This window comes from Porphyrobacter sp. SLTP (genome assembly GCF_009905735.1).
Classification (GTDB): domain Bacteria; phylum Pseudomonadota; class Alphaproteobacteria; order Sphingomonadales; family Sphingomonadaceae; genus Erythrobacter.
The window spans coordinates 1-44,936 of record NZ_JAAALE010000023.1 but is presented as its reverse complement, the minus strand read 5'-3'; the positions used below and the strand labels follow the sequence as shown (position 1 = coordinate 44,936).

Annotated in this window: 38 protein-coding genes and 1 tRNA gene; 22 read left to right on the top strand and 17 right to left on the bottom strand. The window is 65.3% G+C overall.

Going from position 1 to position 44,936, the window contains the following annotated elements; genetic code table 11:
• Positions 1-67 precede the first annotated feature (67 nt).
• Complete coding sequence (locus GVM20_RS15010) at positions 68-697, top strand: hypothetical protein (protein WP_234032043.1); 630 nt, start codon at positions 68-70, stop codon at positions 695-697.
• On the opposite strand, the gene GVM20_RS15005 is transcribed toward GVM20_RS15010, so the two are convergent.
• The 4 genes from GVM20_RS15005 to GVM20_RS14990 all read right to left on the bottom strand — a co-directional run bounded on the left by GVM20_RS15005 (position 698) and on the right by GVM20_RS14990 (position 5,161).
• Positions 698-1,081, bottom strand: a complete 384-nt coding sequence (locus tag GVM20_RS15005; protein WP_166548000.1) for a DUF6632 domain-containing protein — start codon at positions 1,079-1,081, stop codon at positions 698-700.
• 95 nt (positions 1,082-1,176) lie between these two features.
• Positions 1,177-3,081, bottom strand: a complete 1,905-nt coding sequence (gene thiC, locus GVM20_RS15000) for a phosphomethylpyrimidine synthase ThiC (protein ID WP_166547999.1) — start codon at positions 3,079-3,081, stop codon at positions 1,177-1,179.
• A gap of 185 nt (positions 3,082-3,266) precedes the next feature.
• A complete protein-coding gene (locus GVM20_RS14995; RefSeq protein ID WP_166547998.1) occupies positions 3,267-3,863 on the bottom strand; it encodes a DUF2585 family protein in 597 nt (198 codons plus the stop codon).
• Between the two features lie 17 nt (positions 3,864-3,880).
• Positions 3,881-5,161 carry a metal-dependent hydrolase family protein gene (locus GVM20_RS14990; RefSeq protein WP_166547997.1) on the bottom strand — a complete coding sequence of 427 codons (1,281 nt, stop codon included), beginning with the start codon at positions 5,159-5,161 and terminating at the stop codon, positions 3,881-3,883.
• Between the two features lie 168 nt (positions 5,162-5,329).
• On the opposite strand from GVM20_RS14990, the gene GVM20_RS14985 reads away from it, so the two are divergent.
• Positions 5,330-6,088, top strand: a complete 759-nt coding sequence (locus GVM20_RS14985) for a DUF2059 domain-containing protein (protein ID WP_166547996.1) — start codon at positions 5,330-5,332, stop codon at positions 6,086-6,088.
• A gap of 27 nt (positions 6,089-6,115) precedes the next feature.
• Here the strand turns inward: GVM20_RS14985 and GVM20_RS14980 are convergent, their stop codons facing one another.
• Positions 6,116-7,111 (bottom strand): MipA/OmpV family protein, encoded by a 996-nt coding sequence (locus GVM20_RS14980; protein WP_166547995.1) that lies wholly within the window; start codon positions 7,109-7,111, stop codon positions 6,116-6,118.
• A 133-nt stretch (positions 7,112-7,244) separates the two neighbouring features.
• Here GVM20_RS14980 and crtY point away from each other — a divergent pair, with 133 nt between their 5' ends.
• The 7 genes from crtY (at position 7,245) to GVM20_RS14945 (ending at position 15,795) form a co-directional block, all read left to right on the top strand.
• Complete coding sequence (gene crtY / locus GVM20_RS14975; RefSeq protein WP_166547994.1) at positions 7,245-8,492, top strand: lycopene beta-cyclase CrtY; 1,248 nt, start codon at positions 7,245-7,247, stop codon at positions 8,490-8,492.
• A gap of 50 nt (positions 8,493-8,542) precedes the next feature.
• Positions 8,543-10,051, top strand: a complete 1,509-nt coding sequence (locus tag GVM20_RS14970) for a phytoene desaturase (RefSeq protein ID WP_166548002.1) — start codon at positions 8,543-8,545, stop codon at positions 10,049-10,051.
• Complete coding sequence (locus GVM20_RS14965) at positions 10,048-10,629, top strand: LOG family protein (protein WP_166547993.1); 582 nt, start codon at positions 10,048-10,050, stop codon at positions 10,627-10,629. Before GVM20_RS14970 ends, GVM20_RS14965 begins: the two co-directional genes overlap by 4 nt.
• Positions 10,630-10,637: 8 nt before the next feature.
• Positions 10,638-11,603, top strand: coding sequence for a phytoene/squalene synthase family protein (locus GVM20_RS14960; RefSeq protein WP_166547992.1), 966 nt, complete (start codon positions 10,638-10,640; stop codon positions 11,601-11,603).
• Between the two features lie 133 nt (positions 11,604-11,736).
• Positions 11,737-12,249 carry a nuclear transport factor 2 family protein gene (locus tag GVM20_RS14955; RefSeq protein ID WP_166547991.1) on the top strand — a complete coding sequence of 171 codons (513 nt, stop codon included), beginning with the start codon at positions 11,737-11,739 and terminating at the stop codon, positions 12,247-12,249.
• Entirely contained in the window at positions 12,246-14,120 is a 1,875-nt protein-coding gene (locus GVM20_RS14950) for an acetyl/propionyl/methylcrotonyl-CoA carboxylase subunit alpha (RefSeq protein ID WP_166547990.1), read from the top strand. Before GVM20_RS14955 ends, GVM20_RS14950 begins: the two co-directional genes overlap by 4 nt.
• A gap of 121 nt (positions 14,121-14,241) precedes the next feature.
• Complete coding sequence (locus GVM20_RS14945; protein ID WP_166547989.1) at positions 14,242-15,795, top strand: acyl-CoA carboxylase subunit beta; 1,554 nt, start codon at positions 14,242-14,244, stop codon at positions 15,793-15,795.
• Between the two features lie 119 nt (positions 15,796-15,914).
• Here the strand turns inward: GVM20_RS14945 and GVM20_RS14940 are convergent, their stop codons facing one another.
• Positions 15,915-17,168, bottom strand: coding sequence for a multidrug effflux MFS transporter (locus GVM20_RS14940; RefSeq protein ID WP_166547988.1), 1,254 nt, complete (start codon positions 17,166-17,168; stop codon positions 15,915-15,917).
• A gap of 128 nt (positions 17,169-17,296) precedes the next feature.
• On the opposite strand from GVM20_RS14940, the gene dinB reads away from it, so the two are divergent.
• Entirely contained in the window at positions 17,297-18,418 is a 1,122-nt protein-coding gene (gene dinB / locus GVM20_RS14935; RefSeq protein WP_166547987.1) for a DNA polymerase IV, read from the top strand.
• 156 nt (positions 18,419-18,574) lie between these two features.
• On the opposite strand, the gene GVM20_RS14930 is transcribed toward dinB, so the two are convergent.
• The 7 genes from GVM20_RS14930 to GVM20_RS14900 form a co-directional block, all read right to left on the bottom strand.
• Positions 18,575-19,048: an NUDIX hydrolase gene (locus GVM20_RS14930; RefSeq protein ID WP_166547986.1), complete on the bottom strand. Its 474-nt coding sequence runs from the start codon at positions 19,046-19,048 to the stop codon at positions 18,575-18,577.
• Entirely contained in the window at positions 19,048-19,662 is a 615-nt protein-coding gene (locus GVM20_RS14925) for a 6-phosphogluconolactonase (protein ID WP_166547985.1), read from the bottom strand. Before GVM20_RS14925 ends, GVM20_RS14930 begins: the two co-directional genes overlap by 1 nt.
• 74 nt (positions 19,663-19,736) lie before the next feature.
• Complete coding sequence (locus GVM20_RS14920) at positions 19,737-20,198, bottom strand: Dps family protein (protein WP_166547984.1); 462 nt, start codon at positions 20,196-20,198, stop codon at positions 19,737-19,739.
• A 121-nt stretch (positions 20,199-20,319) separates the two neighbouring features.
• Positions 20,320-20,883, bottom strand: coding sequence for a hypothetical protein (locus GVM20_RS14915; RefSeq protein WP_166547983.1), 564 nt, complete (start codon positions 20,881-20,883; stop codon positions 20,320-20,322).
• A gap of 18 nt (positions 20,884-20,901) precedes the next feature.
• A complete protein-coding gene (locus GVM20_RS14910) occupies positions 20,902-22,278 on the bottom strand; it encodes an alkaline phosphatase PhoX (protein ID WP_166547982.1) in 1,377 nt (458 codons plus the stop codon).
• 10 nt (positions 22,279-22,288) lie between these two features.
• Complete coding sequence (locus GVM20_RS14905; RefSeq protein WP_166547981.1) at positions 22,289-23,326, bottom strand: phytase; 1,038 nt, start codon at positions 23,324-23,326, stop codon at positions 22,289-22,291.
• Positions 23,326-25,719 carry a TonB-dependent receptor plug domain-containing protein gene (locus GVM20_RS14900; protein WP_166547980.1) on the bottom strand — a complete coding sequence of 798 codons (2,394 nt, stop codon included), beginning with the start codon at positions 25,717-25,719 and terminating at the stop codon, positions 23,326-23,328. The genes GVM20_RS14905 and GVM20_RS14900 overlap by 1 nt, the downstream gene beginning before the upstream one ends.
• A gap of 220 nt (positions 25,720-25,939) precedes the next feature.
• On the opposite strand from GVM20_RS14900, the gene GVM20_RS14895 reads away from it, so the two are divergent.
• The 8 genes from GVM20_RS14895 to arsH all read left to right on the top strand — a co-directional run bounded on the left by GVM20_RS14895 (position 25,940) and on the right by arsH (position 34,505).
• Positions 25,940-26,734, top strand: a complete 795-nt coding sequence (locus GVM20_RS14895) for an SDR family oxidoreductase (RefSeq protein WP_166547979.1) — start codon at positions 25,940-25,942, stop codon at positions 26,732-26,734.
• 130 nt (positions 26,735-26,864) lie between these two features.
• On the top strand, positions 26,865-27,950 hold the full coding sequence (locus GVM20_RS14890) for an NAD(P)-dependent alcohol dehydrogenase (RefSeq protein ID WP_286166021.1): 1,086 nt from the start codon (positions 26,865-26,867) through the stop codon (positions 27,948-27,950).
• Between the two features lie 222 nt (positions 27,951-28,172).
• Positions 28,173-29,120 (top strand): TorF family putative porin, encoded by a 948-nt coding sequence (locus GVM20_RS14885; RefSeq protein ID WP_166547978.1) that lies wholly within the window; start codon positions 28,173-28,175, stop codon positions 29,118-29,120.
• A gap of 122 nt (positions 29,121-29,242) precedes the next feature.
• Complete coding sequence (locus tag GVM20_RS14880) at positions 29,243-31,522, top strand: penicillin acylase family protein (RefSeq protein WP_166547977.1); 2,280 nt, start codon at positions 29,243-29,245, stop codon at positions 31,520-31,522.
• An 11-nt stretch (positions 31,523-31,533) separates the two neighbouring features.
• On the top strand, positions 31,534-32,259 hold the full coding sequence (locus tag GVM20_RS14875; protein ID WP_166547976.1) for a haloacid dehalogenase type II: 726 nt from the start codon (positions 31,534-31,536) through the stop codon (positions 32,257-32,259).
• A 92-nt stretch (positions 32,260-32,351) separates the two neighbouring features.
• On the top strand, positions 32,352-32,702 hold the full coding sequence (locus tag GVM20_RS14870) for an ArsR/SmtB family transcription factor (RefSeq protein WP_166547975.1): 351 nt from the start codon (positions 32,352-32,354) through the stop codon (positions 32,700-32,702).
• Positions 32,695-33,759: an ACR3 family arsenite efflux transporter gene (gene arsB, locus GVM20_RS14865; RefSeq protein WP_166547974.1), complete on the top strand. Its 1,065-nt coding sequence runs from the start codon at positions 32,695-32,697 to the stop codon at positions 33,757-33,759. Before GVM20_RS14870 ends, arsB begins: the two co-directional genes overlap by 8 nt.
• Entirely contained in the window at positions 33,756-34,505 is a 750-nt protein-coding gene (gene arsH, locus GVM20_RS14860) for an arsenical resistance protein ArsH (protein WP_166547973.1), read from the top strand. The genes arsB and arsH overlap by 4 nt, the downstream gene beginning before the upstream one ends.
• A gap of 3 nt (positions 34,506-34,508) precedes the next feature.
• Here the strand turns inward: arsH and GVM20_RS14855 are convergent, their stop codons facing one another.
• Positions 34,509-35,954, bottom strand: a complete 1,446-nt coding sequence (locus GVM20_RS14855) for a carotenoid oxygenase family protein (RefSeq protein ID WP_166547972.1) — start codon at positions 35,952-35,954, stop codon at positions 34,509-34,511.
• A gap of 72 nt (positions 35,955-36,026) precedes the next feature.
• Complete coding sequence (locus GVM20_RS14850; RefSeq protein ID WP_166547971.1) at positions 36,027-37,520, bottom strand: carotenoid oxygenase family protein; 1,494 nt, start codon at positions 37,518-37,520, stop codon at positions 36,027-36,029.
• A 281-nt stretch (positions 37,521-37,801) separates the two neighbouring features.
• On the opposite strand from GVM20_RS14850, the gene GVM20_RS14845 reads away from it, so the two are divergent.
• Together GVM20_RS14845 and GVM20_RS14840 are read left to right on the top strand one after the other, a co-directional pair.
• On the top strand, positions 37,802-40,168 hold the full coding sequence (locus tag GVM20_RS14845; RefSeq protein ID WP_166547970.1) for a TonB-dependent receptor: 2,367 nt from the start codon (positions 37,802-37,804) through the stop codon (positions 40,166-40,168).
• A gap of 56 nt (positions 40,169-40,224) precedes the next feature.
• A complete protein-coding gene (locus GVM20_RS14840; RefSeq protein WP_166547969.1) occupies positions 40,225-40,752 on the top strand; it encodes a nuclear transport factor 2 family protein in 528 nt (175 codons plus the stop codon).
• A gap of 22 nt (positions 40,753-40,774) precedes the next feature.
• Here GVM20_RS14840 and GVM20_RS14835 read toward each other — a convergent pair whose 3' ends face one another.
• Positions 40,775-42,208 (bottom strand): NAD-dependent succinate-semialdehyde dehydrogenase, encoded by a 1,434-nt coding sequence (locus tag GVM20_RS14835; RefSeq protein ID WP_166547968.1) that lies wholly within the window; start codon positions 42,206-42,208, stop codon positions 40,775-40,777.
• Between the two features lie 155 nt (positions 42,209-42,363).
• Here GVM20_RS14835 and GVM20_RS14830 point away from each other — a divergent pair, with 155 nt between their 5' ends.
• Positions 42,364-43,338 carry an alpha/beta hydrolase gene (locus tag GVM20_RS14830; protein ID WP_353653172.1) on the top strand — a complete coding sequence of 325 codons (975 nt, stop codon included), beginning with the start codon at positions 42,364-42,366 and terminating at the stop codon, positions 43,336-43,338.
• 43 nt (positions 43,339-43,381) lie between these two features.
• Here the strand turns inward: GVM20_RS14830 and GVM20_RS14825 are convergent.
• Positions 43,382-43,455 (bottom strand) — tRNA-Gly (locus GVM20_RS14825).
• Positions 43,456-43,656: 201 nt separating this feature from the next.
• Here GVM20_RS14825 and GVM20_RS14820 point away from each other — a divergent pair.
• Positions 43,657-44,916, top strand: a complete 1,260-nt coding sequence (locus GVM20_RS14820; protein ID WP_199799642.1) for a hydroxymethylglutaryl-CoA reductase — start codon at positions 43,657-43,659, stop codon at positions 44,914-44,916.
• Positions 44,917-44,936: the final 20 nt, after the last annotated feature.

Genomic DNA, 44,936 nt, shown 5'->3' with positions numbered 1-44,936 from the left:
CCCGTGGGGAGGGGGGTAATCTTGCGCGGATTTGCCATTTGCGTCGCCAGCCTTCAGGACGGGCGGCATGATGCATGTCACCCCCGCCTTTTGGGCCACCGCGCTTCGCCCTGCCGCCCTGCTCGCTCCGCTGCTGGCGCTGGCGGCCTGCGTTTCCCCCGCGACAGGCCGGAGCGATCCCCAAGGCGACTTCATGGCCGCGCTGGCCAGCCATTGCGGCAAGGCCTATGCGGGTCGCCTCGTCTCCACCGACGCGGCCGATGCCGACATGGCGAGCGCGGCGATGGTGGTGCATTTTCGCGAATGCTCCGCCGACCGCATGGCGATCCCGTTTCATGTGCAGGGGGCCGATGGCACGTGGGACCGCTCGCGCACCTGGCTGATCACCCGCACCGCGGCAGGGCTCCGTCTCAAGCACGATCACCGCCACGCCGACGGCTCGCATGATGCGGTGACGCTGTATGGCGGGGACACGGCGGATGGCGGCACGGCGGCCGCGCAGGACTTCCCGGTCGATCAGGAAAGCATCGCGATGTTCCGCGCGGGCGGGCTGACGGCGTCGGTCACCAATGTGTGGCGGGTCGAGATCACCCCGGCGACCTACACCTATCAGCTGAGCCGCGCCGGCCGCCTGTTCCGGGTCGAGTTCGATCTCACCCGGCCCGTCACCCCGCCGCCTGCGCCCTGGGGCTGGTGATCACGCGCCGCTGCGCTGGGCCTTGGGCAGCAGCACGGCAAAGGCGATGGTGACCAGCAGCAGCGCGGGGACATCGCCCAGCAGGTGCCCCTGGTGCATCGGCGCGCTCAGCGATTGCACCGCCATGATCGCGGCGTGCACCGCGCTCGACACCGCGACGAACCAGATCAGCGAGACATTGCCGAGCGGATTGCGCGCGGCGAGGATCATGAACACGCCCAATGTCGCATAGACCCCGACGATCATCATGAAATATTGCGAGGCCATCGGCGGCCCTTCGTGCCAGGCCCAGCCGCTCGGCCAGACCATCGCCAGCGGCCCGACAAGGCAGAACACCGCCCCGAAGGCGACGAGCAGGATTTGCAGCAAGCGGTAGGCATTCATACGTCGATCCCCCCAACGGAACACGGCCCGGCGCAGGGTGTCTGCCCTTTCACCGGGCCGGTCAATCCAGCGCCGCCCTTGGTGGGGGATTGCCGTTAGTCGTGCTCGCGCCCGCCCGCGCCGACATAGAGCTCGCGCCCGCCTTCGTTGTAGCGGCGGCTCATTTCCTCCATGCCCTTGAGCGCAGCCTGACGGCTGGCCTCAGCGGTGTCCGCGCCCAGCTTTTCCGAGGCGAGGAAGCTTTCGGGGCTGGAGTTCTGCTTGGCGGCGAAGTCGCGGACGTCCTGGCTGATCTGCATCGAGCAGAACTTCGGCCCGCACATCGAGCAGAAATGCGCCGACTTCGCGCCTTCGGCCGGGAGCGTCTGGTCGTGATATTGCTCGGCGGTTTCGGGGTCGAGGCTGAGGTTGAACTGGTCGCGCCAGCGGAATTCGAAGCGGGCCTTCGACAGCGCATTGTCGCGCACCTGCGAGGCCGGGTGGCCCTTGGCCAAGTCCGCCGCGTGGGCTGCCAGCTTGTAGGTGATCACGCCGACCTTCACGTCGTCGCGGTCAGGCAGGCCCAGATGCTCCTTGGGCGTGACGTAGCAGAGCATGGCGGTGCCATACCACCCGATCTGCGCCGCGCCGATGCCGCTGGTGATGTGGTCGTACCCCGGCGCAATGTCGGTGATGAGCGGGCCCAAGGTGTAGAACGGCGCTTCGCCGCACACCTGGAGCTGCTTTTCCATGTTCTCCTTGATCTTGTGCATGGGCACGTGGCCCGGCCCTTCGATCATCACCTGCACATCCTGCGCCCAGGCGCGGTGGGTGAGTTCACCGAGCGTGTAGAGTTCGGAGAATTGCGCCTCGTCATTGGCGTCGGCGATGGAGCCGGGGCGCAGGCCATCGCCAAGGCTGTAGGCGATGTCATAGGCCTTCATGATCTCGGTGATCTCGTCGAAGTGCTCGTAGAGGAAGCTCTCCTTGTGGTGGGCAAGGCACCACTTGGCCATGATCGAGCCGCCGCGGCTGACGATCCCGGTGACGCGCTTGGCCGCCATAGGGACATAGGCGAGGCGCACGCCCGCGTGGATGGTGAAGTAGTCGACGCCCTGTTCGGCCTGCTCGATCAGCGTGTCGCGGAAGATCTCCCACGTCAGCTCCTCGGCCACACCGCCGACCTTTTCGAGCGCCTGATAGATCGGCACGGTGCCGACCGGTACGGCGGAATTGCGGATGATCCATTCGCGGGTGTCGTGGATGTTGCGCCCGGTGGAAAGGTCCATGATCGTGTCCGCGCCCCAGCGGGTCGCCCACACCATCTTGTCGACTTCGCTCGCGACGTTGGAGGCTACGGCGGAGTTGCCGATATTGGCGTTGATCTTGACGAGGAAGTTGCGCCCGATCGCCATCGGCTCGGACTCAGGGTGATTGATGTTGTTGGGGATGATCGCCCGGCCACGCGCGATTTCCTGCCGCACGAATTCGGGCGTGATGATGGTCGGAATGTCCGCGCCCCAGCTCTGCCCGTCACGCACCATGTCAGCCGCGATCTCGCGCCCGAGGTTCTCGCGCTCGGCGACATATTCCATTTCGGGGGTGATGATGCCTTTGCGGGCGTAGTGCATCTGGCTGACATTCATGCCCGCCTTGGCCCGCAGCGGGCGCTTCACCGCATTGGGGAACTGCGGGACGCCGCCGGAGCGGTCCGGGCCAAGCTGGCCATTATCCTCAGGCTTGATCTCGCGGCCATCGTAAGCCTCGACATCGCCGCGCGCCATGATCCAGTCACGGCGCAGCTGCGGGAGCCCTGCGTTGATGTCGATATGGGCATCGGGGTCGGTATAGGGGCCGGAGGTGTCGTACACGCGCACGCTCGGCTCACCGCCCTCAAGGTCGATCTCGCGCATGGCAACGCGGATGCCGCTGCCGGTGCGCGCGCCGACATAAATCTTGCGGCTGCCACGGATCGGGCCGGTGGTGACGCCAATTTCGACGGGGCTGTTGATGTCGGCCATATCTGCTCTCTCTCCAGGACGGAGGGCGAGCGGACCTATGGCACAGCGACCAGCCCACTCCCTCCGCCGATGCTAATCGGTTCAGGTTCGACGGGTCGGACGGTGCTAACCGCCCCTCTCAGCCAAGCGGCTCCCCGGGGATGGGCAAGGATTAGGACAAGGCGGAACGTGAGTCCAGTGCGGCGTCAGGCAACCCCGCCCGCTGCCTGCCATTCGGCAATCGCTTCGATCGGATAGACCAGCATGATGACATTGAAGGTCAGATTGTCGCGCACGACATATCCCGCCACCAGCTCGCCAATGATCGCCAGCGCCAGAGTTACCTTGACCGGCAGACGCAGCGCCAGCCAGAAGCCGAACGCCATCCACGCAAGGTCAGCGCCCGAATTGAGCACAGAGTCGCCGGTGTAGCCGAAATTGGCGGTGACCGAGCGGAAGCGGTTGATCACCATCGGGGTGTTTTCCAGCACCTCCCATGCGCCCTCCAGCAGCACGGCGAGCGGCAGGCCCCAGCGGAACGCCTCGGCCCCGCCCCAGCCGCGCTTCACGAACATCCACCAGCCGAAGGCGTAGAAGATCATTCCGTGGATGATGTGGCTGGGCGTGTACCAGTCGGCGATATGCTGGCTGTTGCCGCTATCATTGATCTGCCCGTGCCACAGCTTGACGTAGCCGCACTCGCAGATCGGTGCGCGGCCCATGGCGAGCAGGATGATGATGGTGAACGCCGCAATGGCCAGCGAGACGATGACCGTCCGGCGGTTGGGGATGAGCGCGCCCATAAGACCCTAGCGCCCGCTCATTCGATCACGCGCCCTCGGACCATTACGAAGTCGACTTCCTCCAGCACGGTCACATCTGTGAGCGGGTTACCGTCAACCGCGATGATATCCGCCGAATAGCCGGGTGCGAGCTTGCCGATCTGGTTGTCCATGCCGAGCACCTTGGCCGCGACGGTCGTGGCGCTGGCGAGGACTTCACGGTCGCTCATGCCCTGCTTCTTCATCAGGCCGAGTTCCTCGCCATTGCGGCCGTGTTGGTAAACGCCCGCATCCGTGCCGAAGGCGACGGTGACGCCGTATTGGCGGGCGCGGCTGACCAGTGAGGCCATCAGTGGTTGCACCGCGCGGATCTTGTTTTCGACCACGGGGGTATAGACGCCCTTGCCCAGCCCCTCGCTGACGCCTTCCAGCGCCATCAGGGTCGGCACCAGCACGGTGCCGTTGGCCTTCATCGCCTTGGCCGCCGCTTCATCGAGATAGGTGCCATGCTCGATCGAATCGATCCCGGCCTCGGCGGCCTGCTGAATGCCGCGCGCACCGTGGGCGTGGGCCATGACCTTGAGGCCGAGCGAATGGGCGGTGTCGGCAATCGCCTTCATTTCGGCGGGGGTGAAGTGGGCTTCGAGGCCCCGGCCCTGCTGCGAAAGCACGCCGCCAGTGGCGGTGATCTTGATCACGTCCGCGCCGTTCTGGCTGGCGAGCCGCACTTTTGCGGCGCATTCGACCGCGCCGGTGCAGGTGAAGCCCGAATCGAGCAGCTCGTTGACCTCGGAGCGGAAGCCGTTGACGTCGCCGTGGCCACCGATAATCGCCAGCGCTGGGCCTGCCGCAACGATGCGCGGCCCTGGCACCATGCCCTCGGCCGTCCCGCGGCGAAGGGAGAAGGCGGTGTCACGCCCACTGCCCGCTTCGCGCACAGTGGTGAACCCTGCCAACGCGGTTAGGCGCGCGTTCTTGGCACCGACCACGACGCCCCACTCGTCCGGTTCGGTCGCTTCCTTCCAGAAATCGCCGCCCGGATCGCCGGTCAGGTGGGTGTGCAAGTCGATCAGGCCCGGCAGCACGGTCTTGGTCTTGAGGTCGATCTCACGGTCGGCGGTCACGGCACCGTGGCCTGCAGTGATCGACACGATCTTGCCGTCGGTGACGAGAATGGTCGCAGCCCCGGTCGGCTCGGCAGCGGCATCGGTGATCACCGCGCCCGCGCGGATCGCCACGGTCTCGGCCGCGAGCGGCGCTGCCATCAGCGTCCCGGCCAGCGCCAGCCCCGCCATCAACCCGCCCTTGAATGCCTGCATGATTGTCTCTCCCCTTGCCTCACATGGCCCGCCCGGTTGATGGCCCGCCCGCGCCGCCAAGGCAAGCGCAGCGGTGAAAATCGCTGCCAATCAGACTATTCGCTTGGGCGCGGGGAGGCGGGCCGTTATGCCGACGGGACTATAACTTGCGTTGATGGGGGCTTTTCCATGATCCGACTTTCCGCTCTGCGCTGCGCTGGCCTGATGCTGACTCTGCTGCCGGTTGCACCGGCTGCCATGGCGCAGGACAGCGCGCCGCCCCCGCCGATGGCCGCGCAAATCGCCAATCCCCAGCCCGGCCACCCGGCCTATGCCGATCTGATCGACGCGATCGATAGCACCGTGAACCGCGATGTCCTGCTCAACAACGGGCTGGAGGCGGTCAAGCGCGAGATGCTGGCCAACGCCGATCTGGCCGCAGCTGAGGGGGCCAGTCCGGGCCTGATCGACGAGATCCTGGCCGGGATGCGCCCGGTGCTCAATAGCCAGAACCTGCGGGTGTCGGCGCTCTACCGTCCGAAGATGATCGCGGCGATGGCGAGTTACCTCACCCCGGACGAGGCCCGCAATGTGGCCGGGTTCTACCGCTCCGACATCGGCCGCCGATTGATGGGCAATGTGGTGGCGAATTTCGACATGGAGCAGACGCTGTCGAGCGCCGTGGCGGAAAAGGACATCACCGAAGCGGATGTGCGCGCCGACATCAACAGCGCGGTGTCCCAGGGGATCAGCCAGATGGACGCCAGCGATCTGGCCGAGATGGGCAGACAGGCGCTCGCCAATCCGGCGCTGCTGAAGCTCCAGAACGTCAATCCGCAGATCCAGCGGCTGCGCGCGCAAATGGAGAACGAGCCGCTCACCCCCGAGGAGGATGCCGAGATTGCCCGGGTGGTGGAGGCGACCTTTGTAAAGCGCTTCCCGCAATAGCGACAGGGGCGCCGAGGGGGATTGGCCTCAGAAGGTGTAGGCCATCCCCAGCCCGACGATGAACTGGTTGGCATCGCCGCGCTGCGCCGTGAAGGGCGTGTCGGCGCTGTCGCCCAGCAGCCGCGACATGCCGCCCAGCCCGGTGATCGCCCAGCCGCCGCTCAATGGCTTGCCGTCGAGGTCATAGGTCAGGATCGCGACGGTGCCGATCCGGTTCAGCCCGCCCTCGGCGCGGAACTGCGGCAGGCCGGTGGCCAGCGCCTGCGCGGGGCTGACGGTGAAGTAATAATCGGCAAAGCTGTCATCGACGAACTCGGCGCTCGCCTGCACCTGTAGCGCAAAGCTGCGGCCCACCGGCGCGCGGTAAGTGATCTGCGGTTCGACGATCATGCCGTCATGCGCGCCCAGCACGTCCCAGCGCGCCTGCACGCCGAAGCTCAGCTGATCGAAGTTCTTGAAGACGTTGGGCAGGGCCAGCTCGACATTGCCGCCCACTTCCAGCGCCGCGTCCAGCTTGCCTGCGCGCGCGACCACGTCATCCCTGATGCGGTTGTTGCGATCATTGCGGAAGCTGAACGCCGGCCCAAAGGCGATCCGCGCGCCCTTGCGCGGACCGAAGGCGGGCTTGGGCGAATTGACATCGAGCACGAAGCCCGGGCCATTGGGGCTGATCCCCACTCCGCCGATGCGGCCCACGATCAGCGGCAGCGGGAAGGCGATGTAATCATCGGAACCGGCATAACTCGGCACCATCCCGAGGCCGAGGCCGATGGTCGCCCAGGTCTCGTCAAACACCGGCTTGCTGAACCCGGACGGCGGCGCACCGGCAGGTCCGGTTGGTTGGGCGGTCTGGACAGAGACCGCGACAGGCTCGGCCTCCGCTTCGACTTCGGCGACGATCGCCTCTGCGTCAGCCTCGGCCTCGGCCTCGGCGGCAAGGGCGGGTGCGGTGCCAAAGATTGCGCAGAAGGCGGCCACAGAAACGGCAGGCCCAAAGGGGCCGAAAACGGTGCGAAGCGTCATGAGGGTGCGATCCTTATAAGTGTGATTCGAAAGGAGATTTTTTTGGCATCCTATTATTTTTGTGTGACGTTGCAACATCCTATGTGCGCTGCAAGATTGCCGTTCGCCTCGCCCTCGCCTAGGGCACTGAGGCATGGTCGATTCACCGCAAGCTAAAGGCACACAGGGCGCCGATTCCCATGACGTGATCATCGTCGGGGGCGGGCTCGCGGGCGGGCTGATTGCGCTGGCGCTGCACCGCCATGCGCCCGATTGTCGCTTCCTTGTCATCGAGGCCGGACGCAGCTTCGGCGGGCATCACCGCTGGAGCTGGTTCGAGACCGACATTCGCCCCAAGGCGCGCACGCTGATGGCGGGCTTTGATCTCAATGGTTGGGACGACGGCTATGACATCACCTTCCCCGGCCTTGGCCGCACCCTGCCGACATCCTACCGCTCGCTCGCCAGCGCCGAGTTTCATGCCAAGCTGATCGCCGAACTCCCGGCGGAGCGCGTGATGCTGGAAACCAAGGCGGCATCGCTTGATGCCGGCGGCGTGACGCTGGCTGATGGCACGCGGCTGCCAGCCAAGCGCGTGATCGATTGCCGCCCGTTCAAGCCCTCAAAGGCGCTGTCGGGCGGCTGGCAGGTGTTCCTCGGCCAGCAGTTCCGCTGCGAGACGCCGCACGGCCTCACCCGCCCCGTCATCATGGATGCGAGCGTCGACCAGCTCGCCCCGCACGGCAACGGCGCGGCCTACCGCTTCGTCTATGTCCTCCCGCTCTCGCCCACCGATGTCTTCATCGAGGACACCTACTACGCCGACCAGCCCAAGATGGACGCTGACGTGCTGAAAGGTCGGGTCGCCGAATATGCCCACCGCCACGGGTGGAGGGGCGAAGTTGTCGATCAGGAGGCAGGCATTCTGCCGGTGATCTCGGGCGGCGATATCAATGCCGCGCTGGCCGAAGTCGCCATCCCCGGCGTCGCGCTGGCGGGTGCGCGCGGCGGGTTCTCGCATCCGCTCACCAGCTACACCCTGCCGTTTGCCGTCGATAATGCACTCGCGATCGCGCATCTGATCGCCAGCCGTCCGGCGCTGACGGGCGAGGAGCTCGCCGATTTCTGCAAGCGCCGGTCCAAACGCCACTGGCGCACCACCGCCTATTACCGGATGCTCAGCCGGATGCTGTTCGAAGCTGCCGAGCCGGACAAGCGCGTGGTGGTGTTCGAACATTTCTACGCCCTGCAAGGCAAGCTGGTCGAGCGGTTCTACGCTGGTCGTTCCACTTGGCCTGACAGGCTGCGCATCCTCACGGGCAAGCCGCCCGTAGCTATCCCGCGCGCCATTCGCGCACTGTTTTCCTCAGGCAAGCCTCTCAACATGGAGACCCCGGCATGAACGCCGATGTGAAGATCAACATCCCCGGCGCAAAGGGCATCAACCCCGCCATGGCCGAACGTTATGCGGGCAAGACCGCCTGCGTCATCGGCGCGGGCTTTGGTGGCATGGCGCTCGCCGTGCGGCTGCAATCGGCGGGCATTGCCACCACCGTGATCGAGAGCCGCGACAAGCCCGGCGGGCGCGCCTATTTCTGGGAGCGTGACGGCTTCACCTTCGATGGCGGGCCGACCGTCATCACCGATCCGCCCTGCCTTGAAGAACTCTGGCAGTTGACCGGCCACGACATTTCCGAAGATGTCGAGCTGATGAAGGTCATGCCGTTCTACCGGCTCAACTGGCCCGACGGCACCAACTTCGAATATTCGAACGACGAAGAACAGCTCAACGCGGAGATCGCCAAGCTGAACCCAGCGGATGTCGCCGGTTACGCGCGCTTCCTCGAATATTCGGCACGCGTGTACGAGGAAGGCTATCTCAAGCTCGGCACCAAGCCGTTCCTCGATTTCAAGTCGATGCTGAAGGCCGCACCTGCGCTGATCAAGGAGCAGGCGTGGCGCTCGGTCTATTCGATGGTGTCGAGCTATATCGAACACCCCAAGCTGCGCGAGGCCTTCAGCTTCCACTCGCTGCTGGTCGGCGGCAACCCGATGAACACCTCGTCGATCTACGCCCTGATCCACAAGCTGGAGAAGGATGGCGGCGTCTGGTGGGCGCGCGGCGGCACCAACCGGCTGATCGCCGGGATGGTGCGCCACTTCGAGCGTTTGGGCGGCACAATGATCGTCGGTGATCCGGTGGTGCAGGTCCACACGCTGGGCACCAAGGCGACCGAGGTTGAGACCAAGAGCGGCTTCCGCCAGCGCTTCGACGCGGTCGCATCGAACGCGGACATCATGCACTCCTACAAGGATCTGCTGTCGGGCAGTGAGCGCGGCAAGAAAATGGCCAAGAGCCTCAATCGCAAGAGCTTCAGCCCGTCGCTGTTCGTGGTGCACTTCGGGCTGGAAGGCACCTGGCCCGGCATCCCGCACCACATGATCCTGTTCGCCAAGCGCTACAAAGGCCTCCTCGACGACATCTACAAGAACGGGGTCGTGCCGGAAGATTTCGCAATCTACCTTCATCACCCGACCGTAACCGATCCGAGCATGGCGCCCGCGGGCAAGAGCACCTTCTACGCGCTCGTCCCCGTCAGCCACATGGGCAAGATGCCGCTCGATTGGGACGAAGTCGGCCCGAAGCTGGAAAAGATGATCCTCGACGAGTTGGGCCGCCGGTTGATCCCGGACATCCACGACCGGATCATCACCAAGTTCAGCTACGCGCCCAAGGACTTCAAGCAGGACTTGAACGCCCACATGGGCAGTGCCTTCAGCCTTGAGCCGGTGTTGTGGCAAAGCGCATACCTGCGCGGCCACAACCGCGACGACGTGATCGACAACTACTACCTCGTCGGCGCAGGCACCCACCCGGGCGCCGGCATCCCCGGCGTGGTCGGCAGCGCGAAAGCGACTGCGGGGCTGATGCTGGAGGATCTGGCGAAGGTGGGCGCGTGAAACGTCTCGCCGTCTATTGCGGTTCGGCCTCGCCTGAAGACCCGCGTTATGTCCAGCTGGCCTATGATGTCGGCGCGGAACTGGCCGCGCGCGGGATTGGCCTTGTCTATGGTGGCGGCAAGCTCGGCCTGATGGGCGCGGTTGCGCGCGGGGCCAAGGAAGGCGGGGGCGAAGTCATCGGCATCATCCCTGAAGCGCTGGTCAAGGCCGAAGTTGCCAACCATGATTGCGACGAGCTTGTCACAGTCAGCGGAATGCACGAGCGCAAGCAACGCTTCACTGACCTGTCGGACGGCTTTGTCACCATCCCCGGCGGAGTCGGCACGATGGACGAGCTGTGGGAAGCGATCAGCTGGTCGCAGCTGGGCTATCACACCAAGCCGGTGGGCCTGCTCAATGCTTTCGGCTTCTACGACCACCTGCTCGCCTTCAACGCGAAGATGGCCGAGGTCGGCTTCGTCCGGCCTGCGCACCAGAACATCCTGATCGCGGCGACCTCGATCCCCGAACTGCTCGCCAAGATGGAAGCCTATCAGCCGCACACGCCGATCTTCCGCATGAAGGCCGAGGAGCTCTAGGCATCCCGATGGCGGTCGATGCCACCACTCGCGCGGCGCTGGTCGAACATGCGCGGCTGTCGATCAAGCGCGGCTCACAGAGCTTTTCCGCCGCAGCGCGCCTGTTCGACAAAGAGACTCGCGAGCGCGCGTGGCTGCTCTATGCCTGGTGCCGCCGCGCGGACGACATTGCCGACAATCAGGACATGGGCGGCGAACTGGGCGATCAGACCGACCTCGCCGAACGCCTCGCCCTGATCCGCCGCCTGACTGCGCTGGCTTTCGCAGGCGAGCCGACGGGCGATCCGGCCTTCGACGCGCTCGGCGTAGTCGCCGCCGAGGTGGGCCTCACCCCGCAGATGGCCGAGGACGTGATCGCGGGCTTCCAATTGGACGCCGAAGACTGGCGCCCGCGCACCGAGGCCGACATGCTGCGCTATTGCTACCATGTGGCGGGCGCGGTGGGCGTGATGATGGCGGTGGTGATGGGCGTCTCGCCTGACGATCAGGAGACGCTCGACCGGGCGAATGATCTGGGCCTCGCCTTCCAGCTATCCAACATCGCGCGCGACATTGTCGAGGATGATGCGGTGGGCCGCTGTTACCTGCCCGAAATCTGGCTGGTCGAGCAGGATATCGAGCCCGGTCAGCATACCAAGCCGCATCACCGCAAGGAGCTCGCCGCGATGACCGCGCGGCTGGTCGCGCTGGTGGAAAAGCACGAGGCCGCCGCGCGGGTCGGCGCGGCGAAGCTCCCGTTCCGCAGCCGCTGGGCCGTGCTGTCGGCGGCGCGCATCTATGGGGCAATCGGGCGCAAGGTGAGGAAGCGCGGGCCTGAAGCCTGGGCCAGCCGCACCTATGTCCCCCGCGCGGAAAAGGCGCTGTACGGCGTGCGCGCGTTCCTCTCTGCGGTGATCAACCGCGAGAAGATGCCGGCGGGCGGCATCCACTGGGGGATTGCCGATTATCGGCCATCCGCACCGCCCCGGGCGTGACATTCGTCATTGCGAGCCAAAGGCGAAGCAATCCAGCATCGGACACTCACGCCTGCTGGAACGGTTGAAATTGGATTGCCGCGTCGCCTACGGCTCCTCGCAATGACGAAAAAACTGGGCTAGCAGAGCGATCATGAAAGCCCTTCTCGCTCCCGCCCTGCTTGGCGCCGCCGCTCTCGCCGCCGCGCCGCTCGCTGCCAACACGCCGACCCCCGAGGCCCTTGCGGTGATGGAAGGCGTCAGCGATTTCTTCGATGCGCTCTCCAACGACGACAAGACTGCGCTCGCCCGCCAGATGATCCCTGAGGGCATGATCTTCATTCACGACCGGCGCACCCCCGATGCCCCGCGGCTCGCGATGGTCCCGGTCGCCAAGCACCTCGAGAACTGGCTCACGTCCCCCGATGAGGTGGCCGAGATCATGTATATCGAATCCGTGCGGGTCGATGGCGACATGGCGCAAGTGTGGGGACCATATTACTTCACCATCGCGGGCAGCCTCAGCCATTGCGGGATCAATTCCTTGAGCATGGTGAAGCGCGAGGGCCGGTGGCTGGTCGCCAACACCAGCTTCACCATGGAAGCGCCCGAGGCCTGCGCTGACACGGTCGCTGAAGTAAACAGCCATTTCGAGTTCGCACGATGATTCAGAAGCTCCTGATCGCCAATCGCGGCGAGATCGCCTGCCGCATCATGCGCACCGCCCGGGTCATGGGGGTGGCGACGGTCGCGGTCTATTCGGATGCCGATGCCAAGGCGCTGCATGTGCGGAGCGCCGACGAGAGCGTGCATATCGGCCCCTCGCCCGCGGCGGAGAGCTATCTGGTCGGCGCGAAGATCATCGCCGCCGCGCAGCAGACCGGGGCGGATGCGATTCATCCGGGTTACGGCTTCCTGTCCGAGAACGCCGACTTCGCGCAGGCGGTGCTGGACGCTGGCCTCGTCTGGGTCGGCCCCAAGCCCGCCAGCATCCGCGCGATGGGTCTGAAGGACGCGGCCAAGCAGCTGATGCGCTCGGCGGGCGTGCCGGTCACGCCGGGTTATGACGGCTCCGACCAGTCGGTCGAGCGGCTCACCAAAGAGGCTGACGCGATCGGCTACCCCGTCCTCATCAAGGCGGTCGCGGGCGGCGGCGGCAAGGGGATGCGCAAGGTCGATGCGCCCGCCGATTTCACCGCGAGCCTCGAATCCTGCCGCCGCGAGGCCAAGGCGAGCTTCGGCAACGACGAGGTACTGCTCGAAAAGTGGATCACCTCGCCCCGCCATATCGAGGTGCAGGTGTTCGGGGACAGCCACGGCAACGTCGTCCACCTGTTCGAGCGCGACTGCTCGCTCCAGCGCCGCCACCAGAAAGTGATCGAGGAAGCCCCCGCCCCCGGCATGGATGAAGCCACCCGCGAAGCGATCTGCGCCGCCGCCGTGCGCGCGGCCAAGGCGGTCGATTACGAGGGCGCAGGCACGATCGAATTCATCGCGGATGCCTCGGACGGCCTGCGCGCCGACCGCATCTTCTTCATGGAGATGAACACCCGCCTTCAGGTCGAACATCCCGTGACCGAGGAAATCACCGGGGTCGATCTGGTCGAATGGCAACTGCGCGTGGCGAGCGGCGAGCGGCTGCCCAAGCGGCAGGACGAGCTGTCGATCAATGGCCATGCGATCGAAGCGCGGCTCTATGCGGAAGACCCGGCGAAGGGGTTTCTGCCGAGCACGGGGCGGTTGGAACGCTTCCATATCCCGGATCGCGAGCGGATCGACACCGGTGTCGAAGAAGGCGCGACGGTCTCCCCCTTCTACGACCCGATGATCGCCAAGATCATCGCGTCGGCTCAGGATCGCCAACAAGCCATCCAGAGCTTGAAGCAAGTTCTGGACGGAACTGCCGTTTGGCCAGTCAAATCGAACGCGGGCTTCCTCTATCGGCTGCTTGAGGATGCCGAGTTTCTTGAGGGAGCAATGACCACAGGTCTCATCGCCGCGCGCGGTGATGGCTTGATCCCTGACAGTCATCCCACCAAGGCAATGCTTGAGACAGCCGCGCTGCACCTTCAGCGCGAATATGTCGGTGTCCAGAAAGCGCCCCTTACGGGCTTTCGCTTGAACGCCGATCCCAAAAAGTCGGTGCTTCTGGCAACGGAGTCCGGCCCCGTCGAAACTCGCATTCCTGATGATTGGTACGACGAGATCTGGTCGTCATCTGCCACGCCAACCATGGCCTTGGTGAGCGCAAAGGGCCTCGCCTTCGCGATTGGCCAGCATAATCCGCATGGGGAGGGCCAAGTTTCCGCCGCCGACGGCGCGATCATCGCGCCGATGCCGGGCAAGGTCATCGCGGTCGATGTCGTAGAAGGCCAGACCGTCACTGCCGGGCAGCGGCTCATGGTGCTCGAAGCGATGAAGATGGAACACGCCCTCACCGCGCCCTTCGACGGGGTGGTCGAGGGGCTGGTCGTCAGCGCGGGCGGGCAGGTGCAGGTCGAGGCGGTGTTGTGCCGGGTGGTGCCCGCGGGGGAATAGCCCCGCTTCATCTCCTTTTCGTCATTGCGAGGAGCGAAGCGACGCGGCAATCCAGAACCGCTGCGCGCTGCCGCTCTGGATTGCTTCGCTGCGCTCGCAATGACGAGGTGAGGGAGAGGGAATGACCTGGGCCAAGGAACTCGAAGAACTGCGCCACCGCGAGGCGCTGGCCGAGCAGATGGGCGGCGCGGACAAGGTTGCGCGGCAGCATGGGCGCGGCAAAATGGACGCCCGCGCACGGCTCGCGGCGCTGGTGGACGAGGGGTCCTTCCGCGAGATCGGCAAGATCGCAGGCAGCGCAAAGTATGACGCCAACGGCGACCTCCAAGCCGTCACCCCCGCCCCCTTCCTGTTCGGCAAGGCCCTGATCAACGGTCGCCCCGTGGTCGCCACGGCGGACGATTTCACCATTCGCGGCGGCGCGGCGGATGCGGGGATTGCGCGCAAGATGGTGCAGGCCGAGATGATGGCGCACCAGCTCAAGATGCCGATCATCCGCATGATCGACGGCACGGGCGGCGGCGGCAGCGTAAAGACCCTCGAACAGATCGGCGCGACCTATATTCCCGCCGTGCCCGGCTGGGGCGATGTGGTGACGAACCTCGACACCGTGCCGGTGGTAGCACTGGCGCTTGGCCCCACGGCGGGGCTCGGCGCGGCGCGGACCGTGGCGAGCCACTATTCAATCATGGTCAAGGGCCTCTCGCAGATCTTCGCGGCTGGCCCCGCCGTGGTCGATGGGCTGGGCGAGGCCTACAAGGGCGGCGCGGCCAACCATGAGGAGGCCAAGGAAGCGCTCGGCGGATCGGCGATCCACACTCGCAACGGCGTGGTGGATGACGAGGTGGCCAGCGAAGCCGAGGCCTTCGCCCGCGCGCGGCATTTTCTCAGCTTCATGCCCGAATATGTCGGGCAACCCGCCCGCCGCTCAGGCTGCGATGATCCTGCTGATCGCCGCGAGGAGGCGCTGCTCAGCCTCGTCCCGCGTGACCCGAAACAGGTCTATTCGATGCGCCGCTGCATGGAGATGCTGTTCGACCACGGCACCGTGTTCGAGATCGGCAAGCACTGGGGCCGCGCCGCGATCACCGCCTTTGCGCGATTGGATGGCTGGCCGGTCTGCGTGATCGCCTCTGATCCGAGCTACCTCGGTGGATCGTGGGAGGCCAAGACCTCCGAAAAGGTCGAACGCTTCGTCCGCCTCGCCGACCAGTTCCGGCTCCCCATCGTGCACCTCGTCGACAACCCCGGCTTCATGATCGGGCGCGAGGCGGAGATGGCGGGGACTATCCGCTACGGCGTCAATGCGATGAACGCGATCTACCGCGCCACCGTGCCGCTCGCCAGCATTGTCCTGCGCCGCGCCTATGGCATTGCGGGCAGCGCGATGAGCAATGCGGAACGCTACCAATACCGCTATTGCTGGCCGAGCGGAGACTGGGGCTCGCTTCCCATCGCGGGCGGGCTGGAGGTCGCCTACAAGTCGGAGCTGGAAGCCTCCGACGACGCCGAGGCGCTGCTGGAGGACATCCGCGAACGGCTGGCGAAAGTCACCTCGCCGTTCCGCAGCGCCGAGCGCTTCAATGTCGAGGACATCATCGACCCGCGCGACACGCGCCCGCTGCTGTGCGAGTTTGCGGGCCTCGCGTGGCGGCGGTTGGGGGCTGACACCTAAGCTTCGTCATTGCGAGCGCAGCGAAGCAATCCATGATCTGACATCGCGGCAGATTGCGACGGCGGTCCATGGATTGCCGCGTCGCCTTCGGCTCCTCGCAATGACGAGGAAAAGAGGAGTTAGGGCTCGCGCATCCCCAGCTCCGCATCTGACGGCCCGAACAGTTTGCCCTTCTCGCTCAGCAACACCAGCACCAGACAGGCAAGCCCGCTCGCCAGCAAGGCCAGCGCCAGAGGGCGCGCCGTGCCGTCAAACGCGTAGCCGATCGCGCCGCCCAGCAGCGCCGCCATGGTCATGCGCACAAATCCGTGGGCCGAGCTCGCCGCGCCGGCGATGTTGAAGAACGGGTTCATGGCGATTGCGCCGAAATTGCTGCCGATGAAGCCGAGCAGCGCCATGTTGGTCGCCATGAGCGGGACGAACACCCACAGGTGCTCCTCGGGCTGGAAGGCGAACATCACCTGCACCGCGCTCACCGCGATGAAGAAGAACAGCGCGGTGTGGCTCACCCGGCGGGCGCCGAAACGCTCGACAATGCGCGAGTTCGACCAGCTGGCGAACGCCATCGACCCGGCGCAGATCGCGAAGACCAGCGGGAAGATATCGCCCGCGCCGAAAGTCTCGGTGATCAGCTGCTGCGAGGAATTGATAAAGCCGAACAGCGCGCCGAACACCAGTGCGGAACCGATGACGTAGCCAAAGGTGCTCGGCAGGGCGAGCGCGCGGCCCATGTTCGCGCCGATGGTGCGCAGGTGGATTTGCTGGCGGTTTTCGTCAGTCAGGCTTTCCGGCAGGCGGATATAGACCCACGCGCCCATCACCACGCCCAGCACCGCCATCGCGCCGAAGATCGCGCGCCAGCTGCCGACTTGCAGGATGCCTTCGCCGATGGTCGGCGCGATGGCGGGGACCATCAGGAAGATCACGAAGATCATGCTCATCATGCGGGCCATCTTGTCCCCGCCCACGCGGTCACGAATGATCGCTGGAGGGAGCGCGACGATGCCAGCGGCAAAGAAGCCTTGCGCCGCACGCACCGCGATCAACGCGTCATAGCTCGGTGCCAAGGCCGACAGGATCGAGAGCACGATATAGACCGCGACAGCACCCAGCAGGATCGGCCGCCGCCCGAAGCGGTCAGCCAGCGCGCCCGGCACCAGCGAGCCCAGCCCGCCCGCGAGCAGATACACGCCGATCACGAATTGCCGGTCATTGCCCGAGACCGAAAGATCCGCCGCAAGCGCATCGAGCGCGGGCAGAATCGCGTCGATCCCGAAGGCGTTCAGCGCCATCAGCATCGCCATCATCCACAGCAACTCGGTCTCTCCGAGCGCCTTGCGCAGGGGCGTTGAGGGAGCAATTGCGGTGGCCATGGCGGGGCCTTTGCCGAGGGGTTCGCCCGAAGACCACTGTTCTTTTCGCATGTGCACAAAATGACCTGTGAGGTGAATTGTTCCAGCAACAGTTCCTTCGTCGGCGACAAGGTTCTATTTGCGAAAGGATGGCCGAGCCGCCGCCCTTGCCCCCCGATACCGAGACCGCGCCGGGTCTCAGGAAGATCATCCATGTCGACATGGATGCCTTCTTTGCCAGCGTCGAACAGCGCGATGATCCCTCGCTGATGGGCAAGCCGGTCGCAGTTGGCGGCGCGGGCGGGCGGGGCGTGGTGGCGGCTGCCAGCTATGAAGCGCGCAAGTTCGGGGTGCGCAGCGCCATGCCCTCGGTCACGGCGCAAAGGCTGTGCCCCGACCTCATCTTCGTGCGCCCGCGGTTCGACGCCTACAAGGAAGCCAGCCGCCAGATCCGCCGGGTGTTCGAGCATTACACCCCGATCATCGAACCGCTGAGCCTCGATGAAGCCTATCTCGATGTGACCGAAGACCGGCTCGGCATCGGCAGCGCCACCCGCATCGCCACACTGATCCGCCAGGAAATCCGCGCCAAGACCCGGCTCACCGCGAGCGCCGGGGTGAGCTACAACAAGTTCCTCGCCAAGCTCGCCAGCGATCAGAACAAGCCTGACGGCCTATGCGTGATCCGCCCCGGAGAAGGCGCGCAATTTGTCGCAGGCCTGCCGATCCGGCGGTTCCATGGGGTCGGGCCCAAGGCGGAGGAACGGATGCAGAAGCTCGGCATCCTGACCGGCGCGGACCTTGCGGCCAAGGACATCGCCTTCCTGCGCCAGCATTTCGGCAGCATGGCCGATTACCTGTTCCGCGCCGCCCGCGGCATCGACCTGCGCCCCGTCGCCGCCCACCGGGTGCGAAAATCGGTCGGCGGGGAGCGGACCTTTTCGGACGATATCGGCAGCGGCGGTGCCTTGCGCGACACGCTGGAGACGATCATCGATATCGTGTGGGAGCGGATCGAGGCGGCGGGCGCAAAAGGGCGCACGGTGACGCTCAAGATGAAATTCACCGATTTCCAGATCATGACCCGTGCAACCTCGCTCCCCGAGTTCGTCAGCGGGAAGGCGGAGTTCGCTAAGCTCGCCCGCGCGCTGCTGGAAGCGGAGTTGCCGTTGCGCGGACCGATCCGGCTGATGGGGCTGACCCTGTCGGGGCTGGAAGGGGCCGAGGATGACAAGCCGCCAAGGGACGAAGCGCAGTTGCGGCTGCTGTGAACAGTCCCTCTCCGTTCGGAACGAATGGGGAGGTGGCAGACGCCGCAGGCGGCTGACGGTGGGGTTATCATCCGGCCCTGCAAGCCCCTCCGTCACCGCTCCGCGGTGCCACCTCCCCATCCCGGATCAAGTCCGGGACGGGGAGGGACGCCAATGTCACCCCACCCCTCGCGCGCGCCATGCCGCAATCCGCGTGCGAGTGGTGCGGCCGAGCGGTTCGGGCAGGGAGTGGGAGGGGAAGAACCGCGCCTCTGTCACTTCGCGCCCGTCAGGCTTGGGGCGCTGATCGCACACGGCGGCGAAAACATGGGCGGTATGGGGCGAGCCGGACAGCACCTCTTCCAGCGTGCCGACCGGTTCGATCCGCGCAAGTTCGACGCCCAGTTCCTCTCGCACCTCGCGCCGTGCCGCCGCCTCGGGGTCCTCGCCGGGCGCCAGGCCGCCGCCGGGCAGGCTCCAGACTCCAGGGCCATAGGAATGCTTGAGCAACAACACATCGCCGGTGAGGTTGGTGATGACGACGCTCACCCCCGCAATCGGGGTCTTGCGCCAGCGCCGCCAGTAATGCCGCACCCAATGCGCCAGCGGCATCAGCGCGCGGTGGAGCACGGCAGGGAGGAAGTTTGGCATCAGGTGAAGACAGTCACCGGAATACCCCGCGCCTGCGCACTGCGCAGCAGGCGGGCAACGGGCAGGTCGTTCTCGCCGCGCGAGGCCGCATCGAACACCGCGCGCTTGTCCGCCGCGCCGCCGAGGGTGAAGACCAGCGCGCTGGTGTTGAGCAGCGCCGGGATCGTCAGCGTGATCCGGTCGAACGGCGCATGGGCCGGGAGCGGATCGGGGGTGAGGCGGCGGACCGTCAGCGGATCATCAATCTGGGGGTCGGTGTTGGGGAACAGCGAGGCGATGTGCCCATCCGACCCCATGCCCAGCCATGTCAGCGCGAAATGCGGTGGGATGGCATCTTCGGCCAACGCAACAATCTGCGCGCCCGCAGGCGCCAGCAGCGCGCGCATCTTGCCGGTGTTGGACGCCTCGTGATCTTCGGGCACGATCCGGTCGTCATTGGGCCAGATCTGCCACCCGCTCCAGTCGATGCCGCCCTGTTCGATCAAGGTCGCGAGGATCGGAAAGGGGGTCGAACCGCCGGGAAGCGTGATGGCGCCGCTCCCGCCAAGCCGTGACGCCAGCCAGCCAGCGATCGCAGCCTGATCCGCGCCTTCGATAATCGTCACGTCATGCATAGCCGCTTCAATAGCAAACGGGCCGCCCCCGGCAATGGGTGCGGCCCGCTTGTGAATAGCTATTGCGGCAGCGATCAGGCGAGGATCGAACGCAAGAACCAGGCGCGCTGTTCGGCCATGTCGGTCCATTCGTCGAGCAGCCCGTCGGTGGCATTGTCGCCCGCTTCTTCGGCCAGATCCTTCATGCCCTTCAGCCGTCCGATCACGGCTTCGTTATCGGCGAGCAGTTCGGCGACCATGTCCTCGGCGGAAAGCTTGGTGCTGTCCTGATCCTTGATCTGGGTGTGCTTGCCCATCGTCCCGATCGAAGTGAGCGTATCAGCGTCCAGCTTGCGCACGCGTTCGGCAATCAGATCGATCTGATCGCGCACTTCGAGTGCCTGCGTGTCGAACAACAGGTGCAGGTCGTGGAAGCGCGGGCCCTTGACATGCCAGTGGAAATTCTTGGTCTTGATGAACAGTGCAAAGTGATCGGCGAGCAGTCCGTTGAGTTCATCAACCAGAGCGGCTTTCGAATTGGCTTTCTTATCGGCCATGATATTCTCCATTATTCTGTTCAGTGCGAGCAAGTGATGTCGCCTATCTGGTGACTATATCAATGCACGAACATAGATTGGGTTTCAGGAAAATTCTATTCGCGGTAATCGGGCAAGGCGATTAGAAGGCGGCGAAACGAGCGTTCAATCCGATGAATAGTGCGGCAAGCGCAAGGCATCCCGCCAGCACCAGCCGGACGATACGCAACGGCCAGCGGGCAAGGGTTTCTCTGCCCACCGACCAGCCGACGGCCACCGCCGCCGCTCCGCCCAGCGCGCCGCCCAGGCCCGCCGTCAGCGGCACAACCGTCCATGCGGCGAGCGCGAAAACGGCAAAGCGCGCGCCATCCCCGATCTGGCGCGCCAGCAGCACAATCGCGATCGCACCCAGCGAGCGGGTGGGCTCCTGCGGCGACTTGACCCGCACCGGAAATGCCAGCTCGGCAGCGGCAATCGCCAGCGCAAAGGCGACCAGCATTTGCGCAGCGCGGCGCGGCAGAAGTTCGGCAAACTCCGCCCCGATCCACGCCATTGCCCCGGCGCTGAGGCAGGCGCACAGCACGGCAACCGCGAGCAGCGCGGTGCTGCGTTCCAGCACATCGGCCCATTGCGCCACCAGCCATTGATCGCGCCCGCCCATCGCCAGCGCGGAGACCAGCAGCACAGCGATCAGGAAGCCGTCCACGCGGGGTCTGGCTTTGGATCAGGCCGCCCAGGGCCCGGTGATCGCCAGTGTCGCTGTCGGGTCATAGGCGTTGACGAACAGCACCTTGCCATCGGGCGAGAAACACCCGCCCGCAAGCTCGGTCTGCGCCCTGAGCCGCGCGACCGTATAGGCCTGACCCTCGGGCGATATGCCGCGAATATGGTTGTCGACGATCGGGGTGTATTGATCTTCGCACACGATCAGGTGGCCATTCGGGGCCACGGTGAGGTTGTCGCCGAAGTTGAACTGATCGGTGCTCTCGCTTTCAAAATACAGCTCGATCCGGTCGGGCGCACCGGCATTGCCCGGGCTGAGCTTGAGGATCTGGCCCAGCTCCTTCGCCCCGCCGCTCGTGCAGCAAGCAAACACCTCGGACTGGCCGCGATTGACCCCCATGTGCAGGCCTTCGCCCCGTGCGATCAGTGTCGCGCCCTTGGCTGCGGCGCGCAGGCGCAGGTCGTCCTTGGGCGATTCGGGATCATCGAGGTCGATCCAGGTGACGGGATAGGGCTTGCGCAGCGGCATCAACGCCGTCGCCCAGTTGCGCGAATCCGGCAGGCCTTCGATCGACATCGCCTGCAAGCGCCCGCCCTCAGCGAGCTTGCCGGGGGTCTTGGGGATGAAGCGATACAGCACCCCGTCATCGCGGTCCTCGGTCATGTAGACATAGCCGGTTGCCGGATCGACGGCGGCAGCTTCGTGATTGAAGCGGCCCATTGCGGTCAGCGGCGCCGGATCGACCAGCCCGCGCGCCGAGGCGGGGACTTCGAACACCCAGCCGTGATCGCGCTCTAGCCCGTCACCATAGGGCTGGCCCGGGCCGGTCGGCGCTTCCTCGCAGGTCAGCCAGCTGCCCCACGGCGTCACCCCGCCCGAACAATTGCGGATCGTCCCGCCAAGGCTGCGGAACTGGCGCTTCACCTGCAATGTCTTCGCGTCGAGCACGATGGTGGTGGTCCCGCCGGGGACGAAGGCGCCGTTGCGCTTGCCAAAACCCTTGGCAATCGGCCCGCCCGCATCGTGGCGCGGTTGCAATTCGTGGTTGCGGACCAAGGCGATTTCGCCGTTACCGAGATCGAAGCAGCCCATCCCGTCCGCGCGGTCCGGCACGGTGCCGCCGTCGTCCATTGTGTCCCCCAGGCGCGAGATGACGCGGTAGGAGAACCCTTCGGGCAGATCGAGAAAGCCCGCCGGGTCCGGCACCAGCGCGCCATACCCGGCAAAGCCGCTGGCCTTGGCGGATGTGCCCGCAGCGGCCGAGGTGGCAGGCGCACCCCGCGTCATGCAGCCGCTGGCGGTCAGCGCGGCAAAGGCGGTGGCGGTCGCGCCGAGGAAGCGGCGACGACTGGCTTCGAAAGCGGGGGTCTGGGTCATGCCCGCGGGATTACCGGCCCGCCTCCAGCGCGGCAAGCACTTCGTCCCAGCGGACATATTTGAAGTTCTGGGCCGAGGGCGCGTTCACTCCGTCCTGCGCGATGAAAATGCCTTTGGGGAAATCGGGGCCGAAATCGCGATTGTCGAGTTCGATCCCGTCGGTTTCCTCGACAGAGCCAAACGCGCCTTGGGCGATGCGGAAGCGTCCGACCGGCGTCACATCCGGCAGGCGGAACACGGCATAGGCGTTGTCCCCTTGCGACGACGCGACAAGGTAGCCGCCGTCCTTGCCCTCGGGCGCGATGGCGAGGCCTTCGACATCGGCGACCAGCAGCTTGTTGTCGATCGCCGCGACCATGCGCTTGGCCCCGGTGACGGTGTCGATTGCCCAGATCCCGGCGTCTTCCTCGCCGATATAGAGCGTGCTGCTGCGCGGGTCTGCGATGCAGCCTTCGGTCTGAGTCGGCACTTGTGCGAGCGTCGAGGTGGTGCCGATGAAGGCCCCGTTCGCCTCGGTGATCACGGTCTTGTAGATCGTCCCGCTCTTGGGCGCGCTGAAGGCGATCACGCCGTCGACTCCGGCGGGCTTGACCATGCAGATGCCATAGCCCTCGCCGGGCCCGACCGCGATCTTGCCCGCGGGCGCAAGCTTTCCCGTAGCGGTGTCGAGCAGCGCCATGAACAGATTGACCGTGGTCAGATCGCTGCGGTCACTGGCAATCACCAGCACGCGGCCCCCGCTGATATCGATCAGGTCGACATTGTTGAGGCCGGGTGCGGCGAGAAAGCTCTTTTGTGCGCCCTTGAGGTCATAGACGTAAAGCCCGCCCTTCTTGTCCGTGCCGACAATCAGGCTCGCCGCCGGATTGGCCGGATTGCGCCAGATCGCCGGATCATCCGCCGCATCCTCGCGCGCCGTGCCGACCGGCGGGGTTTCCGCCCGCGCGGTCACGGTTACCGCCGGATCGCCGGTGATCGGCGGAACGGTGGCACAGGCCCCTGCGATCCCGAGAGACAGCAGGGCGAAGCCATGGAAGGGACGCAGCATCAGAATGCATACCTCGCGACGATCTGGAACACCGGCCCGGCGCGCTCGCTTTCGATTTCGTACTCGTCGAAATCGCGGCTCACCTGATCGCCAGTGGTGGCGAACTTGTTGAACACCTCGTCCTTGGTGCTGTCGAGTAGGTTCGAACCCACCGCGCGGATGGTGAAGCTGTCACCGAACCGCTTTTCGATGAAGACTTCAAGATCCGCGCCATACCGCGTGGTCACTTCCTCGCCCACCAGACGCCCGAAGGCCGAGCCCTGCTTGCGATAGGTCGCCCCGAAGGCCGCGCCGAACTGCGGAATGTTCTGGATCGCCCCGAAGTTGTAGACGAATTTCGACTGGTCGTTGAACCGCCGCTCACCGAATTCATCGGTGATCTTGCTGTCGAGCACCGCCAAGTTCCCGAACACGCCGGTATCGGGCAGGCCGAGGAAAGCGAGGCTGAACGAGGCGTCGAATTCGATCCCGTAAACCTCTCCGCTGCCGGTGTTGCGCGGGGTGTAGACGAAGGTGCCCGGCCCTTCCGAACCTTCAACCGGGGTGCCGTTGGCATTCAGCAGGGTCGAAAGTTCGGTGAGGTTGCTGACGTCGCGGTAGAACACATTGACGCCGACCACGCCGGTGCGGCCGATCTTGTGTTCATAGCCAACATCGCCGCCCCATGCGGTTTCCGGCAGCAGCAGCGGGTTGCCGAGGAAGTCGTTGTCGCCAAACTCGGCTTCCAGCGTGCCGGGGGTGAGGAAGTTGAAGTTGGGACGACGCAGCGTGCGCGCACCCGATAGCGTGATCCGGCCCTCACCCACTTCGATCTTCATCGAGGCCGAGGGCAGGAATTCGTCATAATCGCTGCTAATCGCCGGTGCGCCAGCGGCCACCAGATCGGTGATCGTCACATCGGTGTTTTCCCAGCGAATGCCGACCTCGAAGGTGAGGTTGTCATATTCGCCTTCAACCAGCGCGTAGAGATCGCGGCGGTCTTCTTCGATGCGGGTGGTGGTGGGCTCCAGCGGCGGGAAGGTCGCCGGGGCGAATTCAGCCGGGTTGCGGGTGAACTGGTCATAGCCCTGCCGGTTGGCGGCGGTCAGATTGAAGCGGCTGCGCACTGTCTGGAGATCGGTGTCGCGGTCCTTGTTCTGCACGAAGCCGCCGATCGCGAATTCGAGATTGTCGTTCAACTCGAACTCATGCTCGAGGTTCACGAACAGCTCGGTGTCCTTGATCGCCTGGTCGATCAGATCGCCAGTGAAGCGCGGGGCGCTGCGGTCGAAATCGACTTCATATTCGAACTCGTCACGCTGTTCGTCAAAGCTGGAATAGCCGACCCGCAGCTGGGTTTCACCAAGGCTCCATTCGTGATCGAGCTTGCCGATGATGGCGAAGCTTTCCTGCGTGATGTCCGAGACGTTGGCGTTGTCGGTCAGCAGATTGCCCGCAGGCGTAGCGCGCACCGGCCCGTTGATCGCGGTGGGATCATTATATTCAAACGACCGCTCGGTTTCGGTTCGCTCGGTGCGGACGAAATTGCCGAGCAGTTCGAACTCGGTGGTTTCACTTTCGATGCCCCAGCTGGCGTTGAAGGCATAGTCGGTGCCGTCGCGCACGTCGGTCTGGTCTTCGCGGTTGTCGAAATCGTCGGTCGCGAAATTGGGGTTGTTCTCGGGGCTGTCGCCGTAGCGCAGGCTCGACTTTTCCTTGGGGTTGTAGCGGCCTTGCACGTTGGCACCAACCAGCACGCGGCCACCGCCGAGCTCGCCACCATAGTAGAAGCCGCCCGAGGGCTTGAACTCGCCATCGTCGAAGAACAGCCCGCCCGCACGCAGGTAGCCGCCATCAAGCGCGAAGCCATCGCGCAGCTTGATGTTGAGGGAGCCTGCGACCGCATCGCCGGTGCGGCGGGCGGAGGAAGACCGCACGATCTCGACCTGCTCGATCAGCTCAGCCGGGATGCGGTCGAGGAAGAACGACCGGTCGGACTGGCCGCCGGGGACACGCTCGCCGTTGATGAGGATCTGGGTGTAGCCCGGATCAAGCCCGCGCAGGCGCGCGCCATCGCTTTCGAGCACGTCGGACAGGAAGGTGACGCCCGGCACGCGCTTCAGCGCATCGCCTGCGGTCAGCGGTTCGAAGCGCTGGAAGTATTCCTCGTCATAGACCAGCACCGGCTCTGCGGAGTCGGAGCGGTTGCGGAAGCCGATCGAGCCCTGGACCACGATTTCCTTGGCCGACTGGATCTGGTCGTCCTCGGTCTCCTCGGTCTCGGCAATCGCGCCGCCCGACTGGACGGCGGCAGCGAGTTGCTGCGGGTCGGCCTCGGCGGCCTGCGCGGGTGCGGCAAAAATGGTGGCAAGCGCGGTGACGGCGCTGCCGATAAGCAGCTGGGTGCGGAGCATCGGTATTCCCCCTGGCGGTCTCCCGGGAATCGGGACCGTGTTGAGGGCGCCGATAATCCGCGACCATGACACAGGGGCGACCGGACGGTGACGGAGCTGTTACAACAGCGCGCCAAGCCAAATTTGGCGGCGCTGTGGCGCAAATGCCTCAATTGGAGAGCTAGCGCCGCACCTGCTATGCGCTTAGCCAGAGGCAAAAGAACCACAGGAGAGGAAACCCATGAAAATCGAACCGGGCATGGCCGCGGTGGTCACCGGCGGCGCGAGCGGGCTGGGCAAGGCGAGCGCCAAGGCCTTTGCCGATGCGGGCATGAAGGTCGCCATCTTCGATATCAACGACGAAGCCGGCGAGGCCCATGCGCGCGACATCGGGGGCACCTTCCACCATGTCGACATCATGGATGAGGCGAGCGTCGAGGCAGGCTTTGCCGCTGCCCGCGCTGCCCACGGGCAAGAGCGCGTGACGCTCCATTGCGCGATGGCGAGCCGCCGCGGCAAGACGCTGGGGTGGGACAAGGAAAGCGGCCAGTACAAGCGCCTCTCCACTGAAGATTACGCCTTCGGGGCCGAGGGTATCCTCATCGCCTCGTACCGCGTCGCCAGTATCTCGGCGCTGGGGATGGCCAATGCCGATCCGGTCAATGATGATGGCGAACGCGGCGCGATCATCCTCACCGCCAGCGTCGCGGCGCAGGACGGGCAGATCGGACAGGTGATCTATGGCTCATGCAAGGCCGGGGTGAACGGCCTCGTCCTGCCGATGGCGCGCGATCTGATGGACATGGGCATCCGGGTGAACTCGGTCATGCCGGGCATCTTCGCCACCCCGCTGATGCTGGGGATGAAAGACCGCAATCCGCCGATGTGGGCGCAATTGAACGCCTCGGTGCCCTTCCCCAAGCGCCTCGGCGAACCGGAAGAGTTTGCCTCGCTGGTGCTGGAGATTGCCCGCAACAGCTACATCAACGGCCACCAGTTCCGCTTGGATGGGGCGATCCGAATGCCGCCGAAGTAGGTTCAATATCACCGCGTCGTCATTGCGAGGAGCCGCAGGCGACGCGGCAATCCATCAACAGACCTTTCCGCAAGTGGAACCGGCCGATCATGGATTGCTTCGCTCCGCTCGCAATGACGAGGTAAGAATTATGGCTACCCAGACCAACGAATACCCCACCAAGGCCTATGGTGCGACCGCGCCTGACAGCGGCGTCGGGCCGATGGCCATCACCCGGCGGGGCTTGCGCGACGATGACGTGCTGATCGAGATCAGCCATTGCGGCATCTGCCATTCCGATCTGCACTCGGCGCGCAACGACTGGGGCTTCACCACCTATCCGATCGTGCCGGGTCACGAGATCGTAGGCATTGTCAGCGCGGTCGGGAGCGGCGTCACCCGCCACACAGTCGGCGACCGGGTGGCGATCGGCTGCATGGTCGATTCGTGCATGGAGTGCTCACATTGCGACGCCGATTTTGAACAATACTGCCTCGATGGCGGGATGACCGGCACCTATAATGGCAAGGACCGGCGCGACGGCAGCCTCACCTTCGGCGGCTATTCCGAACGGATCGTCTGCCGCGAGGAATTCGTCCTCAAGGTGCCGGACGGGATGCCGATGGCCGAAGCTGCCCCGCTGCTGTGCGCCGGGATCACCTCCTACAGCCCCTTGCGGACATGGAAGGTCGGGCCGGGCAGCAAGGTCGCGGTCGCAGGGCTCGGCGGACTGGGCCACATGGGCGTGAAGCTGGCGGCGGCTATGGGTGCGGAAGTGACCGTCCTCAGCCGCTCGGAAAGCAAGCGCGCGGATGCCGAGAAATTGGGCGCCCACGCTTTTCTCAACACTGATGACGCCGCCGCGATGAAGGCCAAGCGCGGCTATTTCGACATGGTGCTCAACACCATCCCGGTGCGTCATGATGTTGTGCCTTACCTCCACCTGCTGCGGATTGACGGGGTGCAGGTGCTGGTCGGGCTGATCGGGATGATGCCCGAACTCCACACCGGCGTGCTGCTGGGCCGCAAGGTGCTGACGGGAAGCGGGATCGGCGGGCTGGCCGAGACGCAGGAGATGCTCGATTTCTGCGCCGCGCATAACATCCTCCCCGATATCGAAGTGATCGCGATGCAGGACATCCAGACCGCTTACGACCGGATGGAGGCCAGCGACATCAAGTACCGCTTCGTGATCGACATGGAGAGCCTGCGCGCGGAGCCGGCGGTGGCGACATGACGTATCGCTCTGTCGGACGACCTATGATTATACCTGTTTGCAAACTGTGGCAGGAAAGACACGCAAGAAGATAATGTGAAACCCCCCTCTCACATAACCTTTGTGCGCGATGGCCGGTTGGGGGAATATGACGCGGACGTGACGGGAACCCGATTCATCGGATAAAATCTCCTGCACGGCCCGCAGGTGGAACGATCCAAACCTCTCTATGGAGCGTTCCTTATGTCCATTCGTTTTGCCTCGGCCGCTTCGGCCGTCGCTCTCATCGCCTGTTTTGCCACGCCTGCCTTTGCAGGTGAAACGCAAGCCGCTCTCGCTGGCCCGGCTGATGAAACCGAAATCGCCGTGACCGAGGCCGATCAGGCCGCTGTTGCCTTGCGCGCTATCGAACCCATCGACCTTGCCACTGCCACGGGCCAGGACGAAGAGTCCGCCATCACCCTTTCGGGCTCGGCCACCCTCACCAGCGACTACCGCTTCCGCGGCGTGTCGCAGTCGGATGAAGGTATGGCGATCCAGGGTGGCTTTACCCTCTCGCATTCCAGCGGCTTCTATGTCGGCACCTGGGGCTCGAACCTGTCGGGCTGGGGCACCTTCGGCGGCGCCAACATGGAGCTCGATATCTACGCGGGCTACAAGCTGCCCGTCGGCGAAGGCACGCTGGACCTTGGCGGCACCTGGTACATGTATCCCAGCGGCGCGGACGAAACCGACTTTGCCGAACTTTATGCCAAGCTTTCGGGCAGCGTTGGCCCGATCGGGCTGACCGCCGGCGTCGCCTATGCGCCGAAGCAGGAAGCGCTGGGCAATGCCTTCCCGGTCGGCGGCCCGCCCAACCCGGGCGACAAGGAAGACAACCTCTACCTTTCGGGCGACGCGACCTATGGCGTCAGCGGCGCCCCGATCACGCTGAAGGCTCACATCGGCTATTCGGACGGGAACCCCGGCCTTGGCCCCAACGGCACCAGCGTCGCCCCGACCGGCACCTATCTCGACTGGCTGATCGGTGCGGACATCGTGCCGATTTCGGGCCTGACGCTGTCGGTTGCCTATGTCGATACCGACATCACCGAAGCCGAAGCCAACCTCATCCGTCCGAACTTCGCCACGCTGGCGGGCGATTCGATCTCGGACGCGACGGTGGTGTTCTCGGTCACCGCGTCGTTCTGATCGGTTTGGAATGACACAAGGGGCGCTCTGCCATCGCGGCGGAGCGCCCCTTTACTTTGCGCAGCCCCTTGCCGATAGGTTGCTCGTCGAGACCCGATAACGGGCGAGCGAGAGGATTGACGATGCGCAAGGCGATTTTGGCGGCCACGACGGCCGCACTCCTGGCAGTTCCGGCGAGCGAGGCCTTGGCGGGCAAGCGCTACGAAGCGACCATCACCCGCACCACCTTCGGCATCCCGCATATCGAAGCGCGCGACTGGCGCGGCGTCGGTTACGGCGTGGCCTATGCCTATGCCGAGGACAATCTGTGTCTGCTGGCCGAGGAATTCGCCACGGTGGCGGGCGAACGCTCGCTCCATTTCGGCCCGCAAGCTACAGCCACGCTCGGGTTCGAGCAGGTCGACAATCTCTCCTCCGATGTGTTCTTCCGCTCGATCATCGATCTGCCCACGCTGCGTGAGGGGGCCAAGTCGCTGACTCCGCGGGTTATTGGCCTGCTGGACGGTTACGTCGCGGGCTATAACCGCTTCCTCAAGGATGCCGGAGCAGACGGCATCCCGGCGGAGTGCCGCGGCAAGGCCTGGGTCCGCCCGATCACCCGCGACGATATGTTGCGGCTGAATGAAAAGCAGATGCTGCTGGCAAGCTCGCTCAACCTCGCGCCTGCGATTGCTAATGCAGCCCCGCCCGGCAGCCCTGCCCCCAAAGTTGCGATCAATATGCCCAAGCCTGACGAGCTTGGCCTTGGCAGCAACGGCTGGGCCTTCGGCGGGGATGTGACCGCGAACGGGCGCGGGATGCTGATCGGCAATCCGCATTTCCCGTGGAAGGGACCCAGCCGCTTCTGGCAGATGCACGTGACCGGGCCGGACGGCTATGACGTGATGGGCGTGGGCCTGGCGGGCACGCCGCTGCCGACGCTCGGCTTCAACAAGGACATCGCCTGGACCCATACCGTTACGCAGGCCAAGCACTTCACCCTGTTCCAGCTGACGCTCGATCCGGCGGACCCGACCCGCTACATGGTCGATGGGACAAGCACGCCGATGACGCGCCAGACCGTCACCGTGCCGATGCCGGAAGGCACGCCCGCCGTCACCCGCACGCTGTATAGCACCCGCTTCGGCCCGGTCTTCGTGATCCCCGCGCGCGGTGTCACCTGGAGCGCGGCGACGGCCTTTGCGGTGCGCGATGCCAATCGCAGCAACCAGCGCGGGATCGAAACCTGGCTGCGCATCGGTGAGGCGAAGAATGTCGGCGAAGTGAAGGCCGCGGTGACCGAGACGCTCGGCATTCCGTGGGTCAACACCATCGCGTCTGACCGTTACGGCGATGCGCTTCACGCCGATGTGACCGCGGTGCCGAATGTTTCGGCGGACAAGATCAAGACCTGCTCAACGCCGATTTCGGGCCTGTTCGCCGAACTCGCCGTGCTGCTCGATGGCACGCGCGAGGCCTGTGATTGGGATGTGGCGGCAGGCACACCCACCCCCGGCCTGATGCCTGCGGGCGATCAGGCGGCGACTATCGTGCGCAGCTACCTCACCAATTCGAATGATTCCTACTGGATCAGCAACCCGGCGATGCCGCATCGCCAGTTGTCGCCGATCCTCGGCGAATATGGCACCGCGCGCAGCCTGCGCACCCGGTCGAACTTCACCGAGACAGCGGCGCTGCTGGCCGGGGGCAAGGTGGATCATGCGCGCGCGCAGGCCCATGCCTTCGCCAACAAGAGCCTCGCCGCCGACATGACACTGGACGAGATCAAGGTGCTGTGCACCGTGACCGAAGGGCTGCCCGATGCGACGGTGCGCGGCTGCACTGCCTTGGCCGGATGGGATCGCCGCTTCGAGGCGACCAGCCGCGGCGCGGCGCTGTTCCGCGCTTTCTGGGCGAAGGCAGGCCGCCTGCCGAGCCTGTGGCAGGTGCCGTTCGATCCCGCCGATCCGGTGAACACCCCGCGTGCGCTCGCAGTCGATGGAACCAAGGGCGAAAAGCTGCTGGCGGCGCTGGCTGAAGCCGTGGCTGACCTCGACAAGGCCAACATCCCGCTCGATGCGCCGTGGGGCGACGTGCAGCGGGTCATGGCCGGGAACGACGCCATCGCGATCCACGGGGGGCCCGGCACGCTCGGCATCCTGAATATGCAGGAATCGCGCCCCGCCCCCTATGGCGGACTGATGCCGGTGCACGGGACGAGTTATATCCAGATCGTTGGCTTCGACGACAAGGGCCCGGTGGCGGACGCGATCCTGAGCTATTCGCAGTCGACCAACCCCGCCTCGCCCCACGCCGCTGACCAGACCCGCGCCTATGCGGCCAAGCAATGGCACCGGCTGCCATTTGCCAAGGCCGAGATCGCCGCAGCCGCAATCAGCAAGCCCAAGCGCATCGCCGAATAGGCCGAGCCACCATGCCAGCACCCACCCTGCCCAAAGCGCTCGCCTTTGATGTGTTCGGCACGGTGGTCGACTGGCGCACCAGCGTCATGCGCGAATCCGCCGTGTTTCTGGAGCGGATCGGGCAAGATCCCGGCACCGCCGCAGCCTTCGCCGATGCCTGGCGTCGGCAGTATATCTCGGCGATGATCGGGATGAAGAAATCGGGCCGGACCTTCGTCCCGCTCGATGTGCTGCACCGCGAAATGCTTGAGGCGACCTTGCGCGAATGGAGCGTTGATCCCGGCCGGATTGACGAGGCGCTGCTGGCCGACTGGAACCGGGCGTGGCACCGGCTCGACCCGTGGCCCGATGCGGTGGCGGGGCTGACCCGGCTCAAGACACGGTTCCCGATTGTGACCCTCTCGAACGGCAATGTCGCGCTGCTGGTGGCGATGGCGCGGCATGGCGGATTGCCGTGGGACGCGATCCTCGGCGCGGAGGTGAGCGGGGCTTACAAGCCCGACCCAAGAGCCTACCTGCGCACCGCCGAACTGCTGGGCATTGCGCCGGGCGAGCTGAGCCTCGTCGCCGCGCACCACGGCGATCTTGCCGCTGCCCGCGCCTGCGGCTTGCTCACCGCCTATGTCGATCGCCCCGACGAATATGGCGGCGCGCCCGCACCCGATGCCCATTACGCGCAGGCTTGGGAATGGTCCGCCACCAGCCTGACCGACCTCGCCGATCAACTGGGCTGCTGAGCTACCGGCACCGGACAATTTGACGATTCTCGAAATGACGATTGACTTGGGCGCGGCCTCCGTTATTTCGATCATTCTCGAAAGGTGGCGCGATGGACGATCCTGACACGCAGGTTTGGGCGGTGGATGCGCTGGGTGCGCTCGCCCACGAAACGCGGCTCGCGGTGTTTCGGATGCTGGTCAAGGCTGGCCCGGACGGCATGATCGCTGGTGCTATCGCCGAACATCAGGGCGTGCCGCCCTCGACCATGTCGCATCATCTGGCGACGCTCGAACGCGCCGGGCTGGTGCAGTCCGAACGCGAAAGCCGCCTGATCCATTACCGCGCCGATTATCCCGGAATGCGCCGCCTGCTGACGTTCCTGATGCAAGACTGCTGCCAAGGCGCGCCCGAAATGTGCTCCGACCTGATGGCCGGACTGGCCTGCGAACCCCATGGCTGAGGACAGCATGACCGACACCCCGCTCGGCCTGTTCGAGCGTTACCTTTCGGTCTGGGTGCTGCTCGCCATTCTGGCTGGGCTGGGGCTGGGCATGGCGGCGCCGGACACGGTCGGCGTCCTTGCCAGGCTCGAATATGCCTCGGTCAATCTGGTGGTCGCGGTGCTGATTTGGGCGATGATTTTCCCGATGATGGTCGGGGTCGATTTCGGCAGCATCCGCGATATTGGCCGCAAGCCCAAGGGCCTCGTCATCACGCTGGTGATCAACTGGCTGATCAAGCCCTTCACCATGGCGGCGCTCGCGGTGCTGTTCTTCGACTATCTCTATGCCGGGATTCTGCCGCGCGGCGACGCTCAGGAATACATCGCCGGGTTGATCCTGCTCGGCGCTGCACCCTGCACCGCGATGGTGTTTGTCTGGGCGCAGATGACGCGGGGCGATCCCGCCTACACGCTGGTGCAGGTGTCGGTAAACGATCTCGTCATGATCATCGCCTTCGCGCCGATCGTGGCGCTGCTGCTCGGGGTGACCGACATTGTCGTGCCGTGGGAGACGCTGCTGCTGTCGGTGGTGCTCTATGTCGTGATCCCGCTGGTCGCCGGAGCCTTTACCCGCAGCCGGGTCATTGCCGCACATGGCGGTGACGACGCGGCGATTGACGCTTTCACCGCCCGGCTGAAGCCGTGGTCGGTCATCGGGCTGCTGGCGACCGTGGTGCTGCTGTTCGCATTTCAGGCGGGGACGATTGTTGCCAATCCGCTGCTGATCGTGCTGATCGCGATCCCGATCATCATCCAGTCCTACGGCATCTTCGTCATCGCCTATGCCTGGGCGTTTGCGTGGAAGGTGCCGCACAATATCGCAGCGCCCTGCGCGTTGATCGGCACGTCCAATTTCTTCGAACTGGCGGTCGCGGTTGCCATCGGGCTGTTCGGGTTGTCGAGCGGCGCGGCGCTGGCGACGGTGGTGGGCGTGCTGGTCGAAGTGCCGGTGATGCTGTCACTGGTCGCCTTCGCCAACCGCACCCGCGCGCGCTTTCCCGGAACCCCTGTATGACCGAATACCAGTGGCTCAGAACCCTGCCCGATCCGGCGCACCTGCCCGCGCTGAAGCCGGAATATGCGCATCGCCGCCCGGCGCTCGGCCTCGGCCCGCTCGATCCGCCGCCGCGCATCCTGCTGCTCTACGGCTCCCTGCGGGAGCGATCCTTTTCGCGGCTCGTGGTCGAGGAGGCGGCGCGGCTGCTGCAATTCTACGGGTGCGAGACCCGCATCTTCGATCCGCGCGATCTGCCGATGCCGGACGCCATCGCGGGCGACGATCATCCGGCGGTGCACGAATTGCGCGAACACTCGCTGTGGTCCGAAGGGCAGGTGTGGTGCAGCCCCGAACGTCACGGCCAGATCACCGGGATCATGAAAACCCAGATCGACCACCTGCCGCTCGCCTATCAGGGCCTGCGCCCGACACAAGGGCGCACGCTGGCAGTGATGCAGGTTTGCGCCGGATCGCAGAGCTTCAACAGCGTCAACACGCTGCGCATTCTCGGGCGCTGGATGCGGATGTTCACCATCCCCAACCAGTCCTCGGTCGCCAAGGCCTATCTGGAATTCGACGCGGCGGGGCGGATGAACCCGTCGAGCTATTACGACCGGATCGTCGACGTGGTCGAGGAACTGGTGCGCTTCACCGTCCTGCTACGGCCCCATGCCGCGCAGCTGGTGGATCGCTACTCTGAGCGCAAGGAACAAGGCACGCCCGTCGAAACCCCCGCCGATGCGGCCGGGATCACCAGGGCCTAACCCCTACCCCGCCTTCGCCACCGCTTCGTAAAACGGATTGTCCGCCGAATAGTAATTGCAGTGGAAGCCCGAAGGCACCCGGAAGGGGATGCGCACGGTTGCAATCGGTCCTGCGGCAATATCCGTGGCGGCGAAGATCGCGAGTTCGCTGGTGGGCGAATTGGCGCGGTGCACCAGCGTCATCGCATAGCCATCAGCCTCGTGGGTCGCGCCCACGCGTGGGGCGACCACCAGCTCGCCTGCGGCTGAGCCGGGGCCGAAGTGGTAGAAGTCCTCCTTGCCGCTCGCCGTGTCGTAATGCAGCACCGCGTCCATCCCGTCGACCCGGCCATCGACCGAATAGAGGTTCATGTTGCCATAGGCGTGGCGGGTCTTGCGCGCCATCATCCGGTCATCGGGACGCGGGAACTGGATGTCGCGATCGTTGAGGGTGGCCTCCTTCATGCTCGCGCCGGCAATGTCGATGGTCCAGCGGCGCAGCGACATCTTGGTGTCGGCGTGGGTCAGCCAGTTGCCATCCTGATCGGGGAACAGCGCGGTGCCATTGGCGGCGGCGACATCGGCGATGATCTGGCCGTTTTCCTCCCAGGCATTGCATTCGTGGAACATGTGACGCGGATCGAATTCGAACCAGCGCACATCATCCGCCGTGCCTTCCCGCGGGAGAATCGCAAGCTTGGTCGGGCGGCCGGTGTTCCACGCGGTCATCGGCCCGCCGCGCATCCCGCGCTGGATATCGGTGTCGAGCGGCACGACCGGGATCACCACCCAGTTTTCGGTGAGGAAGAAGGTGTGGATCAGCGCGAAGTGCGGGATCGGGATCGTCACCGCGTGGCGCACAACCCCCTCGGCGGTGGTGATGGTGTATTGCAGCGCGGCCTCGCCGGTCCAACCGTTGATGTTGGCGCCGATGTTGACCAGCTCGCCGGTGGCATAATCGATCTTGGGGTGGGCCGAGAAGGTCGAGGCGATGGTGCCGTCATAATCATGCACCCCCAGCGTGGTCAGCTCGAACGGGTCCATCGCCACCGGCTGCGAGCCTTCCATCAGCGCCAGCAACTTGCCGCCGTGCAGGATGATGTTGGTGTTGCCGGTGTTGTAATGCTTGCCCTGCACCGAAGGGTCGGAGGTCATCGGGTTGCCGAACATCCCGAACAATCGGCGACCGGCGGCTTTCTCCAGTTCAAACTTTTCGGTGCGCACCCAGCGATTGCGCAGGGACACGCGCCCGTCCTGAAAGTGCATGGCGTAGACCATGCCGTCGCCATCGAACCAGTGATAATCCCCCTCGCGCGTGGGATAGAGCGGCTCTGGCCCATTGCGGTAGAACACACCGGCGAGATCCGCGGGCAGATCGCCGTCGACAATCAGATCAGGCGCGGTCGCTTCAAACCGCACCGGCTCGTGATGGCCCGACAGATAGGGGTGGTTGAAGAACGGCTGAGTCATGGTTCCTGCTCCGGTTTGGGGCGAAGCTGCCACACCGGGAGGCAGCCTTCTGCTAGCATTATGAGGGGCATCTCACCCCGTGATGAGGGCATCGGTCGCGGCGCGATCCAGCCACAGGGCGTGGACCCCGAACGGCACGGGCTGCGGCAGCGGGATGCGGCATTGCTCGGTCATGGTGGCGGCATCGGCGACGATCAGCACCGCGCGCGTGCCATCGGCGAGCAGGTCGACCAGCCAGCCTTCATCTTCGCCTTGACCCTCACCGCGCGGCACGAACACCGGCTCCCCACCGAGCAGGCCGCCGTAATCGAGATACCCGGCCTCGCGCTCCTCAAACAGGTCGTACTTGAGCACGCCCTGCCCCATCACCCCGCCCGCTTCATCAAGCAGCCAGGTGTAGCGCGCCGGCTCGCCGTGGCGGCGCCAGTCGATGCCGGGGCGTTCATAGTGGTGATCGAGCAGCACACGCTCGGTCACTTCGCCGCTCGCCCAATCGAGCCGCCAGTGGACGAATTGCGTGTGAGGCTCGGCCGGGGTGTGGATCGGCATGAAGGGCGGATAGTCGCGGAACACCGGGGCATAGACATGCAGCGCGCCGTCCGCTTTCCAGCCATTGGCGATGTGCCAGATATGGCCGGGTGCAGCGGTCTCGAACCAGCGCACCGGATCGCCGTCGCGGTGGTCACGCGCGATGACGCCGAAGCGCAGGGGTTGCTTGGCATCGAACTGCGCCACGCTGGCATCGGGCCCCGCAAGCCCGCCGGGATTGAAGCGCAGCGAGCTGTCGGGAAAGATGATGTGCGTGTCTGTCAGAATGTAATCATGCACGAAGAAAGCGGCGGGCTTGGCCTGCATCACCGTGCTGGTCTGGATTGCCCCGCCGCGTTCCAGCCGGGTCAGATGAGTCGTGCCTGAGGTAAAATCCTGCCCGATCGAATAGACCGTGCCGGTCGTCGCGTCGGTCTTGGGGTGGGCGCTGAAGGGGCAGGCAAGCGTGCCGCCGAAGGTCTCATTCGCGCCGCGCCCGTCCAGCGTCAGCCAGCCTTGCGCATCGCGCGCCACATCAAGGCGGAACGGCAGCGCCGTCTCCTGCAAGCAATACAGCCGGTCGTCATGGTGCAGCACCGCCGTGCCATTGCTGCCCGCTTCGATGGCGCTGAGGCGCGGGAGCAGGCCGAACCGGACCTTCAGCCGCTCGACCATCAGCCCAGCCAGCGCGCCCTTGCCGCCGCTGGTGAGATCGGCGATCCCCATGAAGGGGTTTCGCCCCGCCTGCTCGATCCAGGCAGAGCGCGGGGTGCGGACATAGGTGTTGGAATAGCGCGCCTCGCCGCCGCGCAATTCGATCATGTGGAGCATCGCCTCGCCATCGAACATGTGGCGGCGGCGGCGTGGGGGAAAGCGGGCGTTGGTGCCGTTGCGCAGGAACACGCCGTCCAGTTCCGGCGGCAACTCCCCCTCGATCACCAGCGGCACACCGCGCAGCTCCGTCTGCACCGGGTCAAAGCCGGGGTGGCCATAAGGATCGGCCCCGTTTTGCGGGAGGATTGTGCCGGGTGCATTCATGGCTGGAGCCTCTTTTTCGAAGACGCGCTAGGTCGATTTCATTGCAGTTATAGCAATATTGCCAGCACCCACTGCCCCCAGAAATATCAGGTGCATGGCCCCACTAGACGGGTCAAAACCCGCGAAACGTAACGGCAAGCGGTGTTACAAGGCGACCCGCTCAATTTGGACAGTTGCCGCTGGTGCCGTGATACTATGCAATTCTTGCAATTAAAGCCGCGGCAGCGCGCTCTGCGCTGCAAGACAAAGGCGCAAGAGAATTTCATCTTGGGGAGAGTAGGATGACATTGACGACCAGCGCGCGACGGACGTTTCTTCGGGCGGCCCTTCTGAGCACAGCCCTTTCAGCGACCACGGCTTTCGCGCAGACGGCTGATACCGCAGCGCAGGAAGCGGCACCGGATGACGATTCGATCAAGGAAATCGTCGTAACCGCGCGGTTCCGGACGGAAACGCTGCAAGACACTCCGATCGCGATCAGCGCGGTCTCGGCCCAGTCGATCGAACAGGTCGTCATCACCGACGTCAACAGCCTGCAACGCCTGCTGCCCAACGTGCAGCTGAGCCGGATCAACTTCAGCGGTCAGGCGCTCGGCGCGTCGATCCGCGGGATCAGCTTCGCCGACTTGGAAAAGACCTTCGATCCCGCCATTGGCGTGGTGATCGACGGCGTGTTCCTTGGCACCAACACCGGCGCCAATATCGACTTCGACGATCTGGAATCGATCGAAGTGTTGCGCGGGCCGCAGGGCACTTTGTTCGGACGCAACACCATCGGCGGCACCATCAGCGTGCGCCACACCCGCCCCACGGGCGAGCTCGGCGGCAAGTTTAAGGCGCGCTATGGCAGCTTCAACGCGCTCGATCTCGAAGGCGTGCTCAACCTGCCCCAGATCGGCGATGCCCTGTCGATCAAGCTGGCGGGCCTGCGCCGCACATCGGATTCGCCGACCATCAACCGCTACACCAACGAACGCGAAGACGGGCGCGACATCTACAACCTCAGCGCCACGGCGCTGCTGGAACTCGGCGACTTCACCGCTTTGGCGAGCGTGGCCTACAACAAGGACCGTTCGAAGTTTCCCACCGCAATCAACCTGACGCGCGCCTCCGGCCTCCCGTTCGGTGCAGGCGGGAACATCTGTGACTACACCAATGCGATCGGCCTCGGCGATCTGGGCTGCGACACGCAAGGCGCGGTGCGGCAGGCGACGGAGAACTTCCGCCTCGCCAACACCAGCATCCCGTTCGAAAGCTTCTTCGAAGGCTGGGCCGCCAGCCTCGAAATGAACGCCAAGCTCGGCAATTTCAATTTGACGGCGATCACCGGCTTCCGCAAATCCAACGACCAGCTGCTCGAAGAAAACACCGGCACGCCGCCCGCCTCCTACACCGGGGTGCCGGGAGCAGGCGTTCCGCTGTTCGTTGCCGCGCGCGATCAGGACTACAAGCAGTTCAGCCAGGAAATCCGTGTCGCAGGCGACATCACCGACTGGATGGATATCGTGGCCGGGGTCTATTACCTCAACACCAGCTATTCGATTCAGCCCAACCTGTTCAACGGCACGCGCGGCGGCCTTGCCTATCTGGCCGTGCCGCTCTTCCCGCCGGCAGTGCCCGCGCCGACCTTGATCAATGTGCCGATCCAGAGCGCGACGGCGGCGCAGGATCTGCGCTCCTTCGCGGTGTTCGCGGAATCGATCTTCAAGCTGAGCGACAATATCCGCCTCACCGCAGGCGGGCGCTACACCATCGAAACCAAGGAGTTCGAGCTCAACCAGACCCTTGCCGTGCCGTTCAGCGCGGATGGCAAGAAGACCTGGCGCGATCCGACCTGGCGTGTGATCCTCGACTGGAAGCCGACCGACGATACGCTGATCTACGGCAGCTGGTCGCGGGGCTTCCGCTCCGGCGGCTGGAACGGCCGCGCCACCACCGCCGCCGCCATCGGCCCGTACGAACCGGAAACCGTCGACAGCTTCGAAGTGGGCGCCAAGACCGAATTTGCCGATGGCAAGATCCAGCTCAACGCCGCCGCTTTCTTCGTGAAGTACAACGACAAGCAGGAAGAAATCATCCGTCCGGCCACGGGTGGCGGGACCGAAACCATCGTCGATAACGCCGCCAGCGCGGAGACCAAGGGTATCGAGCTTGAACTGATTGCCCGGGCCACGCCTGAACTGACCTTCCGGGCAGCCGGGGCATACCTCTCGGCCAAATACGAAGACTTCCTGATCCCCAATCTCGCCAACCCCGGCCAATTTGTCGACATCACCAATGTCGCCAACTTCCGCCGCGCGCCGAAATGGACGGGCAATGTCGGTCTCGATTACGACAAGGCGTTGGATGATCGCAACAGCATCAACTTCAACACCAACCTTGCCTATCTCGATGACTTCTTCACCTCGCCCCGGCGTGACCCGACCGGGCGCAACCGGGATACTATCGCGGCGCACACCACGCTCGATGCCTCGCTCGCGTTCATCCATTCGGGCGACACCTTCAAGCGTTTGCGGATCGCCGTCTATGGCCGCGATCTGCTCAACAAGGGCAACCGCATCACCAACACGCTCGATGCCGGGGTGTTCTACTTCGGCGTGGTCAGCGCCAACCGCGAAGGCGGCGTGGAACTGAGCATCGAGTTCTAAAGCAACCGGGCCCGGACGTTCGCGTTCGGGCCCGCCTTGCGCAGCGGAAGGCGCAGATGGACACGCAATCCCGACTGGCGTTGGCGGCGGACAAGCTTGAATGCGCCGAACTGGTGGCCACTATGGCGCGGGCGATTGACCGGCGCGATGCCGCCTTGCTGGCCAGCCTGTTCCACCCCGACGCGACCGACGACCACGGCCTGTTCAGCGGCACGGCGACAGAATTTGTCGCGTGGGTCATGCCCCTGCTCGCGACAATGAAGCAGACCCAGCACGTCATCGGTCAAAGCCTGATCGCGGTCGACGGTGACCGCGCGGTGGGGGAAAGCTACTTCATCGCCCATCACACTCTGGCAGGCCCCGATGGCGATCTGTTCATGGTGGCGGCCGGGCGTTACCTCGATACCTTCGAACGGCGCGAGGGCGTGTGGAAAGTGCTGCGCCGTCACGCGGTCTATGACTGGAACCGCACCGGCGCCTCCACCGACAATTTCGACCGCGCCGATCCCGGCCCGATGGCGTTTGGCCGGGCGGACCGCGAAGACCTGTCCTACGCCTATTTTCAGGCCATCGGCGCGGGTTAGCTCCCGACCCGCACGCCGACCCTCAGGCCTGGTGGATCGCCTTGACCACCATATAGCTGTCGAGCCCTTCCGAACCGCCCTCGCTGCCGAAGCCGGACTCCTTGACCCCGCCAAACGGCGCATCAGCGACCGAGATCGCAAAGCTGTTGATCCCGACCATCCCCGCCTCCAGCGCGTCACCCACCAGATTGGCGGTGCGCAGATCATGGGTGAAGGCAAAGGCGGCCAGGCCGAACGGCCCGCGGTTGGCCTCGGCAATCGCTTCGTCGAGCGTGGCAAAGGGCCGGGTGACAGCGACCGGGCCGAAGGGTTCGGTGTTCATGATCGCAGCTTCATTGGGCACATCGGCGAGCAAGGTCGGCTGGAAAAAGAACCCCTCACCATAGGCTGCGCCCCCGGTCAGCAACCGGCTGCCGCGGGCGGTCGCATTGCCGATCAGGCTGGTGAGCGCAGCCGGGCGGCGCGGGTTGGCGAGCGGGCCCATCTGCACCCCCTCCTCCAGCCCATTGCCGACTCTGAGCGCGGCTGCCCGCTCGGCAAAGCCGGTGAGGAAGGCCTCGTAAATCCGCTCCTGCACATAGAAGCGCGTCGGTGCGACGCAGACCTGCCCGGCATTGCGGAACTTCTGCGCCACCAGCACATCGAGCACCTTGGGAAGATCGACGTCGTCGAACACCAGCACCGGCGCGTGCCCGCCCAGCTCCATCGTGATCCGCTTCAACCCGTCCGCCGCGAGCCGCATCAAGTGCTTTCCGACTGCGGCCGAGCCGGTGAAGCTGACCTTGCGGATCACGGGTGAGGCAATCAGGGTGCGGCTGATCATGTCGGGCACGCCGAACACCAGCTGCGCGGCATTGGCCGGCACCCCGGCATCCAGCAGGCACCGCATCAGCGCCGAAGACGAAGCAGGACATTCTTCCGCCGGCTTGGCAATCACCGAACAGCCCGCCGCCAGCGCGGGCGCGAGCTTCTTGGCCAGCATGTAGACCGGGAAATTCCACGGCGTGAACACTGCCACCGGGCCGACCGGCTGCTTCAGCACCATCGCCCGCTGGCCGGTGGGGCGCACCAGCACCCGGCCATAGGCGCGCTTGGCCTCCTCGGCATAGAAGTCAAAAAACGACGCCGCACCCATGATCTCGCCCAGCGCTTCGGCCTTCGGCTTGCCCTGTTCGGTGGTCAGCAGCACCGCGATGCTATCGGCACGTTCACGGATGAGCGCTGCTGCCTTGCGCAAGATCGCCGCGCGCGTGTCGACATCGACCATGCGCCACGCTGTGAAGCCCTGCTCGGCGGCAGCGAGCGCTTCTTCCAGATCGGCCGGGGTCGCCACCGGCAGATCGGCAATACCTGACCCAAGCGCGGGGTTGAGCACGCGCAAGGTCTCCCGCCCCTCCCCACTGCGCCAACTGCCATTGATGAAAAGCGCAAGATCCGAAGTGTAGTCCTGGGTCATGGCCGGTCCTGTTGGTTGGGGCGCTGCGATCACGCTCCGCCTAGCCGATGCGCGGGGCCAAGAGACCTGTGTATTTTGCACAGGCGACCCTGCCCGCGCCTGTCAGAGAGGATAGCTTGCACGCCCGACGGCCGCGCGGCTACGATGCGCCAGCAGTGGCAGAGGGGCTCCCGATGACGATCAGCGCGCAGACGGACCCCCACCAGCACCCGCACAGCTCCGCCAATCCGCCGCCGATCGCCCCCGAACTGGCGGCGCTCGACAAGAAGCTCGGCAAGCTGGTGGTGAACCGCTTCACCTACCGCCTGCTCCGGCTGCTGGGACGGTTTGTGCGCCCGCCGTTTGATCCCGCCGGTGTCAGCCTCGAATATGATCATTCCGGGGGCGAGCGGATCGCGATCATCACGCCCGAGACGCGTCGCGGCGATGGTGCGCTGATCCTGTTTCACGGCGGCGGCTTTGTGTTCGGACGGCCTGAGGACATTTTCCCCAAGGCTGCCATGTTCGCCAAGGCGCTGGGCGTGCCGGTGATCTGTCCGGCCTATCGGCTCGCGCCCCAAGCCCCCTTTCCCGCCGCGCTCAATGATGGCCACGCCGCCTGGCACCGCGTGCTCGCCCGCGCCGAGGCGCTGGGGATCGACCCGGCGAAGATCGTGATCGGCGGATACAGCGCGGGCGGCGGCCTTGCGGCCAATCTGGTGCACCGACTGCACGACGAGGGCGGCCCGCAGCCCGCCGCGCAGTTGTTGATCTACCCGATGCTGGATGATCGCACAGCGCAGCGCCGCGACCTCGATACCCCGCGCCACAGCATCTGGAGCAACGCCAACAACCGCTTCGCCTGGCCCGCCTATCTCGGCGGGAAGCGCGATGCGCAGGCCCTGCCTTACGCCGCCGCAGCACGCCGCGCGGATCTGTCAGGCCTCCCCCCGGCATGGGTGGGCGTCGGCAGCTGCGACCTCTTCCTCGACGAAGTGCGCGACTATGCGGCGCGTCTCGCCGAAGCGGGCGTGGCAGTGTCTTACGAAGAAGTCGCAGGCGGGATCCACGCCTTCGACATGGACGCCAACCCGCTGGCGAGCGCCTTCACCGCCTTGCAGGTGGACTTTACCCGGTACCACGTGGCCTGACTGGCAGCGGTACAACAATCCAAAGAAAGTGGAGCAGCAGCGCTGGAGCGGGTGAAGGGAATCGAACCCTCGTCGTAAGCTTGGGAAGCTTCTGCTCTACCATTGAGCTACACCCGCATCGCGCAAGCGGCGTGGGCCGCTTGGTGAAGTGCGGCGCGCTTGCCATGATTCCGGGCGGCGGGTCAATATGCGATTGCCGCCCTGCGGCCGCGAGACGCCCAAGGCGAGCGCGCTGATGCTTTGTCATTGCATAAATTTAAGCTCTGGTGGTTTATGTCGCCAACGTGCCGGGCGTGCCGGACATGGGAGTCCCGAAGCGTGTTGTTTCCCCGGCGCCTGCTTGCCTTCATCGAATCGCTGGGCGGTGCCGATGCGGCGAACACCTTGAGCGCGCGGCTGCGCGGCGGGGCTCCGCCTGCGGGGCGCTTCAGAGTGCGGCGCGGGGTCGATATTGCTGCGATCCGCGCCTGGTGGAGCGGCGACGCAGCGGTGGCTCCGGGGCCGTTGGCGGATGACGCGGCGCTTGTGGTGCTCTCCCAATGCGCCGGAAATATCGAAAACCCGATCGGCATGACCGCCTTGCCGCTGGGCGTGGCCGGGCCGCTCAGGGTCAACGGATTGCACGCGAGCGGTGATTACTGGCTGCCGCTCGCCACCAGCGAGGCGGCGCTGGTCGCCTCCTATGCGCGCGGCGCCCACGCCATCAATCAGGCGGGCGGCACCAGCGCGGCGCTGCTGGGCGAGAATGTCGCCCGCGCACCGGCCTTCGTCTTCGCCTCGCTGGCAGAGGCTGGCAGCTTCGTCGCCTGGGCGACCCGGCACGAGGCCGATCTCGCCGCCGCCGCCCATGCCACCACTCGCCACGGTCGGCTGCAAGCGATCGAGCCGATGATCGACAGCGACACGGTGTTTCTGGTGTGCCGCTACACCACCGGCGACGCCTCGGGCCAGAACATGGTCACGATTGCGACCGAGGCGATGTGCCGCTGGATCATCGCGCATACCCCCGTGCAGCCGCTGCACTGGTTCATCGAGGGCAATTTCTCCGGCGACAAGAAGGCGAGTTACCTCGGCCTGATCGGCGGACGCGGGCGCAAGGTTTCGGCCAGCGTCACGCTGCCTGCCGAAGTGATCCGCCGCACGCTGGGCACCGATGCCGAAACGATGCTGGCCTATGCGCGGGTGGCGCAATTGGGGGCGACGCTCTCGGGCCAGATCGGCGCCCAGGGGCATTTCGCCAACGGGCTCGCCGCGCTGTTCATCGCCACGGGGCAGGATGCAGCCTGCGTGGCGGAGAGCGCGGTCGGCTTCACCCGGATGGAGCCGCGCGCGGATGGCGCGCTGTTCATGAGCGTCACGCTGCCCAATCTGATGGTCGGCACGGTCGGCGGCGGTACGGGCATGCCGCACCAGCGCGCGGCACTGGAGCTGATGGGGCTGGCAGGCAGCGGCAAGGCGCGGGCTTTGGCCGAGGTCAGCGCCGGGCTGTGCCTTGCGGGCGAGATTTCGATCATGGCGGCGATTGCCAGCGGAGTGTTCACCAGCGCTCACCACAAGCTCGCCCGGACACGCGGCTGAGCCGATGGCAAGCGCCCGCC

Bases quoted from the DNA above. Each gene is read 5' to 3' on its own strand.
- GVM20_RS15010 (WP_234032043.1), top strand. From the start codon at position 68: ATGATGCATGTCACCCCCGCCTTTTGGGCCACCGCGCTTCGCCCTGCC.
- GVM20_RS15005 (WP_166548000.1), bottom strand. From the start codon at position 1,081: ATGAATGCCTACCGCTTGCTGCAAATCCTGCTCGTCGCCTTCGGGGCG.
- thiC (WP_166547999.1), bottom strand. From the start codon at position 3,081: ATGGCCGACATCAACAGCCCCGTCGAAATTGGCGTCACCACCGGCCCG.
- GVM20_RS14995 (WP_166547998.1), bottom strand. From the start codon at position 3,863: ATGGGCGCGCTCATCCCCAACCGCCGGACGGTCATCGTCTCGCTGGCC.
- GVM20_RS14990 (WP_166547997.1), bottom strand. From the start codon at position 5,161: ATGCAGGCATTCAAGGGCGGGTTGATGGCGGGGCTGGCGCTGGCCGGG.
- GVM20_RS14985 (WP_166547996.1), top strand. From the start codon at position 5,330: ATGATCCGACTTTCCGCTCTGCGCTGCGCTGGCCTGATGCTGACTCTG.
- GVM20_RS14980 (WP_166547995.1), bottom strand. From the start codon at position 7,111: ATGACGCTTCGCACCGTTTTCGGCCCCTTTGGGCCTGCCGTTTCTGTG.
- crtY (WP_166547994.1), top strand. From the start codon at position 7,245: ATGGTCGATTCACCGCAAGCTAAAGGCACACAGGGCGCCGATTCCCAT.
- GVM20_RS14970 (WP_166548002.1), top strand. From the start codon at position 8,543: ATGGCCGAACGTTATGCGGGCAAGACCGCCTGCGTCATCGGCGCGGGC.
- GVM20_RS14960 (WP_166547992.1), top strand. From the start codon at position 10,638: ATGGCGGTCGATGCCACCACTCGCGCGGCGCTGGTCGAACATGCGCGG.
- GVM20_RS14955 (WP_166547991.1), top strand. From the start codon at position 11,737: ATGAAAGCCCTTCTCGCTCCCGCCCTGCTTGGCGCCGCCGCTCTCGCC.
- GVM20_RS14950 (WP_166547990.1), top strand. From the start codon at position 12,246: ATGATTCAGAAGCTCCTGATCGCCAATCGCGGCGAGATCGCCTGCCGC.
- GVM20_RS14945 (WP_166547989.1), top strand. From the start codon at position 14,242: ATGACCTGGGCCAAGGAACTCGAAGAACTGCGCCACCGCGAGGCGCTG.
- GVM20_RS14940 (WP_166547988.1), bottom strand. From the start codon at position 17,168: ATGGCCACCGCAATTGCTCCCTCAACGCCCCTGCGCAAGGCGCTCGGA.
- dinB (WP_166547987.1), top strand. From the start codon at position 17,297: ATGGCCGAGCCGCCGCCCTTGCCCCCCGATACCGAGACCGCGCCGGGT.
- GVM20_RS14930 (WP_166547986.1), bottom strand. From the start codon at position 19,048: ATGCCAAACTTCCTCCCTGCCGTGCTCCACCGCGCGCTGATGCCGCTG.
- GVM20_RS14925 (WP_166547985.1), bottom strand. From the start codon at position 19,662: ATGCATGACGTGACGATTATCGAAGGCGCGGATCAGGCTGCGATCGCT.
- GVM20_RS14920 (WP_166547984.1), bottom strand. From the start codon at position 20,198: ATGGCCGATAAGAAAGCCAATTCGAAAGCCGCTCTGGTTGATGAACTC.
- GVM20_RS14910 (WP_166547982.1), bottom strand. From the start codon at position 22,278: ATGACCCAGACCCCCGCTTTCGAAGCCAGTCGTCGCCGCTTCCTCGGC.
- GVM20_RS14905 (WP_166547981.1), bottom strand. From the start codon at position 23,326: ATGCTGCGTCCCTTCCATGGCTTCGCCCTGCTGTCTCTCGGGATCGCA.
- GVM20_RS14900 (WP_166547980.1), bottom strand. From the start codon at position 25,719: ATGCTCCGCACCCAGCTGCTTATCGGCAGCGCCGTCACCGCGCTTGCC.
- GVM20_RS14895 (WP_166547979.1), top strand. From the start codon at position 25,940: ATGAAAATCGAACCGGGCATGGCCGCGGTGGTCACCGGCGGCGCGAGC.
- GVM20_RS14890 (WP_286166021.1), top strand. From the start codon at position 26,865: ATGGCTACCCAGACCAACGAATACCCCACCAAGGCCTATGGTGCGACC.
- GVM20_RS14885 (WP_166547978.1), top strand. From the start codon at position 28,173: ATGTCCATTCGTTTTGCCTCGGCCGCTTCGGCCGTCGCTCTCATCGCC.
- GVM20_RS14880 (WP_166547977.1), top strand. From the start codon at position 29,243: ATGCGCAAGGCGATTTTGGCGGCCACGACGGCCGCACTCCTGGCAGTT.
- GVM20_RS14875 (WP_166547976.1), top strand. From the start codon at position 31,534: ATGCCAGCACCCACCCTGCCCAAAGCGCTCGCCTTTGATGTGTTCGGC.
- GVM20_RS14870 (WP_166547975.1), top strand. From the start codon at position 32,352: ATGGACGATCCTGACACGCAGGTTTGGGCGGTGGATGCGCTGGGTGCG.
- arsB (WP_166547974.1), top strand. From the start codon at position 32,695: ATGGCTGAGGACAGCATGACCGACACCCCGCTCGGCCTGTTCGAGCGT.
- arsH (WP_166547973.1), top strand. From the start codon at position 33,756: ATGACCGAATACCAGTGGCTCAGAACCCTGCCCGATCCGGCGCACCTG.
- GVM20_RS14855 (WP_166547972.1), bottom strand. From the start codon at position 35,954: ATGACTCAGCCGTTCTTCAACCACCCCTATCTGTCGGGCCATCACGAG.
- GVM20_RS14850 (WP_166547971.1), bottom strand. From the start codon at position 37,520: ATGAATGCACCCGGCACAATCCTCCCGCAAAACGGGGCCGATCCTTAT.
- GVM20_RS14845 (WP_166547970.1), top strand. From the start codon at position 37,802: ATGACATTGACGACCAGCGCGCGACGGACGTTTCTTCGGGCGGCCCTT.
- GVM20_RS14840 (WP_166547969.1), top strand. From the start codon at position 40,225: ATGGACACGCAATCCCGACTGGCGTTGGCGGCGGACAAGCTTGAATGC.
- GVM20_RS14835 (WP_166547968.1), bottom strand. From the start codon at position 42,208: ATGACCCAGGACTACACTTCGGATCTTGCGCTTTTCATCAATGGCAGT.